Below are 55,837 nucleotides of genomic sequence, written 5' to 3'. Positions count from 1 at the left end.
CAATTCGGCTTTAACCGCAGCGACTCGCTCCGGATCTTCGACAATGTCTGCGGGCGCACCGGGAGACGGATTACCCGACTCGATCAGTCGGTTGATGCGTTGATCACTAATGGTGGCGCTCATCTTTGCGTCGTTCCTTGTTGGTTGCCTTGCTGTGAGGACCACTGGAGCGGTGCCTCCTCGGTACGTGCCGTTTCAAGTATCGAAGCAAGGCCTTGGCCCATTTCTTCGAGTAGTTCGGCACCGCGATCCGCGTTGCCGAGACTTGGGCGTCCAGTCACGCCGTTACGGCTGGTTCGCGGTACGACGTAACTGAAAACGGTTCCGGCTGTTCGGTCCTCGTCATCCTCCACCGCTTCCATGACACAGGCGTCCGGATCGATATGGAGCATCAGGTCGGTTTCAGCCCGGTTGGCATGAATGTCGTCCCCATCGCTCAGAAAATATTCCTTAACCTGATCCGTCACGAAGTAGGTTTCGACAAGACCGATCTGTAGCTTTTCCCCGTACTCGTATCGCAGTCGGTCTATTGCGACCTGGAGTGTGGCGGCGTTGCCGAAGTGGGAATTGACGATCAGGATCCGGTCAAAACCCGCTGAATGGATCCATTCGTAGGCTTCGCGTATGGAAAGGGCGAGTGTTTCATGCGTTAGTGACACCGTTCCGGGCCAGTGCTGGGTGTGACCAACTGAGACCGCATAAGAAATGGCGGGTAAGACCGGTACACCTGTTAAAGCCGAGGCATAACCGCAGACTGCGGATGCAATCGCTGTATCCGTGGATAGGGGAAGATGCGGACCATGCTGTTCTGTCGCACCGACCGGGAGGGCGACCAGCCTCTCCCCTCTGGCGTGCATCGCCTGAATGCTTTTCCACGTCATGCGCTCCCAGAGGACGGGCTGGCGGCCAGCCAGCCCTCCACCGACGCCAAAGTATCCGGTGGTCTGGAGCATCAGAGCTCATCCTCAGCCGCCATGCGGATGTACTCGTTGCTAAAGCGCAGCTGAATGTTGTCCTCATTGCCGAGCGTTGAGCCTTCAGGGAAAGCAATGCCGATAAAACCTGGATCGGTGACACTCTCACCGAGCAGGGCGTGACGGGCAGAGAACTGGCGGACGAAGTCCATCGACTCGACCAGCTCCTCGTCCGTCGCGAACGCGAGTTTCTTCTCGGGTGTATCGAACATGAATGTCGCTTCAAGCTGCGTGTTGTAGCCTGCAAGATCGGTTCCGGCGGCCTCAGCCATTAGGGACCGCGCCGATTCGCGCGCACCCTGATCATCGCCATACATGATGGCCATGGTTTCATACCAGGCACCCGTCAACGCTTTACCCAACTCCGGGTATTCCTCCAGGGTTTCGGTATCGACGACCATCATGTCGAGAATCTCGCCCGGGATCTCGCTTGAGTCGAAAACCACGTTGGCATCGGGGTGCTCGGCGATCTCACCGAGTTGTGGGTTCCAGGCTGTTACTGCATTGACGCCTGACTGTTCGAAAACCCCGACAATATCGGCATCCGAGGTGTTGATCGTGTTGATATCGCGCTCGCTCATGTCGGCCTTCTGTAGGGCGCGCGCGAGGGTGTAGTGAGATACCGAATACTGTACGAGGTAAACGTCACGCCCTGCGATATCACTCATCGAGTCCCCGTTTTTGAGTACAACCGCGTCATTGCCGTTTGAGTAATCGGTAATGAAAAGGGATGTTGAGTCTTTGCCGTTGGCCGCGGGGATGGTGAGGGCGTCCATATTGGTCATGGTCACGCCGTCATAGCGGCCCGACGTATACAGGTTAATTCCACCGATATAGTCGTTGACCTGAATCAGGTTGATATCGATGTCGTAACGGTCGGCCCATTTATCGATAATCCCCTCTCGTTCCATGTACGCAAAAGGCATCCAGCCAACATAAACCGTCCAGCCGATGTCGAAGGTCGGTGTCTCCTGGGCCATCGTCGAAGACGGCCCGATTGCGGCGATGCCTAGCGTTGACGCCGCAACGAATGTTTTCAAGCGGGTGCTGAAAATCATGATGAACTCCCTGATGAGAACCTGATAGTGGTGGTTTTATTGCATGTAATATTGCTAACACATAAGGCGTTGCAATTTGGATGCCAATGCAGCCTGCGCTTTGGTTTCAGGGGGTTGCGCGGGAACGGGAGAAGCAGGGAATCCTTATGAAGGCCGTCTCTGCACCATCAGGTGGCAACCGGGCGGCGTTGTGCAACAGGATGGTGCTTGGTCAGTCACTCGCTCGTTGCCACTTGCCAAACTGTGCGCGCAATCGATTTGCCATCCATTGGTTTACCGACCAAAGATCGGCGACCGGAACGTCTGTGAATGGCAAGTGGTGGAGGTAGCCATCAATACCGAACTCGGGTGTCATTGTGATCGTATCGTGGCTACTCGCTCTTTGAGCTTCCCAGAATAATGTCCAGCAGCATTCATGGCTCGCCAGTGCATCTGCGTACTCTGGCGCTGCCGGGTGGGGCACCTGAGGCCCTTGGTCGTAGCCCACGCGGGCGTGGATATGGCGCACGTGTGGGGCAATGTCATGGATGATGTCCAGCTCTGTATCCATTAGTCGTTCACTGACAACGCACCAATGGCTGATATCAGCGGTAATCTCCAACTCGGGTAGGATTTCCAGCAACCGCTGTGTACCCCAGGGTGTGAACATCGGGCGGCTTCGATGCGTTTCAAACAAGACGTTCAACGCATTGCTATCGGCAAGGTCAAGTGCGCGTTGGTAGAAATCAACGACAACGTCGGAAGGCCAGGCATCCAGACCTGCAATACAATTGATTCGTTGGGGTTCCAGTGCTTTCAGATAAGTAAAAGCGGATCGGAGGTTCATCAAGTGCTCATGAACGCTCAAGTTGCGTTGGGGTACATAGCCCCCACCGCTACAAATTTCAGCGTTCCATAAAAGCCCTGTTTTTTCCCGCATATCCATGATCTGACGATAGCCATGGTCATCCTCAGGCGCGGGGGACTCAATACCATCAAAACCGGCATCTAGAGCCTCTTGTGCCGCTTTCATCAGGTTTCCGTCGGTTCCCCAGAGTGCCCTGAAGATTTCAAGTTTCAAATTGACACCGATACATGCAAAAGTGCATTTATAGTTTCACCCATCTGCGGCACTGTAAAGGGATGAGAGGTCAACTCACATAGAAGAGGACGATCGAGATTCCATGACAAGGACGTACTCCGACTCGGACCGCTGCTGGTTTGTGCTGACACTGCAGAACATCGACGCATCCTGGGGTGAGATCGTGGGCGGCGAGGCCTATTATGACCTCCACTATTCAGATCTCTTTACCCGCCTGTGGTTGTCTCGAGATCGGTCACCGCGCAAGACCGAGCTCTACGATTTCATGCCAAGGGTTAGTCGTCGGACCGCAGTCAAGTACGTCGATCGAGCTATTCGGGAGGGGCTTCTAGTGCAGGAGACCGATCCAGCCGATCGGCGATCGAAGCGGGTATCTCTGTCACCGGAGCTACTCGAGCGGATCGAGTCGTTCCTTGACCGCTCTCTGGAAATTCTGCGTGCACCATCGGCAACGGACGCTAATCTCGCAGTCGGGAATAGTAGTTAGCATAACCGCGTTGATACCAGTCCTCGATCGCACAGTCCCGACCTGGCCAGGCCACATGCTGGAACGGCCATGCATCTGTCACCCAGGCAATGATCTGTTCTTCCATCGGCTTGGCGATTACGCCATCCAAGTCGGATCGGATCCATAGATAGGCCTCGATGTCGTGGTCGGGGCTTTGGGTCGGGAACAGGTAGAGACAGCCATTGCAGAGACGTTGACGAGGGGCGATAACCAGGAAGGCGAAAGATGTGCCTTCCTCAAATTCGTCCGCATGCCATCGAAGATCGTCGCGATCTTCCTGAATGGTCAAGTCAAACGGTGGCCAGTCCACCTCCGGGCCAAAGAGTCCGCGTATTGCAGGGCGGCTTTCCACGACCGCTGCAAAATCTTCTTCCACCCAGTCCGGTGTTGCTGGCACGAGACGAAACAAATCGCTTACCGGTCGGTTCGGCGATGGGTGAATGGGGCGTGGGATCGGGCTGAACCCATGCGCTGAGATCCTGGAGCTCATCGTCTACTGCCATCTCCGTGTTACTGCTGCTCGAAACGGTCCTCGATCGCCGACAGGGTGATTTCCACCCGACGGTTCCGTGCCTGTCCCTGTTCGGTGTTGTTGCTGGCTATCGGCTGGTTCTCGCCATAGCCGCGCATGCTCAGGCGATTACGGGAAACACCGGTCTGTGCCAGGTAGTTGCCCACCGAGGAGGCACGCCGCTCGGAGAGCCGCTGGTTGTAGTCCGCATCGCCCGTGCTGTCGGTATGGCCGGCGATGTTGACCCGTGTGGCCGCGTACTCCTGCAGTACCGAGGCCACGTCGTTGAGGGCGTTGCGCGCATTTGCCGTCAGGGAGCTCGAATCGAAGCCGAAGGTCACCTCGCTCGGCATGTCGAGCACGATATCGTCACCGCGTCGGTCGACGCCGATACCGGTGCCCTGGGTGCTCTTCCGCAACTCCTCTTCCTGGCGGTCCATGTAGGCGCCGATACCGCCACCCGCGGCTGCTCCGGCAGCGGCGCCCAGCAGTGCGCGATCGCGCCGGCTGGTGCTGCCATCGCCGCTCAGTGCGCCAACGGCGGCACCGACAGCGGCACCAATGGCCGCGCCGGTCCCGGTCTTGCTGCGCTCGCTCTGGCCGTTCTGCGAATCGGTGGTGGCGCAGCCCGCAAGCATGGCTGCCGCGGCCACAGAGGCCGTAATCCGTGTGAATCTGTTCATTGTTCGAGTCGCTCCGGGTTGGATGTCGGTGATTGATCGCCCGAGTCTATACCGCCGCCTGCGGCTATCCCATATCCCCGATCACGGTCTGGATGACCGCCAGTGCCGCCACGGGGGCGGTGTCGCTGCGCAAAATCCGCGGGCCAAGGCGCAAACGCTGCCAGCCGAGGTCGGCCACGCGCCGGATCTCGTCGGGGGTGAGGCCGCCCTCCGGGCCGATAAGGGTCGCGAGTCGGTCGCCGGGCCGGAGGTCGCTGGCCGCATGATCGCCATCGGTATCGAAAATAACGCCGGATGAATCCTCAACCTGCGCCAGGGCCGGCTCGAGTGAGCAGGGCGTCGCGACGGGCGGTATCCGGTTGCGTCCGCACTGCTCGCTGGCCGCCACCGCCACGGCCTGCCAGTGGCGCTGTTTTTTCTCCCAGCGCTCGCGGTCAATCCGTACCACGCAGCGGGCCGTGATCACCGGGATGATCCGTGCAACGCCCAGCTCGGTGGCCTTCTGCACGGCGTAGTCCATGCGCTCGCCCTTGCTGATGGCCTGCAGGAGGGTGACGGCAACCGGTGATTCGGCGTCGCGGTCGAGGAATCGGTCGATACGGGCGTGGGCCCGGCGGCGCTCGAGGGTGACAAGGGTGGCGATGTACTCACCCCCCGTGCCGTCAAAAAGAACAAGCCCGTCACCGCTTCGCAGTCGACGGGCCTGGATATGTCGGACCGCCGTCTCGGGGAGGTCCATCGCCTCCCCGACCGGCGGGATGCCTGTCACATGCAGGCGGGTCGACGGCTCAGTAGCGATAGTGCTCGGGCTTGAACGGTCCATCGACGGTCACACCGATGTAGTCGGCCTGATCCTCGCGCAGCGTCGTCAGCTGCGCACCGATCTTGTCGAGGTGCAGGCGCGCCACTTCCTCGTCCAGATCCTTCGGCAGGACGTACACCTTGTTCTCGTAGCTACCGTCATTGTTGAACAGCGCCATCTGCGCGAGCACCTGGTTGGTGAAGCTCGCCGACATCACGAAGCTCGGATGACCGGTGGCGCAGCCCAGGTTCATCAGGCGACCCTCGGCCAGCAGGATGATCTTCTTGCCGTCGGGGAAGATGATGTGATCCACCTGCGGCTTGATGTTCTCCCACTCGTACTGGCGCAGGCCGGCCACGTCGATCTCGTTGTCGAAATGCCCGATGTTGCAGACGATGGCTTCGTTCTTCATCGCCACCATGTGGTCGTGGTTGATGACGTTGTAGTTGCCGGTGGCACTGCAGAAGATGTCGCCCTTGTCGGCGGCCTCGTCCATGGTGACCACGCGGTAGCCCTCCATGGCCGCCTGAAGGGCGCAGATGGGATCGATCTCGGTGACCCAGACGTTGGCACCCAGGGCCTTGAGGCTCTGCGCACAGCCCTTGCCGACGTCACCGTATCCGGCCACCACCGCGATTTTCCCGGCGATCATGACGTCGGTGGCCCGCTTGAGGCCGTCCACCAGCGACTCGCGGCAGCCATAGAGGTTGTCGAACTTCGTCTTGGTGACCGAGTCGTTGACGTTCATCGCGGGGAAGGGGAGCTCGCCGGTCTGCTGCATCTCGTAGAGGCGCTTGGCACCGGTAGTCGTCTCCTCGGTGACGCCCCTGATCGCCGCCTGGGTGCGGGCGTAGAAACCGGGGTTATCCTGCAGACGCCGGCGGATCGCCGCGAACAGGGCCCGCTCCTCGTTACTGTCCGGGTTGTCGAGGACCGACGGGTCCTGCTCGGCCTTGGCACCCAGGGTGACGGCGAGCGTGGCATCGCCACCATCATCGAGGATCATGTTCGGCTCGGCGTTGGGCCACTCCAGGATCCGATGCGTGAACTCCCAGTAATCCTCCAGCGACTCGCCCTTGTAAGCGAACACCGGAGTGCCATTCTCGGCGATGGCCGCCGCGGCATGATCCTGGGTCGAGTAGATGTTGCAGCTCGCCCAGCGGCACTCGGCACCGAGCGCCTCGAGGGTCTCGATCAGTACCGCCGTCTGAATGGTCATGTGGATGGATCCCGCCACGCGGGCACCCTTCAGCGGCTTCTCGCCGGCATACTTCTCGCGCAGGGCGATCAGGCCGGGCATTTCGGTTTCAGCGATGTCCATTTCGCGACGGCCGAAAGGGGCCAGGCTCGCGTCGGCGATCATCGATCCGGAAAGCTTCGTCTCAACGACAGCGTTCATGGGTTAACTCCATGTGTTGTGGTTGAGCGCCGTTGTTCATTAAAAACCCCGGCATCGAGCCTCCTGTGCCGGCGTCCGGCGCAGTGCAGCGCTCCTCGATACCCGGGCGATCGGGTTGGTTGCTACAGCCCGGCAGCCTCTTTCAGGCTCTCGGCCCGATCGGTGCGCTCCCAGGTGAATGTTTCTTCCTCGCGGCCGAAATGGCCGAAACTCGCGGTCGGCAGGTAGATGGGTCGAACCAGATCCAGCATCCGCAGTATCCCGTACGGTCGTAGATCGAAATGCTCGCGCACGAGTTCCACCAGCCGTGCCTCCGAGACGCGTCCCGTGCCGAAGGTATCGATGGAAATCGACATCGGCTCGGCGACACCGATGGCGTACGCCACCTGGATCTCGCACTTGTCGGCCAGCCCCGCCGCGACGATGTTCTTGGCGACGTAGCGGCAGGCGTATGCCGCCGAACGGTCAACCTTGGACGGATCCTTGCCGGAGAAGGCCCCGCCGCCGTGCCGGGCCATACCGCCGTAGGTATCGACGATGATCTTGCGCCCGGTGAGCCCGCAGTCGCCAACCGGCCCGCCGATCACGAACTGACCGGTGGGGTTGATGAAAAACCGGGTCCGGTCGCTGATCCAGTCGGCCGGGATGACCGGGCGGATGACCTCCTCGAGGATCGCCTCCTGCAGGTCCGCCTGCGAGACGCTATCGTCATGCTGGCTCGACAGCACGACCGTATCCACCGCCACCGGCTTGCCGTCCTCGTAGACAAAGCTGACCTGTGACTTGGCATCGGGCCGCAGCCAGGGCAGTACACCGCTGCGCCGCACCGTGCTATGCCGCTTGACGAGCCGGTGGGCGTAGGTAATCGGTGCGGGCATCAGAACGTCGGTCTCGCGGCAGGCATAACCGAACATCATGCCCTGGTCGCCGGCCCCCTGCTCCTCGGGCGACTCGCGATCCACGCCCTGGTTGATATCCGGGCTCTGCTTGCCGATCGCGTTCAATACCGCGCAGGTCGCGCCATCGAAGCCCACCTCGGCACTGTCATAACCGATGTCCACGATGCGGCGACGCACCAAGTCTTCCAGGTCGATCCAGGCCGAGGTGGTGATCTCGCCGGCGACGATGACCATGCCCGTCTTGACCATGGTCTCGCAGGCGACACGCGCCGCGGGGTCGTCGCGGAGGATTGCATCGAGGATGGCGTCGGAAATCTGGTCGGCGACCTTGTCCGGATGGCCTTCCGAGACCGATTCCGATGTGAATAGGTACTGACTGCCCATGCCTGGTTGCTGGCTCCCTGTGATGAGGACGCTATATACGAGCGCGAAGTGTACCGTTGGTTGCCTGCATGCGGGAAGTTCTGGAGAATTGAAGCCTTTAATCCAAAGCCTCTGCGCCGGAGAATCCGCCCCATGCCCACTCGTCGCGACCTCGCGAATGCCATCCGCGCCCTTTCCATGGACGCCGTCCAGTCCGCCCAGTCCGGTCACCCGGGCGCTCCCATGGGAATGGCGGACATCGCCGAAGTCCTCTGGAATGATTTCGTCCGGCACAATCCGGCCAACCCGTACTGGCCCGACCGCGACCGGTTCGTGCTCTCCAACGGTCACGGGTCGATGCTGATCTACTCGCTGCTGCACCTGACCGGTTACGACGTGCCCATGGACGCGCTGCGCAACTTCCGCCAGCTCGAGTCGGGCACGCCCGGGCATCCGGAAGTCGGTGACACGCCCGGCGTCGAGACGACCACCGGCCCGCTGGGGCAGGGGCTGGCCAACGCGGTGGGCATGGCACTGGCGGAACATATCCTCGCCGGCCAGTTCAATCGCCCCGGCCATCCGCTGGTCGACCATTACACGTACTGCTTTCTCGGTGACGGCTGCCTGATGGAGGGAATCTCCCACGAGGCCTGTTCCCTCGCCGGCACACTGGGCCTTGGCAAGCTGGTCGCGGTCTACGACGACAATGGCATCTCCATTGATGGCAAGGTCCGGGACTGGTTTACCGACGACACGCCCGCACGTTTCCGCGCCTACGGCTGGCACGTCGTCGAGGATGTCGACGGCCATGACGCCGAGGCGGTTCGCGCCGCCATCGAGACAGCCCGGGCGGTCACCGACCGGCCATCGCTGATCTGCGCGAAGACGACCATCGGTTTCGGAGCCCCCAATGCCTGCGGGACCCACGGTGTTCACGGCGCGCCGCTGGGCGACGAGGAGATCCAGGCCAGCCGTGAATTCCTCGGCTGGACCCACGCGCCGTTCGAGATCCCCGACGCCATCTACGATCGCTGGGACGCCCGCGCCCGCGGCAACGCCGCCGAGGCCCGGTGGCGGGAGACCCTTGCCGCCTACCGCGAGGCCCATCCCGAACTGGCCGCCGACTTCGAGCGCCGCATGGCGGGCGAGCTGCCAACCCATTTCGAGGAACATGCCCAGGCGTTTATCGAAAAAGCCCAGGCAGAGGGCGGCAACGACGCAAGCCGCAAGCATTCCCAGGCCGTACTCAACGGCTTCGGTCCGCACCTGCCCGAACTGGTCGGGGGATCGGCGGACCTGACCGGCTCCAACAACACCTGGTGGAAGGGCTGCTCGCCGATAAGCGCCGCGGCCGACGGCGGCAACTACCTGTCCTACGGCGTTCGCGAGTTCGGCATGACCGCCATCATGAACGGGATGAGCCTGCACGGCGGCATCATCCCCTACGCCGGGACGTTCCTGGTGTTCTCGGACTACGCCCGCAACGCGATCCGCATGGCGGCCCTGATGGGGGTGCGCAGCATCCTCGTCTACACCCACGATTCCATCGGGCTGGGCGAGGATGGCCCTACCCACCAGCCGATCGAGCAGCTCCCGAGCCTGCGCCTTATCCCCAATCTCGATGTCTGGCGGCCCTGTGATCTCACCGAGACCGCCGTCGCCTGGCAGATGGCGCTGACGCGCACCAGCGGCCCGAGTGCGATGGCCCTGTCGCGCCAGAAGCTGCCGCACCAGCCGCGCCAGAACGACGCGATCGAAGGTATCCGCCGCGGTGGTTATATACTGCGTGAGCCGGCGGTGACGCCGCAGGGGATCGTCATGGCGAGTGGCTCCGAAGTGGGGATGGCGGTGGAGGCCGCCGATGCCCTCGAAGCCAGGGGTTATGCGATACGGGTCGTCTCGGTCCCGTGTCTCGAGCGCTTCCTCGCCGAGCCCGCCGACTATCGGGAGGCGGTGCTGCCGGCGGCAATCGGTGCGCGCGCCGCGGTCGAGGCGGCAGTCCCCGACAGCTGGCGGGCGCTGGTGGGCAACGAGGCGGGTCTGGTCGGGCTGCGGCAATTCGGTGCCTCGGCACCCGGTAATACCGTCTATGAACACATGGGGCTAACCGCCGAGACGGTGGTTGATGCCCTCGAGCAACAACTAAGCCAGTAAAAACAGGAGTTTATAATATGGCGATCAAGGTAGGAATCAACGGTTATGGCCGAATCGGCCGTAACGTTCTGCGCGGGCTCTACGAGAATGGCCGCAGTGACGAGATCCGGGTCGTTGCCATCAACGATCTGGGCGATGCCGAAACCAACGCCCACCTGACCCGTGTCGACACGGCCCACGGCCGCTTTCCCGGCACCGTCGAGGTCCGTGACGGCAACCTGGTCGTCAACGGTGACGAGATCAAGGTCATGGCGGAGCGTGACCCGGCCAAGCTGCCCTGGGGCGATCTGGACGTTGACGTGGTCATGGAGTGCACCGGGCTGTTTGCCAGCAAGGAAAAGGCCTCGGCCCACCTGCAGGGCGGGGCCCGCAAGGTGCTGATCTCCGCGCCCGGTGGTAACGATGTCGACGCCTCGGTGGTCTACGGCGTCAACCACGGCATCCTGCGTGCCGAGCACCAGGTGGTCTCGAACGCCTCCTGCACCACCAACTGCCTGGCGCCGCTCGCCAAGCCGCTCAACGATGCCATCGGCATCGAGCAGGGGCTGATGACGACCATTCACTCCTACACCAACGACCAAGTGCTGACCGACGTCTACCACAAGGATCTGCGCCGCGCCCGGAGCGCGACCATGTCGCAGATCCCGACCAAGACCGGTGCGGCCGCCATGGTCGGGCTGATCCTGCCGGAGCTGGATGGCCGCCTCGATGGCTATGCCATGCGCGTGCCGACCATCAACGTCTCCATCGTGGATCTGTCGTTCATCGCATCGCGGGATACCTCGGTGGAAGAGATCAACCGCGTGGTCAAGGAGGCCAGCGAGGGCGAGCTCAAGGGTGTGCTCGCCTACAGCGACGGTCCCTACGTGTCGGTGGACTTCAATCACGATGCCCATTCCTCGAGCTTCGACGCGACCATGACCAAGGTCGGCGGCCGACTGGTGAAGGTCTGCGCCTGGTATGACAACGAGTGGGGCTTCTCCAACCGGATGCTCGATACCGCTATCGCCATGATGAAGGCCAAGTAATGACGGTTCGGACACTGGACGACGTCAGCCTCGCCGATCAGCGGGTGCTGGTGCGCGAGGATCTGAACGTGCCGCTGAAGGCGGGCGAGATCGTGGACGAATCGCGGCTGCGGGCCGCGGTGCCAACGCTTCAGCGCCTGCTCGACGCCGGCGCCCGGGTGATGGTGATGAGCCATCTGGGCCGGCCGAAGGCGGGTGGTTTCGACCCCGAGGCGTCGATGGCGCCGGTGGGCCGGCGGCTCGGCGAGCTGCTGGGCCGCGAGGTGCCGGTGGTGCGCGACTGGCTGGACGGCGAGACCGTCCCGGCGGCCGGTGAACTGGTCCTCTGCGAGAACGTGCGCTTCAACGACGGCGAAACGGATAACGACGAGGATCTCTCGCGGCGCATGGCGAAACTCTGCGATCTGTTCGTCATGGACGCCTTCGGCACCGCCCATCGCGCCCAGGCCTCGACCCACGGGGTGGCACGCTTTGCGCCCGATGCCGTGGCCGGGCCGCTGCTCGCCGCCGAGCTCGAGGCGCTCGGCAAGGCCCTGGAATCCCCCGCCCGGCCGCTGGTCGCGATCATCGGTGGCTCCAAGGTCTCGAGCAAGGTGACCGTCCTCGAGCAGCTGACCGATCGCGTGGATCAGCTGATCGTCGGTGGTGGCATCGCCAATACCTTCATCGCCGCGGCCGGCTACGGAGTGGGCAAGTCGCTGGTCGAGGCGGATTTCATCGATACCGCCCGGTCGCTGATGGACAAGGCCCGGGCCGCGGGGGGCGAGATCCCCGTCCCCGAGGACGTGATCGTTGCCGACGAGCCGAGCGAGTCCGCCGAGGCGCGGGTGCGCGACGTCGATGCCGTGGGTGACAACGAGATGATTCTCGATGTCGGCCCGAAGACCGCGGCCGCCTATGCCGAGCGCCTGCGCCAGGCCGGAACGGTGGTCTGGAACGGCCCGGTGGGCGTGTTCGAGATCGAGGCCTTTGCTGCAGGCACGCAGGCACTGGCCAACGCCATTGCGGATTCCGCGGCGTTTTCCATCGCGGGGGGTGGCGATACGCTGGCCGCGGTGGCGAAGTACGGCGTCGAGGATCGCATTTCATACATCTCCACCGGCGGTGGGGCGTTCCTCGAATTCCTCGAGGGCCGCGAGCTGCCCGCAGTGGCGATACTGGATCGATAAAAAAGGGGACAGGGCCAATGAGCCGTCAGACAAAAATAGTGGCAACCCTCGGCCCGGCAACGACGGACGAGGAGTCGCTGCGGGGGATCGTCGACGCCGGTGTCGACATGGTGCGAATGAACCTATCGCATGGTGATCATGACGAGCATCGTGCCCGCGAGCAGACCCTGCGTCGTACCGCGCGGGCCGCCGGCCGGGTGGTCGGCATGCTCTGCGACCTGCAGGGCCCGAAGATCCGCGTCGAGCACTTCGTCGGCGGGTCGGTGGAGCTGGAGGATGGCGCCGCCTTTTTCCTCGATCCGGAACTCGACGGCGATGCCGGCAATACCGAGGGGGTGGGCGTGGCCTACGCCGGCCTGCCCGAGGACGTGGTGGCCGGCGATATCCTGTTGCTGGCCGACGGGCTGATCCGCCTGCAGGTCGAGCGCATCGAGGGCACCCGCATCCACACCACCGTGCTGGTCGGCGGTACGCTCGGTGACCGCAAGGGCATCAACCGGCTCGGGGGCGGCCTGTCGGTGCGCGCCCTCACCGACAAGGACCGGGTGGATATCAAGCTCGCCGCCGAGCTCGAGGCCGACTACATGGCCGTGTCCTTCCCCCGCGACGGTGCGGATATCGACGAGGCACGCTCACTGCTGCGCGAGGCCGGCGGTCATGGCGGCATTGTCGCCAAGATCGAACGCCACGAGGCGGTGGAGGCCCTCGACGAGATCATGGAGGCCGCCGATGCGGTGATGATCGCCCGCGGCGACCTGGCGGTGGAGATCGGCGATGCTCAGCTCCCCGGTGTGCAGAAGCGCATCATGCGCATGGCCCGCGAGCGGGACTGCGTGGTGATCACCGCGACACAGATGATGCAGTCAATGGTCGAGAGCCCCATGCCGACCCGGGCCGAGGTGCTCGACGTGGCCAACGCCGTCCTCGACGGCACCGATGCGGTCATGCTCTCCGAAGAGACCGCGATGGGGCACTATCCGGCGGAAACGGTGGGCGCCATGTCGCGGGTCTGCGTGGGGGCCGAGACCTATGCCGACGAGACGCGTCCTACCGTCGGGCTGCCATCCGGCGTGCATTTCGACCGTATCGACGAGGCCATCGCCAAGACCGCGATCACCACGGCGAACAGCCTCGGTGCCAGGGCGATCGCCGCCCTGACCGAGTCCGGTGCCACCGCGATGTGGATGTCGCGGATCGGGACGGATATCCCCATCTATGCCCTCTCCGAGCAGCCGCGGACGCGTCGCAAGGTCACCCTCTACCGGGGCGTCAACCCGATCCGGTTTGATCCGACCCAGCGCGAGCACGATGCGGTCAACCGCGAGGCGGTGGCCGAGCTCAAGGGGATGGGTGCCGTCGGTGATGATGACCTGGTGGTGATCACCAAGGGCGACCTCGCCGGTGAGCAGGGCGGGACCAACGCCATGAAGGTGGTGAAGGTCAGCGAGATCGTCTAGCTCGCGCCGGTAAGCCGCCTCTCCGCCTCGCGGTATTTCGCCGCCGTCTGATCGATCACGGCCGCCGGCAGATCGGGGGCCGGCGGCGTCTTGTCCCAGTCCAGCGTCTCCAGGTAATCGCGGATGTATTGCTTGTCGAAGCTGGGCGGGGAGCTGTCCGGCCGGTACTCACTGGCCGGCCAGAACCGGCTGGAGTCGGGCGTCAGCGCCTCGTCGATCCAGACCAGGTCGCCAGCGCTGTCGAGGCCGAACTCGAACTTGGTATCGGCGATAATAATGCCGCGCCTGCGGGCATACGCCGCCGCCTCGCTGTAGAGCCCCAGGGTGATGCGGCGCAGCCGCTCGGCCATGTCGCGGCCGAGGCCCTCCACAACCGCCTCGAAGCCGACATTCTCGTCGTGATCGCCCGCCTCGGCCTTCGTCGACGGCGTAAACAGCGGCTGCGGGAGCGGATCGGCCTGGCGCAGGCCACGCTCGAGGCGGATGCCGCAGAGATGCCCCGTCGCCTGGTAGTCCTTCCAGCCCGAGCCGATGAGATAGCCGCGGGCAATGGCCTCGAAGGGCAGCGGATCGACCCGCTTGACCAGCGTGGCCCGACCGGCAATCTGCTCACGCTCGGCAGGATCACTGAGGACGGCCTCGAGCGGCAGGCCGAGGCGCTGATCCGGGAGGCGGCCGGCGAGCTGCTCGAACCAGAAGCCCGACAGCCGGTTGAGTACCGCCCCCTTGCCGGGGATCGGATCCGGCAGTACCACGTCGAAGGCGGAGAGCCGATCGGTGGTCACGACCAGCAGCGTGCGGTCATCTACCGTGTAGATGTCGCGGACCTTGCCCCGCTGCAGTAACGGCAGGCTCTGGATCTCGCTTTGGTAGAGGCGCTCGGGCGGCAATTCAGGCTCCTTTCTTGATCTGCTCGAAGGCCGCCAGCGCCGCCTGACGGCTTTCCTTCAGGTCGACCAGCGGATGCGAATAGTTGACCCCCAGGGTGACACCCGCGTCACGAAGGACACCGGCCGGGGCCTGCCAGGGGGCCTGGCGGTGTTTGGCGGGTAACCCGGCGAGCGCCGGCAGCCAGTGCGCGATGTAGGCGCCCTCCGCATCAAAGCGCTCGCCCTGGCGGATCGGGTTGAACACGCGGAAGTAGGGCGCGGCATCGGCGCCACTGCCCGCCACCCACTGCCAGCCGAGGCTGTTGCTGGCCAGGTCGGCATCCACCAGCTTATCCCAGAACCAGGCCTCGCCGGCCTGCCAGGGCAGGCGCAGGTTTTTGACCAGGAACGAGCCCACCACCATGCGGATGCGGTTGTGCATCCAGCCCGTGGTGTAGAGCTCGCGCATGCCCGCATCCACCAGCGGGATGCCGGTCTCGCCGCGCTGCCAGGCCCCGAGGAGTTGATCGCCCGGATCCTCCTGCCAGGGGAAATCGGCGAACCGCGGGTTCAGGGGCTCATCGGGGAATTCGGGATGGTGATACAGCACATGCTGGGCGAACTCGCGCCAGCCGATCTCCGAGAGGAACATCTCGGCACTGTCGAGCCGATCGCCCTCGGCGCCATGGCGCGCGAGCTGCGCCTGTACCGCCTGCCAGATCTGCCGGGGACTGATCTCGCCATGGTGGAGATGCGGCGAGAGTCGCGAGGTGCCGGCGACAGCCGGCCGCTCTCGACCCTCGCGATACTCCGCCAGGGCCATCTCCAGGAAGCCCTCGAGCCGGTCATGGGCGCCCTGCTCGCCGGGCCGCCAGGTGCTTTGGAGTCCCTCCGCCGAGTCGCTCGGCGGTAGCAGGTCGAGCGCATCCAGCGGGGCGGTGATGCCCGCCGAGGGGACGACGCTGCCGGTCAGGCCGTGCGCGCCATCGGTGGTGGCCAGATCCGCCGGGACGCCGAGCGGCGGGGCCGGTTCGGGCTGTCGCCGGCAGGCCCGCCAGAACGGCGTAAAGGCCTTGTAGTCGCCGCCGGTGCCGGTCTGGATGGTCCAGGGCTCGTGGAGCAGCGCGGCATTGTGGCTGTGCGCGTCAATGCCCTCGGCCTTCAGGCCCTGTTTGACCCGGGTGTCGCTCGCGATCCGCGCCGGCTCGTAGAGGCGGTTCCAGTGCACCGCCTCCGCGCCGGTCTCGGCCACCAGGTCCATGAGCGCGCCCAGGCTGTCGCCCTCGCGGATGATCAGCGGCAGGCCGTGCGCGGCGAGGGCGTCGGCCATCGCCCGCAGGCTGTGGTGCAGCCACCAGTTGCTGGCATTGCCCGGCGCCCAGTCACCGGCCTCCGCCGGGGCGTGGATATACACCGGGATCACGGCCCGTCCGGACCGTGCCGCGGCATGCAGTGCCGGGTTGTCGGCAAGACGCAGGTCGCGACGGATCCAGTAGAGGGCAGGGTGCATGGTGAGAGGTCCTTGTGTTGCGCGGAGCCATTGGCCAGCCAGGGCTGTCTGACTTCATAATCATACCGATCCACAGTTCAGGGGCACAGGGAATCATGACGGCAACAACGACACAGGGCGGACGCGTCGTCCTCATCACCGGGGCCAGCGCCGGGATTGGCGAGGCGCTCGCCATCAAGCTGGCACGCGACCACTGGCAGGTGGTCGTCAGCGCTCGTCGCGAGGAGGCGCTGCGCGCCATCGGCGAGGCCCACCCGGACATCGCCGACCGGATCCACCCCTACCCGCTGGACGTCACCGACCCTGAGGCCTGTGAACGGGTGTTCACTGCGGTGGAAGCCGAGATCGGCGAGCTCGACACGGTAATTCTCAATGCCGGTGACTACGACCCCATGCCCCTCGACGACTTCGACCCCGCGGTGTTCCGGCGCCTGGCGGAGGTCAACTACCTGGGCACGGTCAACGGCGTCGGCGCGGCCCTGTCACTGATGCGCCCGCGCGCACGGGGCCAGATCCTGGTGACCGCCAGTCTCTCGGCCTATCGCGGCCTGCCGCAGGCGGCGCCCTATGGCGCCAGCAAGGCGGCGGTGCTGAACATGGCCGAGTCCCTGCGACCGGCGCTGCAGGGAACGGGCGTATCACTGCGCGTGATCAACCCCGGTTTCGTGAAGACCCGGCTCACCGAAAAGAACCGCTTCCACATGCCGCAGCTCATCTCGCCGGAGCGCGCGGCGGACTACATCCACGACGAAATCGACGACGAGGGCTTCGAGATCGTGTTTCCCAAGCGCTTCGCCTACACGCTCAAGTTCCTGCGACTGTTGCCCTACAAGCTCTATTTCGCGCTGACCCGGCGCATGGTCCAGTCGTGACGGCGCTCGAGCGCTATGGCGAATTCTTTGCCGGTATGCAGCCGGCGGACCTGGATCGGCTGGACGATGTGTTCGTGGACAACGCCCGTTTCCGCGACCCGTTCAATGATGTCGAGGGCATCGCCGCGATCCGGGCGGTGTTCGAGCATATGTACGCCAACTGCGCCGAGGCGCGCTTCGAGGTGCTTGAGTCGGTGGGCGAGGACGATATCGGCTATCTGCGCTGGCGCTTCCACTTCCGGCTCAAGCGGGACAAGGCCGCGCGGCGCCCGGTCGACGGCGTCTCCCGGATCGTGCTCGCCGATGATGGGCGTGTCCGCGAGCATGTCGACTACTGGGATGCCGCCGGCGAGCTCTACGAGCAGTTCCCGGTTATCGGCGGGCTGATGCGCTGGCTGCGCTCGAGGCTCGCGGTGGCGACCGACTAGTCCGCCGGGTTCGGCGTGGCGGGGTGCCCGGCCTCCGCATCACGGACCCGGGCCCGGGTCGCAACCTGCGCCCGCCGGTCGTGCGGGAAATTCCACATCAGCGCGGTGGCGGCCAGCTTGAAGCCGATCGGGACGGCGCCGTAGAACAGTGCCAGGGCAAAGGTGCCGTCGCGGTCCTCGACCTGCGTGGCATCGAATCCGAACCACTCCAGCAGCGGAAAGGCGATGCCGACGGCCAGGGCGAGGGCGAGCTTGGTCGCCATGTTCCAGATGCCGAAGTAGAGTCCAGTGCGCCGGCCGCCGCCGGCGGCGGTGTCGAGGTCCACCAGGTCGGCCTGGATCGCCGCCGGCAGGGCCATATCCACCGCCACGCCCACCCCGGAGAGCAGGCAGATGATCAGAAACGCGGTGGTGTCCCCGGGGCCGAGGAACGGTACCGCCGCGAAGATCAGCGAAGTCCACAGCATCGACAGCGCCCAGGCCCGGTGCTTGCCGATTTTCCGTGACAGCCACAGCCAGCCCGGCAGCGCGGCGATTCCCACCACGAAATAGATCAGCAGCAGGGGGCCGGTCCAGCTCTCGGCGCGCAGGACATGGATAACGAACAGCGTGAACAGCGACGCCGGCAGGCCGTTCGCGAGGCCGTTCATGACATAGGCCGCGAGCAGGCGCAGAAAGGGGTGGTTGTGTCGAAGCAGTTGCCAGCCCTCGCGCCAGCCGACGCTATGCGAGGTGAGCCGGTACTCCGGGACCCGCCATAGCGTCAGTGCCACCACCGGCGGCAGCACCAGCACCAGCAGCCAGGCGAGACCCGACAGCGTCTCGGCATCGGCCCGACCCGCGCCGGCGAGGGTGGGCCAGGCGATGGCGAGGAGGGTGCCGGCGAGCATGAGCCCCTCGCGGCTCGCGGTCAGGCTGGCGCGCTGGTCATAGTCCTCGGAGAGCTCGGCACCCCAGGCGGTATAGGGCAGCGACATCAGCGTCCAGCCCAGGTAGGCGGCGAGGCCCCAGCCCAGCAGGTACCCCAGCCCGACCGCCTCGGGGGGGCGGAACAGCGCCCAGGCACTGACCAGCAGTATCGGCATGCCCGCGGCGATGAGCGGGCGGCGGCGCCCCCAGCGTGTCTGCAGGCGATCACCGAGGCTGCCGATGAGCGGATCGGTGACCACATCCCAGAGCCGCGCGACGAGCAATGCCGTGCCCACCGCGGCGAGACCGAGTGTCTCGCCATAGAAACCCGGCAGGAAGACGTACATGGGTACGCCCATGACGGCCAGCGGCACCGCCGGCAGGCCGTAGAACAGGATCTGACCGCGGGTAAGGCTCACGGCCGGCGCAGCAACACGCGTTTCACGTCGATGCTCTCGGTGCGGAACCCGGCGTAGCAGTAGGCGAGGTAATAGCGCCACATGTTGATGAAGTAATCATCAAAGCCGAGCTCCCGAATCCGTGACAGTGCCTGGACGAAGCGGGCATCCCATTGCAGCAGCGTGGTCGCATAGTGCTGACCGAGGCCGGTGGACTCGAGCACTTCGAGGCCGCCGCCGGTGCTCTCCTGCTCCAGCCGCTCCGGGGTTGGCAGCATGCCACCGGGGAAGATGTAGCGCTGAATGAAATCGGGTCGGCGGCGGTAATCCTCGAACCGGTCCTCTTCGATGGTGATGCCATGCAGCCCGATCCGCCCGCCGGGGCGTACCCGGTCATGGAGCATCCGGAAGTAGGCGGGCCAGTAGTCTTCGCCCACCGCCTCGAGCATCTCGATGGAAACGGCGTGATCGTACCGGCCACGGGTATCGCGGTAGTCCTCGAGCCGCAGATCCACCTGGTCGGCGAATCCCGCCTCGGCGATCTGGCGACGCGCCCACGCGAGCTGTTCGGTGGACAGGGTCAGACCGGTGACCTTGATGCCGCGACGCGCCGCGGCCATTGCAAAGCCACCCCAGCCGCAGCCGATCTCTAGGATATGCTCGCCGGGTTGGGCACCGAGGGTATCGAGCAGCTGGTCGTACTTGTTGCGCTGGGCCTCGGCGAGGGGCTGATCGGGGCGCTCGAAGATCGCCGCCGAATAGGTCATCGTCTCGTCGAGCCAGTGGCGATAGAACTCGTTGCCCAGATCGTAATGCGCCGCGATGTTGCGGCGGCTGCCCTGCTGGGTGTTGCGGCGCCCGCGGTGATGCAGCGACAGGCGCAGGCGATGCAGCCACGACGGCTCCATGCGCTGCTGGAAGGCATCCTCGTTGCGCTGCATCAGCTCGAGCAGATGCGCAATATCGGGGCTCGACCACTCGCCGGCCATGTAGCTCTCGGCGAAGCCCACCGACCCGCGCGTCGCGATCCGCATCATCATTCGCATTGGCCGATGCAGCCGCAAGATGCCGGTGGGGCCGGCCTCGCCGCCCTGAATGAGGAAGTCCTCGCCGTCGGGCATCTGTCCTTCCATCCGGCCCCGGCGCAGGCGGCTGAACCATCCCAGCAGAATGCGTCCGGCCAGGGGCAGGGGCGAGGGCAGGTCGATGACCGACTCCTGATGACTCGTCATTGGCTAATCTCCGAATCCGGCGGCGCCGATTTGCGGTGGTAGCGTCCACCCCGGAGCCAGATTTTGAGGGCCTGCCAGTGGATGGCAGCAATCACTTTCAGCGTCATGAATGGTACCGTCACCGCAGCGCGGAGCAAGCCCCGATCACCGCCGCGCCGACGTTCACCGGACTGCACCGCGATCAGCGCCGGTGTCTCGGGGTTGTCGACGTTGTGCCAGTTCACGGTGGCCCCGTAGCGCTCGCCCGGAACCTGGATGCGGAACTGGTAGTGCCCGTTGCGGGGCAGGAACGGCGAGACGTGGAAGACCTTGCTCGCCGAATCGCGCAGGCGCTCGGGAAGCGCCGCGCCCTGTTCGTGCAGCAGGTAGCCATGCCATTCGCCGAAGGTGTTGCGGACCTCGGCGAGCACGGCACGCAGCGATCCGTCCGCGTGTCGGCAGAACCACAGCGTGAGCGGATTGAATACATACCCCATCACCCGCGGATAGCAGAGGATCTGCACCCGCCCGCCATCAAGGTCGATGCCCGCTTCGGCCAGCCGCGCATCGATCCACGGGCGCAGCGGCGAGCCGTCCTTGGGGCCGTGATCGCGGTCGCGGAATCCGATCAGGTTGAAGCGGTTATGCGAGAACAGCCGGTGACGACGTGCGGCCTCGTCCAGTCGGTCGATATCCAGCAGCAGGCTGAATACCCGGTAGCTGAAGCGATACTTCGGCTCGATCCGGCGCTCGTGGATCAGCTCCCCGCCGTAGAGCGTGAGTGCGTCGTCCGCCGTCATGCCATCGTCGCTCCCCGCCACGGGGCCGGGGCACCGAGCTGCCCGGCCACGCGGATGGCGCTTGCCAGTGCATCCTCGTGAAAGCCGTAGCCGTGATAGCTGCCGCAATACCAGATCCGATCATTGCCCTGAATGCCCGGCAGACCCGCCTGGGCATCAATGGCCGCCTGGTCGAACACGGGGTGGTCGTAGCGCATGCGGCGCATCACCGTCTCCGGCTCGGGCGTTTCCAGCGGGTTGAGCGTCACGAATACATCCGTCTCAGTCGCAAGGGTCTGCAGCCGGTTCATCCAGTAGGTCACCGACACCGGTCGCTTTCCATCGACGCTCTCGGTGGTCAGATGGTTCCACGAGGACCACACGGCGCGCCGCTTCGGCATCAGGCGCGGGTCGGTATGCAGCCAGGCGTCGTTGGTCTGGTAGCCGAATGCGCCCAGCAGGTTGGCCTCCTCGGTGTGGGGGGCGTCAAGCATCGCGAGGGTCTGATCGCCATGGGCGGCAATGACCACCTCGTCGAACTCGCCCAGCTCCCCGTCCTTGCCGGCGAGTCGCACCCCCGTTTCGGTGCGGCGCACCGAGCGCACCGGTGTCGAGGTGTGGATATGGGCGATGGCGGGACGCATGCGCTGGATGTATTCCCGGCTGCCGCCATTGACGGTCCGCCACTGGGGGCGGTCCTTGAGCTGGATCAGTCCGTGGTTGCGGAAAAACTGCAGAAAGGATCGCGCCGGGAACGCCAGCATGACGTCCTGCGGGCAGGACCAGATCGCCGCGCTCATGGGCAGCAGGTAATAGCGTCGGAACGCCTCGCCCATGCCCAGCTGATCGAGCAGCTCGCCCAGGCTGATGTCGTCACCCTGCTCACCGCTCTCGAGCCGCTCGTTGGCCGCTTTGTTAAAGCGCAGGATATCGCGCACCATGCCGAGGAAACGCGGGCGGACCAGGTTGCGGCGCTGCGCGAACAATGTCCCCAGGCCGCTACCGGCATACTCCAGATCGATATCGGTCGCGGCAAAGGCGAACGACATGTTCGAGTCCTGCGTGGGCACGTCGAGATGCTCGAACAGCGCCTTGAGTTGCGGGTAGTTGGGGTCGTTGTAGACGATAAAACCGGTATCGACGGGGATTGATCCCTCGGGCAGGTCACAGGCGATCGTGTTGCTGTGTCCGCCGAGCCGGTCGGCCGCCTCGAACAGGGTGACTTCATCACGTTGCGAGAGCAGCCAGGCGGCACCGAGACCGGCGACACCGCCACCCACCACCGCGATTTTCCGAGATTCCATGCAATACTCACCATTGGTTAAGGACGCCGCATTCTACAACCTTTACAGGCCATCGATGGCGCGATCATGACACCGGAGTAGACCGTGACCCCCATGCATGAATTCACCCCGCTCAACCTGGCGATACTGACGATCTCCGACACCCGGCGGCCCGAGGACGACCGCTCCGGGCAGGTGCTGGTGGAACGGGCCGAGGCCGATGGCCACCGCATCGCCGCGCGCTCCATCGTCATCGACGACCGCTATGCCATTCGCGCGGCCGTCTCGGCCTGGATCGCCGATGCGGCGGTGAACGCCGTGATCTGTACCGGCGGGACCGGGTTCAGCGAACGCGATGTCACGCCCGAGGCCGTCGAGGTGCTCTTCGATCGCCCGATCCCCGGCTTCGGCGAACTGTTCCGGCAGATCTCCTACGCCAGTATCGGCACATCGACGCTGCAGTCGCGGGTGGTGGCCGGCATCGCCAACCAGACCCTGATCGCCGCGCTGCCGGGCTCGCCCGGTGCCTGTCGGGATGGCTGGCAGGGCATCCTCCGCGAGCAGCTCGACGCCTCTCACCGGCCCTGCAACCTCGCCGAGCTCGCCCTGGGCGTTTGATGGCGGCGGTGCACCGGCAGCGCCCCCGGGGTCAGATGCGGCGGCGCATCCTCCGGCTTGCCGCCGACTGGCTCCAGCAGCGCGGTTATCACGGCTTCAGTTTCGGTCAGCTGGCCGAGGCGCTGGAGGTGCAGAGCAGCGCCATCCACTATCACTTCCCGACCAAGGCCGACCTGGCAACGGCGCTGTTTCGCCAGTACCGCGACGAGCTCGCCGGGTGGCGGGCACAGATGGCGGACGCCCGACTCGAGCCCGATGAGCGGATCGAGCGGTTCCTCGATCTGGAGGCCCGCGATCTCGAGGGCGAACACGTTGGCCCGCTGGGGATCGCGGCGGTGGAATACGCCAGTCTGCCGTCCGCGGCCTGCGCCGAGGCCGAGGCCCTGTGCGATGATCTGATCGACTGGCTGACGGCCACCCTGGTCGCCGGTCGGGCAGCAGGTCGGCTCGATTTCCCCGGTGACGCCGGCGATCAGGCCTGCGCCATCATGGCGGCGGCCCAGGGCGCTCTGCAGCTGGCCCGGATTCATGGCCGCAGTGACTTCGCCGCGGTGCGTCGGGCGATCCTCGCGGGGGTGATGTCACGGGGCGTCTGACGCCCGGTTCTGCTACGATTCGCGCCCATGAAAGATCTGATTGTCGCCCCCTCGATTCTCGCCGCCGATCTCGCCCGCCTGGGCGAGGACGTCGATCATGTCCTGCGTGCCGGTGCCGACTGGGTGCACTTCGACGTCATGGACAATCATTACGTCCCCAACCTCAGCTTCGGCCCGCCGGTGTGCCAGGCCCTGCGCCGCTATGGCATCGCCGCACCGATCGACGTCCACCTGATGGTCAAGCCGGTGGATCGCATCATTCCCGACTTTGCCGCGGCGGGGGCCAACCTGATCAGCTTCCACCCGGAGGCCAGCGAGCATGTCGACCGCAGCCTGCAGCTGATCCGCGACCAGGGCTGCCAGACCGGGCTGGTCTTCAACCCGGCGACGCCGCTGGACTGCCTGCGCCATGTGCTCGACAAGGTCGATCTGATCCTGCTCATGTCCGTCAATCCGGGGTTCGGGGGCCAGAAATTCCTGCCCGGCACCCTCGACAAGCTGCGCGAGGCGAGGGCGATGATCGACGCCTCGGCGCGGCCGATTCGCCTCGAGGTGGATGGTGGCGTCGGACCTGATAATATCGAGGAGGTAGTGGCTGCCGGGGCCGATACCGTGGTGGCCGGTTCGGCGATCTTCGGCCAGCCCGATTACGCCACCGTGATCAACGATATGCGCGATCGCGCCGCAAGGGCCGGTTCATGAGGTTGTCCCGTCCCGCCGCCGTCCTCTTTGATCTGGACGGCACGCTGGTGGATAGCGCGCCGGATCTGACCACCGCCGTCAACCGCAGTCTCGCCGATATCGATCGCCCGCCCCTAACCGAGGACCAGGTCTGCGCCTGGATCGGTAATGGTGCGCGGCTGCTGGTGGCCCGGGCGCTGGCGGGCGAGCGCGACATCACGGTCGAGCCGCCGGCGACCGACGCCGCCGTGGCGCGGTTTTTCGTCCACTACCACGACTGCCTGTGCGAGCACAGCCGCCTCTATCCGGGAGTCCTCGAGGGGCTCGACCAGCTTCGGGCGATGGGGCTGCCGATGGGGGTCGTGACCAACAAACCGGCGGCCTTTACCACGCCGCTCATGGAGGCGCTGGGGATCGCCGGCTACTTCGGCGTGGCGGTGAGCGGCGACACCCTGGGCGTGAAAAAGCCCGACCCGGCTCCCCTCATCCACGCCGCGGAGCGGCTCGGTGTCGCGATCGGGGACTGCGTTTATGTCGGTGACTCGGCGGCGGATCGCACGGCGGCCGAGGCCGCGGGCTCGCCACTGGTGCGGGTGCCTTACGGCTATCCCGGTGACGATGCTATCTTTGCCGACCATTCGGCCGCGATGACCCTCACCGTCGACCAGCTCGCCGCGGGCCTGGCGACAGAGTCCAGGAAGATGCCATGAACGAGGAAACCATCGCCGAGCATGCCCGCGAGGGCTATAACCGTGTGCCGCTGGTCCGCGAGCTGCTCGCGGACCTGGAGACTCCGCTGTCCACCTACCTCAAGGTGGCGGCCGGGGCCGGCAGTTATCTCTTCGAGTCGGTCCAGGGCGGCGAGAAGTGGGGGCGCTACTCGATCATCGGGCTGCCCTGCCAGCGTCAGTACCGCATTCACGGTCATCGTATCGAGACCTGGGAAGACGGGATCTGCCGCCACGAGGAGTCCGTGGACGATCCCCTCGACTGGGTCGAGCGCCGTCATCGGGCGGTGCGTGCCGCGCCCCCGGAAAACCTCCCCGGACTGCCGCGCTTTATCGGCGGGCTGGTGGGCTACTTCGGCTACGACACCATTCGCTACATCGAGCCGCGGCTGGCTGAGTGCCCCAACCCGGATACGCTGGGCGTGCCGGATATCCTGCTCATGGAGTCCGAGGAGGTGCTGGTCTTCGACAACCTCGCCGGCCGGCTCTACCTGGTGGTCAATATCGACCCGGCGGAAGCCGACGGGCTCCACCGCGGTGAGGCACGGCTCGATACGCTCGCCGAGCAGCTGCGCGTGCAGGCCCTGAGTGACGGGCAGCGCACGCCGCCGCGGGTGGTGGCCGAGGAGGATTTCGACTCCTCCATCGAGCGCGAAGACTACGAGGCGATGGTCGAGCGGATCCGCGATTACATTATCGACGGCGACTGCATGCAGGTCGTGCCGTCGCGGCGCATGAGCGCCGATTACCACGGCCGGCCGCTGGATCTGTACCGGGCCCTGCGCTGCACCAACCCGTCGCCGTACCTGTTTTTTCTCGACTTCGGCGATTTCCAGGTGGTGGGCTCGTCGCCGGAGATCCTCGCCCGGCTCGAGGACGGCGAGGCGACCCTGCGACCCATCGCCGGGACCCGCCGTCGCGGCGCCACGGCGGAGGAAGACCGGGCGCTGGAGGCGGAGCTGCTGGACGATCCCAAGGAGCGCGCCGAGCATCTGATGCTCATCGACCTGGGGCGCAATGACATCGGCCGGGTGAGCGAGGTGGGCAGCGTGCGACTCACCGATCGCATGACCATCGAGCGCTACAGCCACGTCATGCATATCGTCTCCAACGTCACCGGGCGCCTGCGCGAGGGCCTGGGGCCGATGGATCTGCTGCGCGCCACGCATCCGGCGGGTACCCTGAGCGGTGCCCCCAAGATCCGGGCGATGGAGATCATCGACGAGGTCGAACCGGTCAAGCGCGGCGTCTACGGCGGGGCAGTGGGGTATCTTTCCTGGTCGGGCAACATGGATACCGCCATCGCCATTCGGACCGCCGTGATCAAGGACGGCCGGGTCCATGTGCAGGCCGGCGGCGGCGTGGTCCACGACTCGGATCCGGCGGCGGAGTGGGAAGAGACGGTTAACAAGGGCCGGGCACTGTTCCGGGCGGTCGCCATGGCGGAAGCCGGCCTCGATCAGCGCTGAGCAGGAGGCGCCCATGCTTTTAATGATCGATAACTACGACTCGTTTACCTATAACCTCGTCCAGTACCTGGGCGAGCTGGGGGCCGATGTCGAGGTGCACCGCAACGACGCAATCGACCTGGCGACGATCGAGCGGCTGCGGCCCGAGCGTATCGTGCTCTCGCCGGGTCCCTGTACCCCCGATGAGGCGGGCATCTCGCTGGCGGTGGTGGAGCGCTTCGCGGGGCGGCTGCCGATCCTGGGCGTGTGCCTGGGCCACCAGGCGATCGGCCAGGCCTTCGGCGGGGCGGTAATCCGGGCCAAGACCGTGATGCACGGCAAGACCTCGCAGGTGCACCACCACGATCAGGGGGTGTTCGCGGGCCTGCCCAACCCGCTCGAGGCGACGCGCTACCACTCGCTGGTGCTCGAATCGGCGACGCTGCCGGACTGCCTCGACGTCACCGCCTGGAGCGAGCTGGATAACGGCGACCGCGAGGAGATCATGGGCGTTCGGCATCGAGAGCTGGACGTGGAGGGTGTGCAGTTCCACCCCGAGTCGATCCTGACCCGGACCGGCCATGATCTGTTACGCAATTTTCTGACCCGGCCGGCGGCCGCGGCCTGACCCAGGGGGAGTGACGATGGAGATGCAGGCGGCGATTCGCCGGGTGATGGCGCACGGTGATCTCGACGATGCCGACATGACAGCGGTGATGCAGCGGATCATGACCGGCGAGGCGACACCGGCGCAGATCGGCGGGTTTCTGATCGGCCTCGGCATGAAGGGCGAGACGGTGACCGAGATCGCCGCGGCGGCCGGGGTGATGCGCGAGCTGGCCATGCGCGTGGAGGTCGACCGAACGCACCTGGTCGATACCTGCGGCACGGGAGGTGACGCCCGCGGCACCTTCAACATCTCCACCGCGACGGCGTTCGTGGTGGCGGAGGCCGGCGGCCGTGTTGCCAAGCACGGCAATCGCTCGGTCTCGAGCGCCTCGGGCAGTGCCGATCTGTTGCAGATCGCCGGCGCGCGCCTGGATCTGGAGCCGGCGGCGGTGGCGGAGTGCATCGACACGGTCGGGGTCGGGTTCATCTTCGCGCCCCAGCACCACCAGGCGATGCGTCACGCCATCGGCCCGCGCAAGGAGATGGGCGTGCGGACACTGTTCAATCTGTTGGGCCCCCTCACCAACCCCGCCGGCGCCCCCAACCAGTTGCTGGGTGTCTATGACGCGAAGTGGGTGCGGCCGCTGGCAGAGGTGCTGCGCAGCCTTGGCAGCGAGCGCGTCATGGTGGTTCATTCCGAGGATGGTCTCGACGAGATCAGTATCGCCGCGCCCACCCATGTGGCGGAGCTACGTGACGGCGAGGTGCGCGAGTATACGATTCGGCCGGAGGACTTCGGCCTCGAGTCGGCGTCACTCGAGGATCTGCGGGTCGACTCCGCCGAGCGCAGCCTCGAGGTGATCAAGGCGATCTTCGACGGCCTGCCCGGCCCCGCCGCCGACCTGCTGGCGCTGAATGCCGGGGCGGCCATCCATGTCGCTGGCCTGGCGGATCACCTCGGCGACGGTGTCGCCCACGCCCGCCGTTTGCTGGCGAGCGGCGCGGTGCGGACGCGCTTTGACCGTTTCGTGGCCACCAGCCAGCGCCTTGGCGCACCGGCATGAGCGGCCTGCCCGACACGCCGGACATCCTGCGCCGCATCATCGCGAGCAAGGTGGAGCGGGTGCAGGAACGCCGCCGGCAGATAAGTGCCTCGCAGCTCGAATCGCAACTCGCCGACGCGCCGCCCGTGCGTGGCTTTCGCGCGGCGCTCGAGGCGCGCATCGCGGTGGGGCAGGCGGGCGTCATCGCCGAGATCAAGAAGGCCTCGCCGAGCAAGGGCGTGCTGCGCGAGGATTTCGATCCGGCGGCCATCGCCCGTAGCTATGCACGGGGCGGGGCCGCCTGTCTGTCGGTGCTCACCGAGGCGGATTTCTTTGCCGGTGCCGATGCCCATCTCGAGCAGGCGCGCACGGCCTGTCACTGCCCGGTGATCCGCAAGGATTTCATTTTCGATGACTACCAGGTGCTCGAGGCCCGGGTGCTGGGCGCCGACTGCGTGTTGCTGATCGTCGCGGCACTGGACGATGCGCAGCTGTCCGCACTCTACCAACGGGCGCGGTCGCTGGGGATGGATGTGCTGGTGGAGGTCCATGACGGCGCCGAGCTCGATCGCGCGCTGCGCCTCGGCGGGGACCTGATCGGCATTAACAACCGCGACCTGCGCAGCTTCGAGACCACGCTCGAGACCACGGCTCGTCTCGCGCCCTCGGTACCCGAGGGCGTCCGGCTGGTCACCGAAAGCGGCATCCATACCCGCGACGATGTGGCCACGATGCGGGCCCGGGGGATCGACGCATTCCTGGTGGGCGAGGCCTTCATGCGCGCCGAGTCGCCCGGCGATCGGCTCGCCGAGCTCTTCGACTGACTAGCGGGCGGCGTGGACGACGATGGTCCGTCCCTTCGCCGAGATGAGTTGTTCGTTCTCCATGTCCCGCAGTACCCGGCCGACCATTTCCCGTGAGCAGCCCACCAGGCGTCCGAGCTCGATGCGCGTGACCTTGAGCTGCATGCCGTCGGGGTGGGTCATGGCGTCGGGCTGGCGTGCCAGGTCGTGCAGGGTGGCGATGACCCGGCCGCGGACGTCCTCGAACGCCAGCGCCCGGAAGCGTCGGTTGGTGTCGCGCAGGCGGCGCGTGATCTGCTCGAGCAGAGGCTGCAGAACCACCGGGTGATCGTCCTGCAGTCGCGCGAAGCGGGTGTAGCTGATCTCCGCGAACTCGCAGGTGGTCCGCGTCCGGATCCACGCACTGCGCTCCGGCGCCTCGAGGAAAAGCCCCATTTCGCCGATAAAGTCGCCGGGATTGAGGTAGGCAAGGATGAGCTCCCGCCCGTCGCTGTCTTCCTCGAGCACGCTCACCGAGCCCCGCAGCAGCAGGTACAACCGGTCGCTCTCTGCGCCCTGGTGGATGAGCGTCGAGTGGGGGCGGTAGCGGCTGCGACCGCAGTGTCGCAACAGTTCGACAATGGACGGACGCTGGAAAAAACGATAGCTCGCGGGTGACATGGAACCCTCCCTGTTTTCTTGTTTCTTCGTCGGTTACCCGACGACGGACGTTATACTGCGGCTCAATACCGGGGAAATGCCCCATATGGAGGGGTCTGGCATGGAGGATAGGCCGTGAAGGCGCATGTACGCTGGCTTGACGGGATGGCATTCGAGGCGGAATCGGGCAGCGGTCACCGACTAACGGTGGATGGGCCGCCGGACCTGGGCGGTCGCGATCGGGGGCCGAGACCGATGGAGTTGCTGCTCGAGGGGCTGGGCACATGCTCGGCCGTAGACGTGGTGTACATCCTCCAGCGCGGCCGCCATCCGGTGACGGGCTGCGAGGTGGATATCGACGCGAGCCGGGCCGACACCCCGCCCAAGGTCTTTACCGGCATTCACCTGCATTTCCGCGTCAGTGGCGACGGTCTCAAGGATGCCGCGGTCGCCCGTGCGGTACAATTATCGGCCGAGAAATACTGTTCCGCCACGATCATGCTCGCCGAGGCCTGCGAGGTGACGCACGGCCATGAGGTGGTCGATGCAGGCGAGGCCAGTGATGGCTTGTCGCGTTAACGGCCTTTCTGTACACTTTGGCATCTTAATTCGGGGGCATTGGCTTCGGAGATACAGCACCCATGAAAACGTTTAGCGCCAAAGCCGAAAACGTCCAGCGCGACTGGTACGTTGTCGACGCCGCCGGCAAAACACTCGGAAGACTCGCCTCGGAAATCGCATTCCGGCTACGGGGCAAACACAAGGCGGAGTTCACGCCGCACGTCGACACGGGCGATTACATCGTCGTCGTGAACGCCGAGCAGGTGGAAGTGACCGGCCGGAAGGCCGAGCAGAAGATGTATCACCGGTTCACGGGATACGTCGGTCACATGAAGGCGATGAACTTCGAGACCCTGATCAGGGATCATCCCGAGCGCGCCGTCGAGTTCGCCGTCAAGGGTATGCTCCCGAAGAACCGTCTTGGCCGCCAGATGCTGAAAAAGCTCAAGGTTTACAGCGGTGGCGAACACCAGCACCACGCCCAGCAGCCCCAGGCGCTGGAAATCTGATTCGGAGCGACGATAACCGATGGCAGTTCAACAGTATTACGGGACCGGCCGGCGCAAGAAATCGTCGGCACGCGTCAATATGCGCCCCGGCAAAGGCACGATTACCGTCAACGGCAGGCCGCTTGACGAGTACTTCGGCCGCGAGACCGCACGCATGGTCGTCCGCCAGCCGCTCGAGCTCACCGACACCAAGGAAAAGGTTGATATCAAGATCAGCGTTTTCGGTGGCGGCTCCAGCGGACAGGCGGGCGCCATCCGTCATGGCATTACCCGGGCACTCATCAACTACGATGAGGAGTTCAAGCCGAGCCTGCGCAAGGCCGGTTACGTGACGCGCGACGCCCGCATGGTCGAGCGCAAGAAGATCGGCCTCCACAAGGCGCGGCGCGCGACGCAGTTCTCCAAGCGCTAAAAGGTTTTTGGGGGATCGTCTAGCGGTAGGACTACGGACTCTGAATCCGTCAACCCAGGTTCGAATCCTGGTCCCCCAGCCATCCATAAAGGACCCCGCCAAAGGCGGGGTTTTTTATGGATAAGTGAGTGCCAGGGTTCGAAGCTGGAAGGTTCGACAGCGAGCGGAGCGGACTGCTGCTGAAGCGACAGCATGTAGCTAACTTGAGCTATCCTTGTTACGTTCTTCTGTCCTGAGTCGGAGGGTGATATGAGTGTAAAAACCGACACATTCGGTAGCGTGCAAGTCAGCGGTGATGACGCCGACCGGCTGAATAGATACGTTCGTGAGGAAAATCAGCCTAACGCCAGCTCTCGCGGTGCGGTTCAGCGTGCGCGTAAGCTGATCGCAGATCGAAGTGCGAGCGGCACAAGAAACTTAAAGGTTAGAGTTAAGGTTACCGGGCAGTAAAAGCCATTCGATCATATGAGTCAGGATGAAGACGGCAGCCAACAAGAGCTGGAAATCCGTCAGATCAATTCCGACGACAATACGAAGTCCTTGTCGCTCGGCGATCCCGAGTTCACGCCCCTGAAAGCTTTCCTCAAGAACGAAGCTGCGGATTTTCATCGCCGAAATGTGGCCAAGAGCTACGTTGCAGTCGATGAAAGTCATCGCGTGCGCGGATACATTACCCTTATATGCAGCCAGGTCCAGATTGCTCAAGCGCACCATCGCCCTGAGGGCAATAAAGGCCCGATTGCCTACAAATCCCTTCCTTCGATCAAGGTTGCCCGGCTTGCAACGGACAAGCGATACCAGGGGAGCGGTCTTGGACGAAGTCTCCTGGATCTGGCATTGGCAATCGCGCTCGGCGACATCATGCCAGCGGTCGGGTGCCGTTTCCTCGTGGTGGATGCCAAGAAACCGTCTGTTGGCTTTTACTTGAAATACGGATTCACGCCTATCCAGGAAAACTACGAGGATGAGGACAGTCCAGTGTTGTTCCTGGATCTCCATCCTTTCGTCTGATCGGAACAGCGAAAACACATTGGTTTTACAGGGAGCGGAGCGGACTGAACGATGAAAATCGAACTCTATGGCGTGCTCCGCGAGGCAGCGGGTACCGAGACCGTTAATCTTCCAATCGAGACGCCCTGCCGTATCGCCGATGCGCTGGATGTGCTGGTCGGCGAGCACCCGGCTATTGAGGATCACCTGCCCCGGGTCGCCTGTGCCGTGGATGACGAACTGCGTACCCGGCAGGACACCGTTCACGACGGTGAAACCCTGGTCCTGTTGCCGCCGGTCAGTGGCGGCTGATTACGTTCTACGCTCGCCCCTTCGCGGTCGATAAGCGGTATGCTGTCGGGTTGTGCATGAAAGCCGCCCGGAGCGAACGCGTTGACCGACTCCCTCACGGAATGGATCTCGACAAATGGTGAGGCCGCTATCTGGGCGGACTTCCCGCGCGAGTCGCTGGAGGCCGGCGAGCAGCTGATCCAGGCGCGTGCGGTGCTCGACTGCAGCCCCGGCGGGCAGGGGTTCTTCGCCCGCGTCCAGGCCGATCGCCGTCACATCCACTCCGTGGATATCCGGGTCCACCCGCTGCCCTCGCACCGGCCGGTGACAACGCTCTGCAGCTGCCCGGCGGGGGGCGGTTGCGGGCACGCCGTCGCGGCGATCCTCTACTACCTGGGGCGCACGGCGCCGGCCGGCATGATCCGCGCCAACCCGGCGATCTCGCAGTGGCTCGACCGGGCCCGACGCCTGGCGGCCGACAACAATGCGAAAAACGCCTCGGCGCCGCGGGGCGAGGCGCTGATCTACCTGCTCGATCGCGATGCCAATGGTCAGCTGACGGTCACGCCGCAGCGCGCCCGGCTGCGCCGCCGGGGTGGCTATGGCCGGCTGCTGCCATTCGCCGGTGTCCGACGGGCGCCGGAGGGGATGCTCACGGCGGCGGACCGTCGCCTGTTGCGGCTGCTCCCGGAGAACGGCTGTCCGGTGGCGCCCGACGACGTCCACTTCCTGCTCCAGGCGCTGGCCGCCACCGATCGCGCCCACTGGCAGCGTCCCGAGGCCCCGGCCATTCACGAATCCGCGGCAATCAACGGCGGCTTCCGGTGGCAGTCCCTCGCGGATGGCAGCCAGCACCTGGCCGTCGACGCCGGGGCGCAGCGCCTCGCCCTGACCGGCCATCCGCCCATCTGGCTGGCGCCGGAGGAAGGCACCTTCGGTGTCATCGATACCGGGGTTTCGGCGGCGCTCGTCGCCCAGTTGCAGGCCGGCCCGGTGGTCCCGCCCGAAGAGGTGCCGGCGGTGGCCGAGGCACTCAGCGCTGACAGCCTGCCCATTCCCGCCCCCGAGGCGCCCCGGCGTCGACGTATTGATGACGTCCGGCCCACGCCGGTCCTGCGTCTGACCCGCCTCGGCGACCCGAACCGCGCCACGCGTGACGAGCGCGGCGAGGCGATGGCCGAGCTGCACTTCGACTATGCCGGTCATCGGGTGGATGCCGGGACCGGTGGCTCATGGCTGTCGGTGTTCGAGGCCGGCGAGATCCGGGACTACCGCCGCGACATCCCGGCGGAATCCCGGGCCCGTGAGCGACTGGCGAAGGCCGGGCTGCATGCCACGGGCACCATGGCCGAGGGTCGCCTGGTACCGGATCACACCCGCGACTGGCGGAAGTTCGTGGTCGAGACCGTCCCCGAGCTCGAGGCCGAGGGCTGGCGGGTGACGGTGGAGCGCGGCTTCCCTTGGCGGCTGGTTACCCCCGATCAGTGGCAGGCGCAGACCCGCTCACAGCCGAGCCAGCCGGGCTGGTTCGGGTTCGGGCTCACCATCGAGGTGGAGGGCGAACGGCACCCGGTCATGCCGCTGCTGCTCACGCTCATCCGTGACAACCCCGAGGCGATGGCGACCCGTCACCTCGACGCCATCGATCCCGACAGCAGCCTGCTCGTGGACCTGGGGGATGGCCGCCTCGTGCCGATCCCGGCGAGCCGGCTGATCCCCATGCTCAAGGGGCTGACCGAGCTCTATGACCCGACCACGCGGCTACGCGACGGCCAGCTGATCCTGCCGACCAGCCGCGCCGGTGTCCTTGATGACCTGGAGCAGGCGGATGGCAATGCCCTGCAATGGCGGGACGAGGCCGATCTGCGCCGGCTCGGCCACGCGCTCAACCGGGATGATCCCCAATCGGAGCCGCCGGCCACGCCGCCGGGGCTCGAGGGGGCGCTGCGTCCCTACCAGCGCGAGGGTGTCGGCTGGCTGCAGCGGCTCGCGCGGCTGGGACTCGGCGGGGTGCTGGCGGACGACATGGGGCTTGGCAAGACGCTGCAGATCATCAGTCACCTGCTGATCGAAAAGGCTGCCGGGCGGACCCGGGCCCCGAGCCTGGTAGTGGTACCGACCAGTCTGCTGTTCAACTGGCAGCGCGAGGCGGCGCGCTTTGCCCCCGGACTGCGCGTGCTGCGGTTGCATGGCCCGCAGCGGCACGCCGACTACGCCCGCCTGGGCGATCAGGACCTGGTGCTCACCACCTACAGCCTGGTGGTGCGCGATATCGAGCGCCTGCAGGCACAGCCCTGGCACCTGCTGGTGCTCGATGAGGCGCAGGCGGTGAAAAACCCGCGGGCCCAGGCCGCCCGGGCGGTCCGAACGCTCTCGGCCACCCAGCGGCTGAGCCTGACCGGGACGCCGCTGGAGAATCATCTCGGCGAGCTCTGGTCGCAGTTCGATTTTGTCGCGCCGGGACTGCTGGGCACGGCCGCGTCGTTCAAGCGGGTCTACCGACGCCCCATCGAGGACGACGGCGACGACAGCCGCCTGGCGGCGCTGCGCGACCGGGTGGCGCCGTTCCTGCTGCGACGGACCAAGGGGGCGATCGCGGAGGAGTTGCCGGCCAAGACCGAGATCCCGGTCTACGCCGAGCTCGGCGGTGATCAGCGCGCGCTCTACGAGCAACTGCGCCTCGGCCAGGAGCCCCGCGTACGCGAGGCGCTGGCGCGACCCGACCAGCCGCAGAGCCGCGTGCAGATCCTCGACGCCCTTTTGAAACTGCGCGAGGCCTGCTGCGACCCGCGCCTGGTGCGTGATGCGCCACAAACCGCCCATGGCTCCGCGAAACTCGACCGACTGCTGGCGCTTATCGACGACCTGCGTCAGTCCGATCGGCGCATCCTGGTGTTCTCGCAGTTCACCCGCATGCTCGCCCTGATCGGATCGGCGCTGGAGGCCCGGGGCATGACCTACGCGAAGCTGACCGGTGAAACCCGCGATCGCGAGCGGGAGGTGCAGCGCTTTCAGGATGGCGAGGTACCGATCTTTCTCATCAGCCTCAAGGCCGGCGGGACGGGACTGAACCTGACCGCGGCGGACAGCGTGATCCACTACGACCCCTGGTGGAATCCGGCGGTGACGCGCCAGGCCACCGACCGGGCCCACCGCATTGGCCAGGATCAGCCGGTGTTCGTCTACCACCTGTTGACCCGGGATACGGTGGAAGACCGCATCATGGCCATGCAGCGCGACAAGGCCGAGCTGGGCGAGCGGCTGCTGGAGACGGGGAGCACGAGCGGCTCGGGCGAGGCGCTGGATGCCGAAACCATCGAGACGCTGTTCGCGCCCCTCGGCGGCGAGGACCCCGCCCGGGAGTAAGCGTCAGGCGCGCCGTAACAGCCGCCAGAGCCGGCCGTCGATCACTGCGAGGCCCACGAACAGGATGCCCAGGCCGAGGAATGCCGTGGAGCCGAGGCGCTCGTCGAGGAACACCGCCCCCAGCGTGATGGCCGAGACCGGCACCAGGAAGGTCACCAGCGACATGTTGTTGGCGCCGGCCGAGGCGAGCAGCCGGAAATAAAGCAGATACGCGAACGACGTGGAGACCAGCGAAAGGCCCAGCAGCGCACTCCAGCCCGATAGTCCCGGCGAGAGCGTCCAGGGCTGATCCACGATAAACGCCACCGGGATCAGCCAGACCGTCGCCGCGCTCAGCATGTAGGCGGCGTTGACCAGCGAGGAGGTGTCCTTGAAGCGGCGGCCGTAATGCACCGCGAAGCCGTAGCAGATCGTCGCTCCCAGTACCGAGAGCTGGCCGAGACTGTAGGGATCGAGTTTGCGCAGCAGGTCGGGGCCCAGCAGCACCGCCACCCCGGTAAACCCGAGCAGGATCCCGATCGCCCGCCCCGGCGTCAGCCGCTCGTCGCTGCCGATTATCAGCCCCACGAGCATCGCCCAGATCGGTGTCATGGCATTGATGATCGAGGCAAGACCACTGGGGATCTGCGTCTGCCCCCAGACGATGAAGGAAAACGGCATGGCATTGCTGATCAGGCCCAGCAACAGGTAACGCCGTACCAGGGTGGCGTTGAAGGGAAGCGTTACGCCGCGCAACCGCGCAATCACCAGCAGCGTGACGGCCGCAAAGCTCACCCGCCCCAGCACCACCGTGAACGGCGGCAGGGTCTGCAGCGCCAGTTCGAAGAAGAAAAACGATCCACCCCAGACGGTGGACAGGACGATGAGGAGTAACCAGTCGCGGGCGTTCATGGATGCGGAGCCTAGGATGAAGAGGTCACAACGTCCAGTACAATCCGGTCCGAGCATTCAAATAGCGTAGTGGAGCCTTGCCATGACCGATGCGGAGATCCCGCTGGAGACACAACTCAATACCGAGACCGGCCGTGTGCGCTGGAGCGAGCTGGAACGCCACTTCGCGCGGGGCGTCGTAGTGCGCGTGGACGCTGGAATCGACCTGGTGGCCGTCGCGGCGGCCTTCGTGCGCGATGACGAGGCGACGGTGATGGAGTGGATGACCGCCGGGCAGGTCCGGCGGGCCGAGGCCGAGGATGCACGGGACTGGGTGTCCCGCGATCCCGATCTCTGGGCGGTGGTCGCCGCCCCCTGGGTGCTGGTTCAGGAGCCGGTGGCGGCCTGATCGCGCATCCGGTTGCCGAACAGCGTCTGCGCCTTCTCCAGCTTGGGGTCGATGACCATCTGGCAGTAGGGCATCGGGGCGTTCTGCAGGTAGTAATCCTGGTGATAACCCTCGGCCGGGTAGAAGCGCTCCAGTCGCGTGATTTCGGTCACGATCGGGGCGTGGAAGGCCCCCTCCGTGGTCAGCCGCTGGATATGCGCGTCGGCGGTCTGGCGCTGGTCGTCGTCCTCGTACAGCACGATGGACCGATACTGCGGGCCCACATCCGCGCCCTGCCGGTTGGGCGTGGTCGGGTCGTGGATGGCGAAGAACACCGCTAACAGGGTGTCGAAATCGATCACCGCCGGGTCGTAGTCCACCTGGACCACCTCGGCATGACCCGTGCGGCCGGTGCAGACACTGCGGTAGTCCGGGTTCGGGGTCTCGCCGCCGGCATAGCCCGACGTCACCGAGTTGACGCCGTCGAGGCGCTGGAACACCGCCTCGATGCACCAGAAGCAGCCGCCGCCCAATGTCGCTGTCGCCATTTAATCTTCCTCCGTTGTCGGGTTGGCGAAGGCCTGGCCATGGCCTTCCATATGCGCCTGATGATCGTGCTGCAGCGCCCATTTCACCGTCGGAAACGCCAGTTCGTCCCAGGGCAGCTCCGAGTAGTGGAACAGCCCCACTTCCTGCGATTCCGGGCCCGCCTCGACGTGCGGGTCGGTGAGCACGGCGCGATAGATCAACTGGACCTGGTGAATGCGTGCCAGGCTGTAGACCGCGAGCAGCCCGGTGAGTTTGAGATTGGCCCGGGCCTCCTCGTAGGCCTCGCGGCAGGCGCCGGCCTCGGCGGTCTCGTTGAGCTCCATATAGCCCGCCGGCAGCGTCCAGTAGCCGATCCGCGGCGGGATGGCGCGGCGGCATAGAAGGATGCGTTCATCATCGGCCCGCGCGACCACGCCGACGACAATGCGCGGGTTTTCGTAGGCGATGAAGCCGCATTCCGGGCAGGTCGCCCGCTCGCGGTCATCGCCGTCGGGAACACGGTAGACGCGTGGCCCGACGCTCGGGTCCTCGGAGTCGCTCATAACGGAATCTCTTGCACGAATGTAGGTCCCTGAGAATACCAGAGGCATCGCTGGAATCGACGCCTGCGCCTCTGTCACTCTAGGCGGACAACCTTGTAACGGAGCCCACCCCCATGGCCGATATTGCCTTCGAGTCGCTGAGCCGCTGGTATGGTGAGGCGCCGCGGCGGACGGTCCTCGATCGCGTCTCCGGCACCATCCACGCCGGCGAGTTCGTGGTGGTGGTCGGCCGCAGCGGCTCGGGCAAATCCACGCTGCTGAACCTCCTCGGCGGGCTCGAGACGCCCAGTGACGGCGTGGTGCGCATCGGCGGGACCGATATCGCCGCCCTCGGTGATCGCGCCCTCACGGCGCTGCGGCGCCGGCGCATGGGCTTCGTGTTCCAGGCCTACAACCTCATTCCCACCCTGTCGGTGGGCGACAACCTGCGTCTGCCGCTGAGCCTCAACGGCCTGGCGGATGACGGCCGGGTCGAGGAATGGCTCGAGCGCGTCGGCCTTGGCGGGCGGAGCGGCGACTGGCCGGACCGGCTCTCGGGCGGCGAGCAGCAGCGCGTCGCCATCGCCCGGGCGCTGATCCACGCGCCGGATTTCATCCTCGCCGACGAGCCCACCGGCAACCTCGATCTGGAGAATGCCGAGCGCATCGTCTCGCTCCTCGACGGGCTCTGCCGGGCCGAGCGGCGCACCCTGATCATGGTGACCCATGCCCAGGAGGTGGTGGGCCTCGCCGATCAGCTGCTCACCATCCGTGACGGCCGCCTGGTCGACGCCGAATGAACCGACTGATCGGGCGCATCGGCCGGGCCGACCTGCGACGCCACCCCCTGCAGACCGGGCTCGCCATGCTCGGGGTCGCCATTGCCGTGGCGGTGGTGGTGGCCGTGGACCTCGCCAATCACTCGGCGCGGGAGGCGATGCGCGTCTCCCTCGAGTCGGTCACCGGCAGCGCCACGCACCAGATCGTCGCCGGGCCCGAGGGGGTCGACGAGCGCCTCTACCCCCGGCTGCGTACCGAACAGGGACTGCGCCAGGCGGCGCCCATCGTGCAGGGCGGCGTGGTCCGTGCCGACGATACCCGGCGATCGCTGACCCTGCTGGGCGTGGACGCCTTTGCCGAGGGTGGCTTCCAGCGCCCGCTCGGTGGCGCCAACGACCTCGGCGACGCCTTTAACGCCCTGATGCTGCGCGACGATGCCGTCGTGGTCGGCCGGGGCGAGGCCGAGCGCTTGGCGGTGGAATCCGGGGATTCGATGGATCTGCTCATCAACGGCGAGCGCCGGCAGGTGACCGTGGTCTCGGTGGTGGACGATCCCGACGACCAGGCCCGCGGGCTGTTACTCACCGACATCGCCGCGGCGCAGCAGCTGCTGGGCCAGCTGGGGCGGCTAGACCGCATCGATCTGATCATGGATGACGCGCGGGCCCAGGCCCTGGCCAATGATCTGGGCGACGGCGTGCGGATCGTGCCCGCGGCCGCCAGCGCCCAGTCCGTGTTGCAGATGAGCCAGGCCTTCCATATCAACCTGACCGCGCTGTCGCTGCTGGCGGTGGTGGTCGGGGCGTTCCTGGTGTTCAACACCCTGAGTTTCCTCGGGGTCCGGCGTCGGGCGACCATCGGCATCCTGCGGGCCATGGGCGTACAGCGCCGCGAGATCATGGGCCAGATGCTCGGCGATGCGCTTTTTATCGGCATCATCGGCACGCTGGCCGGCCTGGGCCTCGGGTTCGCGCTGGCCCACGGACTGGTGGGCCTGGTCCTGCAGACGGTTAACGATGTCTATTTCGAGCGCGCCGCCGGCGAGCTCATGCTCTCGCCCTGGAGCCTGGTGGCGGGCCTGCTGGTGGGGCTGGTCGGCTCGGTGGTGGCCGCCCTGGCGCCGGCGCGGGAGGCCGCCGCCACGCCCCCGCGCGCGGCACTCTCGCGGGCCGACCTGGAGCAGCGCGCCCGGCAGCTCGCCCGTCGCGGCGGAATCGCGGGTGGCATCACGCTGGTCGCCGGCGCGCTGGTCATTGCCCTGAGCGAGGGGCTGGTGCCGGCATTCGTCGGGCTTTTCGCCCTGATCCTCGGCGCGGCGTTCCTCGCGCCGGTCATTATCCTCGGCGTCGGCGCGGCCCTGCGGCCGCTGATGCGCGGCCGGCCGGTGGGCAGCCTGATCGTCGAGGGGGCCGTGGCCTCGCTGAGTCGTACCGGGGTGGCCGTCGCGGCCCTGTCCGTGGCGGTGGCGGCGGTGATCGGCGTGGCGGTGATGATCGCGAGCTTCCGCGCCAGCGTCGTCGACTGGCTGGAGGGCTCGCTGGCGGCGGATTTCTACATCTCGGCGCCGGCGACGCTGGCGGACGCCGAGGCCGACCGCCTCGGTGCCCTGAACGGCGTGGACTTCGTCAGTCGCTCGCAGTGGTATGACCTCCCCACCGCCGATGGCCCGGTCACGATCTGGGCGCTGGAGCTCCCCGCGGAGCGCGCGCCGCAGGTGGACATCCGCCGTCCCGAACCCGCTACCGCGCTCGACGCCTACGCCACCGATCAGGCGGTGCTGATCAGCGAGCCCTTCGCCGCCCGGCGGTCGCTGGCGCCCGGTGACACCCTAACCCTGCCGGTGGGTAGCGAGTCCGTCGATCTGGAGGTCGCCGGGGTCTACCGCGACTACGCCTCGCCCACCGGCGCGGTATTGATGCGCCGCGCGCTCTACCGCGATCTCTACGAAGACGACGGGCTGGCCGGGATCGGCGTGCATGTTACCGATGCCGCCGATCGCGATGCCCTCATCCCGCAGCTGGAGCAGTCGCTCGCCGGGGTCCCGGGGGCCCGGGTCACCGACAATGCGGCAGTGCTCGAGCAGTCGCTGCGCATCTTCGACCGCACTTTCGCCATTACCGAGGTGCTGCGCTGGCTGGCGGGGCTGGTGGCGTTCGTCGGCGTCATCTCGGCGCTCATGGCGCTGCAGCTCGATCGCCTGCGCGAGTTCGCGATGCTCCGTGCCGTTGGGCTGAGTCGTGGCGGGCTCGCCGGACTGATCGGCGGGCAGAGCGGCCTGCTGGGGCTCATCGCCGGGCTCTGGGCGGTGCCACTGGGCGTGCTGCTGGCCGGGCTGCTGGTATTTGTCATCAACCGCCGGGCCTACGGCTGGACCATGGGCTTCGAGCTGCAGGTGGGGCCGGTGGTCGAGGGCGTTTTGCTGGCGGTGGTCGCGGCGCTGCTGGCAACGCTGTACCCCGCCTGGCGGGCAACACGGCTGCAAATCGCCGCCGGACTCAAGGGGGAGTGATGCGACGGATTGATGCCGGTCTGATGGGATTGGTGGGGCTGCTGATCGGGGCGGTAGTGATCGGGGTGTTCCGCTTCGGACTGCCGGGTAGCGAGCCACGCCCGGCGGCGCAAAGCCTGGCCGCGGCAATGGGGCCGAGCGATGATGCCGATGCCTATGCCCGGGTGACGGGACCGCGAGCGCTGTCCTTTCCCGCGGACCACGGCGCACATCCCGACCATCGCACCGAGTGGTGGTATTTCACGGGTAATCTCACGAGCGAATCCGGTGACGATTACGGCTTCCAGCTCACGCTGTTCCGGACCGCGCTGGCGCCCGAGGCGAAAGACCGCCCCTCCGACTGGGCGACCCGCCAGGTCTGGATGGGGCATTTCGCCGTGACCGACCTCGCCCGCGGCGAGCATCGCGCCGCCGAGCGCTACCAGCGCGGGGCCCTGGGGCTGGCCGGTGCCACGACCCGCCCGGTGCGGGTGTGGATGGATGACTGGGAGATCCGCAGCGACGATCCGGACACGCTCTTCCCGCTCACGATCAAGGCCGACGATCCGCAGACGGGTATCGCCGTCGATCTGGCCATCGACGCCGCCAGGCCCCATGTCCTGCAGGGCGACGCCGGCTACAGCCAGAAGGGCGAGGACCCTGCCAATGCCTCGCGCTACTACTCCTACACCCGGCTCGCGGCCGAGGGCGAGGTGGCATTCGCCGACTCCACCGCGTCGGTCACCGGCAGCGCCTGGCTGGATCGGGAGTGGAGTACGAGCGCCCTGGATGCCGATCAGGCCGGCTGGGACTGGTTCGCCCTGCAACTCGAGGACGGCCGCGATCTGATGGTCTACCGGTTGCGACGTAACGATGGCGAGACCGATCGCCACTCGGCGGGGATCCTCGTCGAGCCGGACGGCAGCAGCCGCACACTCACCGCCGAGGATTTCCGCCTGACCGCCCAGCGTTACTGGACGAGCCCGCGGACCGGTTCACGCTATCCGGTGGCCTGGGAATTGCGTCTGCCCGAAGAGGGCATGACGCTGGTGGTGGAAGCGCGGCTGGACGATCAGGAAATGCCCACCACCGTGCGCTACTGGGAGGGTGCCGTGGCGGTGGAGGGCACCGCCAGCGGCGTCGGTTACCTGGAGATGACCGGCTACTGAGCCTCGTCGCCGCCGGTCTGCTCCTCCCACTCATCCTCGACATCGATGGCGCCTTCCTCGAGGGCCTCGATCATCGCGTCCACACCGCCGTCACGTCCCGCTGCCGACTGTAGTGCGTCGCGGAAGACCAGCAGGATGCTGATGCCGCTGGTCTCGATATCGAACACCCGCCAGCGATCATCGCGCTTGTAGAGCTGGATGCGCAGCTTGAGGCTGTCGATCCCCGGCCCCTCGGCCAGTGCACTCACAATCGCGCGATTGTCCTTCTCGCTTACCAGGCGCAGGTCGACGCTGCCGCTCTCGGCGAAGTCGGCGGCATCCTCGGCATAGCGCTGCAGCGCGCCGGCGTAGAGATTGGCGACACGATCGGCGAGCGCCTCGGCGAGTCGCTCGATGTCCGCCGGGTCGGCGGTACGTGCGGCGGGCCCCATCGCAAAGCGCGCCATCAGCAGCGTGTCCACATAGGGCCGGACCTGGTCATTGAAGATTGCGACGGCGGCGTCCCGGTCGGCGGCCAGGGTCTCCTGACGCTCGGCGATGCTGTTGAGCGCATCGGTTACCACGTACTCGACGACGGCTTCGGGCGTCTCGGGGGTGTTGTCCTCGGCCGACGTCGTGGCGCCGACGGTCGTCCCCAGCATGAGGAGGGCGGCCGCAACGAGCGCTTGCAGCGTCGGCAGCAGGTTATCAGTTCGGGTCATGGGCGATCTCCAGCAGGTGATTGAGATACTCCAGTCGCAGCCGCGACATGCGGATGCGCTCCGCGAGCCCCGGGTCGGGATCGGGCAGGATTTCCAGCAGATCAGCATGGAAGAAAACACCGAAACTGTCGATGTAGTGCAGATGATGATTGCGGTCGAGGACGAGGTTGTCGATGCCGTAGAGGTCGAGCACCCGATCCTCCTGTCGGTACCAGCGCTCGGCGGTGGCGATGAAATGCGCCAGGGCGTCGCGCAGGCGTTTGTCCCGGGCGATCATGGGCGCGAGGTCGGATTCGTTGCCCGGGTTGGCGACGTCGAACCAGCGCCGGATGTTGGGCGCCATCGCAATCACGCTCTCCTCGCCATCGATGCGGGTGCGCACGAACACCGTCGGCGGGACGATGCCGCCGAGGGCCTCGCGCAGGCGCCGGTGATCACGGTTGAGGATCTCGACCTCGCGGGCCGGCGTGCGGCTGCGCGAGACCTTGATGACCCGATCCAGTGTCTGGCGCTCGCCATCGCGGAAAACGCTACCGCTGCTGCGCCAGACCTCGCAGTGATAACCGGCATCGGAGATCAGCGTGGCCGGCAGCCGGTCCGTGCGCAGGCAGGCGATGCGATTGTCGATGCGGTCGTCTTCGCGTGCCATCGATCAGCCCGCCGCGGCGACTTGCCGCTGCTGGTGCCAGAGCGCCGAGAGCGAGGCCAGCGCCAGCGCCGCGGTCAGCGCCATGACCATGACCATGGTGACGAGCTGATCGCCCCCGATGGTGCTGACGAGCGCGGCACTCATTGCGCCGAAACCGAACTGCACCACGCCGAACAGCGCCGAGGCCGATCCGGCATGGTCGGGATGGCGGTTGAGCAGCCCGGCCACGGTGTTGGCGGCGATGATCCCGACCGTGCTCAGCGTGACGAAAAGCACCGGGGTCAGCAGCCACTGGCCGCGGATCCCGGCCGCGACCATGGCGACAAGCACCGTCGTCCCCATCGCCATGGTCAGTACGCCGGCGGTGAGCATGCGCCGGTGCCCGAAACGCATGACCAGCTGGCCGTTGGTGAGGTTGCCGAGCAGCAGGCCGACCACGTTGAGGGCAAAGAAATACCCGAAATTCGCCTGCGAGACGCCGAACACCTCGGTGTAGACGAACGGGCTGCCGGCGACATAGGCGAACAGCGCGGCGAACGCCATCCCGCCCGCGCCCAGGTAGGCGAGGCTGAGCGGGTCGCGGACGATGGGTACATAGCCCATGAAAAGCCGTCCCAGACGATCACTCTGGCGCCGTTCGACGGGATGCGTCTCCGGCAGCGCCAGCAGCAGCGTTGCCCCGCAGGCGAGTGCGAACAGCGTCAGTGCCCCGAATACCGCCCGCCAGCCCAGCAGGCTGCTGATCCAGCCGCCCAGCACCGGTGCAATCAGCGGGGCAACGGTCATCACCAGGATGACGAACGACATCACCCGGGCCGCCCGCCGGCCGGAATAGAGATCGCGGACCACGGCGCGGGCGATGACGGGGCCGGCCGCGGCGCCGAAGCCCTGGGTCAGTCGCCCGGCGAGGAGCATCTCGATATTCATCGAGAACGCGCAGAGCAGCGTCGCTGCGAGGTAGAGCAGGATGCCCACGAGCAATGGCCGACGGCGCCCGTAACGGTCCGCCAGTGGCCCGTAGAAGAACTGGCCGACCGCGAGGCCGATGAAAAACAGCGCCAGGCTCAGCTGGGTGAGCCCGGGGCTGACCGACAGATCCTGCTCGATCAGTGGCAGACTGGGCAGATACAGGTCGATGGACAGGGGCGCGAACGCGGTGATGACACCGAGGATGACGATCATCGCCACGCCATTGGCGCGGGCGGGTTTGACGGGTCCGAACAAGGGTTGAGTCTCCAGGGCCTGCGGCAACCGAATTCCGGTCGCCTCGACCTGTCAGTATAACGTAGGTTTTGTTGAGGCCGATCGGACAGAGGAGTTCCCCCATCGTGGCGAGATCCCGGCCACTCCCCGAGGCCGCCGATGAATGGTCGGTGGCGGACCTCGCGCCGGCCCTCGAGGCGCATGCCCCGGTGATGGTGATCACCGGGGCCGGGGTCTCCACCGGCTCGGGTATCCCCGACTACCGCGATCACCGCGGCAGCTGGAAACGCGGCTCGCCCATGCAGATCACCGAGTTCACCGGCAGCGAGTATGGCCGCAAGCGCTACTGGGCCCGCAGCCTGGTGGGCTGGCGAACGGTGGAGCAGGCGCGCCCCAACCCCGCTCACCGGGCGCTGGCGACCCTGGGTGAGCTAGGCGTGGTGGGGCCGGTCATCACCCAGAACGTCGACGGCCTGCACCAGGCCGCCGGCAGCCGGGATGTCCTCGACCTGCACGGCCGCCTCGACCGGGTGGAGTGCCGGGACTGCGCGCGGGTCATTCCGCGATCGCTACACCAGGCGCAGCTCGAGGCCGCCAACCCCGACTGGGCCGCCGCGGCGCAGGCCCGCTACACCGCGCCGGATGGTGACGTCGAGCTCGGTGATGTGGACTACGACCGCTTCGTGGTGCCGACCTGCGAGGCCTGCGGCGGGATGCTCAAGCCGGCGGTGACCTTCTTTGGCGAGACCGTTCCCAAGCCGCGGGTGGCGGCGGCATTCGCGGCGCTGGAGAGCGCCTCCGCGCTGTGGGTGGTGGGCTCGTCGCTCATGGTGTGGTCGGGTTATCGGTTCGTGCGGGCCGCGGCGGCCGCCGGGAAGCCCGTCTATGTGCTGGGGCTGGGCATTACCCGTGGCGATGCCGAGGCCAGCGGGCGGCTCACTGCCGACTGTGCCGACGGGCTGGCGCGGATCATCCGGGCGCTGCCCGCCCGGGCGGTGGCGAACTGATGGCGCAAAAGCCCCTGCCCAGCAAGACCTGCCCGGTCTGCGGCCGTGACTTCAAGTGGCGGCGCAAGTGGGCGCGCGACTGGGAGAACGTGCGCTACTGCTCGGAGCGCTGCCGGCGTAACCGACAGCTTGTGGACGAGGGCGGTGAGGCGGACGCCCCGCGCGCCGTGCCCGGCGGCAAAAAGCGGCGGCGATCGTGAGCGCGCAGATCGTCTGGTTCAAGCGCGACCTGCGCATTGCCGATCACGCCCCGCTGGCGCGGGCCATGGCCGCGGGGCCGGTGCTGCCGGTCTATGTCATCGAGCCCGATTACTGGCGCCAGCCGGATACCGCGCAGCGCCACTGGGCGTTCATCCGCGAGAGCCTGATCGAGCTGGACACCGCGCTGGCGGGTTACGGCCTGCGGCTGTGGGTGTTCGAGGGCGAGGCCGCCGCCATCTTCCGCCGGCTGCACGAGACGCTCGGCGTGGCGGCGATCCATGCCCACGAGGAGACCGGCAGCGACTGGACCTATCGGCGTGATCGCGCCGTGCGCCGTATCTGTCGCCAGACCGGCATGGCCTTCCACGAGGTCCCGCAGTTCGGCGTGGTCCGGCCACTGGCGAGCCGCGACGAGTGGGCCGGGCACTGGGAGCGGCGCATGAAGGTGAGCCCGGTAACATTGCCGAGCCGGGGCGAGGCGCTCGATCCGGGCCCCGCCGTGCGGGCGGCCACCCATCCCGTTGAAGCCCTTCCCACGCAGCTCGGCGTGGGCGACATCCCCTGTCCCGGCCGCCAGCCCGGCGGTCGGGCGGCCGGCGAGGCGCTGCTGGAGAGCTTCCTGGATGCGCGTGGCGAGACCTATCGCCAGGGCATGTCCAGCCCGGCGTCGGCCTGGCGGGTCTGTTCACGGCTCTCGCCGCATATCGCCTACGGCACGCTGTCGCTGCGCGAGATCGTCCAGACCCACCGCCGCCGCTGGATGGCGCTCAAGGCCGAGGCCCCGCGCTCGAACTGGGCGCAGTCGCTCAAGTCGTTCGAATCGCGCCTGCACTGGCACTGCCACTTCATCCAGAAGTTCGAGGACGAACCGGCCCTCGAGTACCGCAATATGCATCGTGGCTATGACGGCCTGCGCGATGAATCCGGTGCCGATCCCGAGCGCCTGGCCGCCTGGATCGAGGGCCGTACCGGGTTGCCCTTCGTGGATGCCTGCATGCGCCAGCTGCGCGCCGAGGGGTGGATCAACTTTCGGATGCGGGCGATGCTCGTGGCCGTATCGAGCTATCACCTTTGGATGCACTGGCGTGAGCCCGCGCAGCAGCTGGCGCGGCTTTTTACCGACTACGAGCCGGGTATCCACTACTGCCAGTTCCAGATGCAGTCGGGCACGACCGGGATCAACACCCTGCGCATCTACAACCCGGTCAAGCAGTCCCGGGATCAGGACGCGGACGGGGCGTACATCCGCCACTGGGTGCCGGAACTCGTCGCTGTGTCGGCGGACTGGATCCACGAGCCCTGGCGAATGCCGGCAGGCCTTCAGCAGCGCTATGGCGTGAGGTTGGGCCGGGATTACCCCTGGCCGGTGGTGGATCACGAACAGGCCGCCCGCGAGGCGCGGGAGAAGATCAAGGCGCACCGGGCCAGCCGGGACCTGACCCGGGAGTCGGCCCGGGTCCGCCGCCAGCACGCGAGCCGAAGCCCCAGCCCCGAGCGCCCGCGACAGCGTCGCCAGCGCACGGTGCCGGGCCAGGGCACGCTCGATCTCTAGGACATGGAAACCGTGAGCGGGATTAGTATTCGAGGATCAGGCCGGCGACGGCCAGCTTGTCCTTGTCACCCGCACTGACGCCGTCGAAATTGCCGTACTCGGCGAAGATTAACAGCCCGTCGGCCACGCCGTAGTTCACACCACCGGCGACCTGCGTGCGGCTGTCCTCTCCGTCCTGCGAGACGCCCTGCACGGCGCCGTAGACATCACCGGGACCGTAGTTGTAGACCAGCGCAGCACCGGTCAGATCGAGATCATCGCCGGACTTGTTGTCCTGGCGTGCGTACCTGAAGCTCGCTTCGGCGTTACTGGTGATATCGGCGACAGCAGCCAGGCCCATGACGGCATCCTCGGACTCGAAAACGGCGTCGCCGTCTTCGGTATCTACAGACCCGCGATTGTCATATCCGGCTGACAGGGTAATGCCGCCAAAGTCGTATGCGGCCGCGGCAATCAGGCTCACCTCGTTGCCAGACGGCTTCACTTCAGGCGGATTACCGCCGTCGCCCTTCTCCACCAATACATCGTTCTCGTCCTTGACCCGGGTCTGCAGCCGATAGGAGAAACCGCCCATGTCCGGGCTGTAGTAGGTGATCATACTGTCTTCCGGCGTCCGGTCGGTATCCGCGAGACTGGCATTCTCGAACGGATCGATGGCGTCGGTGATCAGGTCCTCGAAGACGTTGTCGCTGTCACCGATCTGGATTTCGCCGAAATCGCCGGTGAAGCCGAAGACGCTGGCGCCGCGGCTGATGTCGCCGTCACCCTCGCCCAGTGTGTTGTATTCAAACTCGGCCTCAACGTAGGCGCCATAACCGTTGCCGAGATCCCGCTCGGCACCGATTAGAACCAGGGAGCCGTCGTCGGTGAATTCTGTCTCGGAATCGCCGCCCTTCGTGTCTTTGCTCAGGTAGTTCAACACCACCTCGCCGCCCAGAGTCAGGGTTGTCCCGTCGGCAACCTCGAAATCGGCGGCGTGGGCACCGGCGGAGACCATGCCGGCAGCCATGAAAAGGGCGATCTTCTGTGCGTGCTTCATCACTTGCTTCCTCATTGGAGTAAAAAACGGGCGTCGAAACTTAGATGAGAATGATTATCAATGTCAAACAGGAATCACTCTCAACTGATCGGCAGGAGCGTTGCGGGAAAACAACAATCGTGATCCAGCCCTGCCGTCGACTCGTAATGACAATGCCGCGAAGAGATGACGCGAAGATGGCGATGAGATGACGGTGGGTTGTCGATTCAGTGACAGTCCGGTTTCAGGCGGGCGAGATGCCCTGGCGGATCAGGTCAGGGTATTCAGACGATCCCTGAGCTCGGCGGCGCTGGTGGCGCGGGGCAGGCAGGTCCGCCCGGGGCAGACCCAGGCCCCGGTGCCTTCGACGGGCGCGGCGGCGGTGGCCTGCGCCGGGCTGGGGGTGAAGATCAGGCGCTGGGGCTGGAGCCCGCCCTCGGCGACCTCGCGGAGATCGGCGCGGGTGGCCTCGTCGCCGCGAATGACCACCAGCTGCGGCGGGTCGAGCTGCTCATCAAGGGCATCGAGCAGGCTGCAATGGGCAGCAGGGGCTTGGTCGATGCTGTCCGCCGCGGCGGCGAGGGTGCGTTCCGCCGCCGCCAGGTAGCGCGGCTCGCCCAGCCAGTGCCCGAGGCGGTTGAGCGACAGCGCCGCTACGCCATTGCCGGCCGGCAGGGCATCGTCGGCCCAGGTACGCGGCCGCTGGATGAGGGCCTCGTGGTCGTGGGCGGTGAAATAGAACCCGCCGGCGTCGCCGTCCTCGAATCGCGTCAGCAACGTATCAGCAAGGGTTTGCGCCCACTGCGTCCGCGCATCCGACCAGCGCGCCTGCTGCAGCTCGATCAGCGCGGCCAGCAGAAAGGCGTAATCATCCAGATAGCCATCCTCGAGGCGGGCCTTGATGAATGCCTCGGTGCGCTCGGCGGCGTCGATGAGATCGGGCAGATCGAGGAAGCGCCCGGCGCGGGCCAGTGAGCGGATCATCAGCGCGTTCCAGGCGGTCAGTGCCTTGTCATCGCGAGCCGGGTGCGGGCGCTGATCGCGGGCGGCGCGGAGTTTTTGCTGGGCCGATTTCCAGCGCTCCACCAGCGTCTGGCGCGGTGTATGCAACACCTTCGCCAGCTCGGAGAAGGCCATGTGCACCTGCAGGTGCCAGCGCCCGTCGAAGTTGGGCTTCTCGTCCAGACCCAGGCGACGGATCACCAGCTCGGCCTCATCGGCATCCACGACGGCGCGGACCGCCTCGGGCGTCCACAGATAAAATGCGCCTTCGCCGTCGGCGCTATCCGCGTCCAGCGACGTGGCAAAGCCGCCGTCGGGCAATTCCATCTCGCGCAGGGCCCACTCGGCGGTCTCGCGGGCGATGCGGCGGAAGAACCGATCGCCGGTGGCCTGGAAGGCATCCGTCGCCACGCCGATCAAAAGCGCGTTGTCGGAGAGCATTTTCTCGAAATGCGGGATCATCCACTCGTTATCGACGCTGTAGCGGGCAAAACCGCCCCCGACCTGGTCGTAGATGCCGCCCAGCGCCATCCGCCGCAGGGTGTGGCAGGCCATGTGCAGGGCGCCGCGGTCGGTCTCGCCGTGTTGCTGGCTGCGTGCGTACTGCCGCAGCAGGCGCTCGAGGGCCATCGGCTGCGGGAATTTCGGCGCACTCCCGAAACCGCCATGGGCGGGGTCGAAGCGCTCGCCTAGCTGGTGGCGGGCGGCATCGATGGGAGCCCGATCGGGGATTGCGTTACCGCCTTGCGCACGGCTCAGCCGGTCGAGTACGCGCTGGAGATCGGCATTCTGCTCGTCGATCTCGTCACGATGATCGCGCCAGACCCGGGTGATGCGGTCCATGACATCACCGAAACCGGGCATGCCCTGGCGCGGTTCCGCCGGGAAGTAGGTCCCCGCGAAAAACGGCATCTGATCGGGCGTGAGGAACAGCGTCAGTGGCCAGCCACCGCCGCGGCCCACCAGGAGTTGATGGGCGGTCTGATAGATGCGATCGAGATCCGGACGCTCTTCGCGGTCGACCTTGATATTAATGAACGAGGCGTTCATCTGCTCGGCGATCGCCGGGTTCTCGAAGCACTCATGCGCCATGACGTGGCACCAGTGGCAGGCCGAGTAACCGATCGAGAGCAGGATCGGACGGTCCAGACGCCGGGCCTCCGCCAGGGCGGCCTCGTCCCATGGCTGCCAGTGAACCGGGTTGCCGGCGTGCTGGCGCAGGTAGGGGCTGGTCGCCGTCGCGAGGCGGTTCGTGGAGAGCGGCGATTCGGACATGGGATGATCCCCCGGAACCATAAGGCAGGCGGAATGCTATCATTCCCGCCGGCTGGGGGTGTTAGTCAAAGGGGACGGTCATTCATGCAGGTAGATAAGGCGTCGGGTCTCATCGCGGGGGCATCTTTCGTCGACTCGCCAAATCGGGGTGCCCGGCCGAGTGGCCATGGGCCGGAATTGATCGTTGTCCACGGGATCAGCCTGCCCGCCGGTCAGTTCGGCGGAGGCCATATCACCGAGCTTTTCACCAACCAGCTCGATACCCGGGACGATCCGCGGTTCGCCTACCTTGCGGGGGTGCGGGTCTCCGCCCATGTGCTGATTGCCCGCGACGGGCATCTGACGCAGTACGTGCCCTTCGACCAGCGCGCCTGGCATGCCGGCGGATCGATGTTCCAGGGACGGTCCGACTGCAACGATTTCTCGATTGGTATCGAACTCGAAGGCACCGATACGCAGCCTTACTGCACCATCCAGTACGAGACCCTTGAGCGCCTGATCACGGCGCTGCGCGCTGCCTATCCCGCCATCGGCGCGGATCGGGTCGTCGGTCATTGCCATATCGCGCCGGGGCGCAAGAGCGATCCGGGCCCCGGGTTCGAGTGGCAGCGACTGCAGCGCAACCTCGGTATCCACTGTCCGGTTACCCAGCGTCGGGTGGTCTCGCTATGAAGCTCCTGGCACTGATCGCAGCGCTAGTCATTAACGGCTATCTGCCGCCCGGCGGCTGGCGCAGCGCCCGCGGCTTCTTCCGCTATGCCGCCCGGCTGCAGGCGCGACTGATGCCATTGCGGGCCTGGGATAACGGCCTCGGCCTGACGCTTGTGCTGGTGCCGCTGCTGCTGCCCGTGGCGCTGGTGCAGTGGACGCTCGGCGATGCGCTATCGGGGCTGATCGGGCTCGCACTCAGCGTCGCGGCACTGTGCTTCGCGTTTGGCGGTGGCGAGACGCTGGAGAGCGAAGTGGCCGCCTTTACCGCGGCCTGGCGACGGGGTGACGAGGCGGGCGCCGCGGCGGCCCTCCATCAGCTCTCCGGTGGGCGCGACCGGAGCGAGGCGTTCGAGGCCATGCCCGAAGCGGCGGTCGGGCATCTCGTGCTGCGCGCCCGCACCCGGCTTTTCGCCCCGGTGCTCTGGTTCGTCCTGATCGGCCCGCTGGGGGCGTTCGGCTATCGGCTGGTCGTGATGGCGCGGGCGTTCGGCAACTGCCATGACAACGCCGGTCCGGGCTACTGCGGCCGCGCCGAGAAACTCCTCGCGCTGCTGGACTGGCTGCCGGATCGGTTGATGGCGCTGGCGCTGGCGCTGGCCGGGCATTTCAGTGCCGCCTGGAACGTCTGGGAGGACGAATCGGGGATGCCGTCATCGCGCCGACTGGCGGAGACCGGGATGGCCGCACTCGGCGTGCCACCGGCCACCGTGCCGCGGGATCTGACCGCCGAGGCCGTCGACGACGCGCATGCGCTGCTGCGGCGTGCGATCTACGTCTGGATGGCGCTGGTCGCCGCCGGCGTGCTGTTCGCGTTCGGCTGACCGCCGGCTACACCACCAGGACCGGGCAGTGGGCCCCGCCGGCGACGCGGTGGGCGACACTGCCAAGGATCATGCTGGCCTCGTCGGTGGTGCCCTGGGCACCGATGACGATCAGGTCGCACTCCCGCTGGCGCGCGAACTGCACGATGGTACTGGCCGGCCGTCCGCCCTTCACGAACGCCCGGACCCGATCATGCGGGACATGGTGGTCGATCACCGACTGCTTGGCGGCCATCGCGATATCGGTGGCGTACTCCTTGAGTGCATCGTCGGGCATATTCATGCGGCTCGGCCGGACCATCGACAGCGATGCCTCGCGCAGGCTGTGGTGCTTGAAAACGCAGAGCACGAACACCTCGGCCCCGGTCAGTCGCTGCAGACCGATCACCTTGTGCAGGGCGGACATCGCGCCGCTCGAGCCGTCGACGGGGACCAGGATTCGATTGAACAACGCCATACGCCGCCCCTAGTTGAACATCAGGTCGCGCAGACCCAGCGCGATCTGTGGAAACGTGATCAGGAGTGCCGCCGCGACCACCAGCATGAGGACAAACGGGGGTGTTCCGCGTATGACCTCCATGTAGGGGCGCTTGAATATCGCGATCGCGGTGAATATGTCACAGCCGAACGGCGGCGTGGCCGATCCGATGGCCACCTGCAGGGTGATCAGGATACCCACCAGGACCGGGTCGAGGCCGGTGGCCTCCACCGCCGGCATGAAGATCGGCGTGAGCACCAGGATCACCACGATGGGGTCGACGAACATGCAGGCGACAAAGAACGCCACGCAGATCGCGATCAGCACGCCCACGGGCCCCGCGTCGTTGATGCCCGCCGCGCTCAGCACGGCATCGGGGATCTGGGCAAAGGAAATGATCCAGGAAAAGCCGTTGCCCGCGCCGACCAGGATGAACACCACCGCCGTGATCAGCCCCGTCGACTTGGCAATGGCCCAGATCTCGCGGGCCCGCAGCGAGCGGAAGATACCGAACTCGAGGATGAGCGCGTAGAGCACACAGGCCGCAGCGGCCTCGGTAGGGCTGAACACGCCGCCGTAGATACCGCCCACGATGATCACCGGAAAGCCCAGTGGCCAGAGCGCCATGCGGACCGCGGTCAGGCGCTCGCCCCAGCTCGACTTCTCCTCCGTGGGTACATCCTTGATGTAGGAGTAGATGATGCAATACACCGAGAACATCAGCAGGATCATCAACCCCGGGACGATGCCGGCCACGAACAGCTCGCTGATGGACGTCTCGGAGATGACGCCGTAGACGATCATGCCGATGCTCGGCGGGATCAGAAAGGCGATGTCGCTCGAGTTGATGATCAGCGCCAGCGTGAACGGATCCTTGTAACCGGCCTTGAGCATGCGTGGGCGCAGGGGAGAACCGATGGCGACTACCGTCGCCTGAGTGGAGCCCGAGACCGCGCCGAACAGCGTGCACGAGGCCGCAGTGCTGACCGCCAGCCCGCCCTTGATATGGCCGATAAAGCTCATGACCATGTTGATCAGCCGCTCGGCGGAGTTGCCCCGGGTCATGATATCGGCGGCGAGGATGAACATCGGTACCGCGATCAGCGACGCCGGCCGGATCCCGGCAAGCATCTGCTGGATCAGCGTCTCCATCTGCCCGAAGCCACCGAACATCATGGTAAAGCCGATGACCGCCCCGGCGATCAGCGGCACCATCATCGGGAATCCGAGCAGCAGCAGGAGCACCATGGCGCTGAACATGATGGCGGCCATGGTCTAGACCTCGGTTTCGGTGTCGCGGTAGCCGTCGACGACGACCGTGGACAGGTAGACGTCTTTCTCGCGAATGTTCTTAACGGCGGTGAGCAGATACTGGATACCGGTAATCCCGAATCCGAGCGGGACCCAGACGTAGGCGGTCCAGACCGGGAACCCGAGAGAGGGCAGAACCCGACCGCTGCCGTACACGTCGATGATGTAGCCGACCGAGAAGTACAGCAGGAAGAACATGGTCGCCGAGGTGATCAGCGAGATAAGGATCATCGCGATCTTGCGGCCTCCCACCGGAAAGGCGTCGTAAATCGCCGACATGCGGATATGGCGCCCGTGGCGGGCCGCGTAGCCGATCCCGGCAAACGTGATCAGGATGATGAGCACCCGGTTGATCTCGCCGGAAGCGGAAATGCTCTCGCCGAACACGAACCGGCCCACCACGTTGGCGACGGTGTTCGCGGCCATCAGCAGGACGCCCGAGGCGAGAATGAAGGCCTCGAGGCGGGATAGAAAGGTATCGAGGGTACCGAGTAGCCCCGGTAGGTCGGACCGATAGGACCGTTCCGCGGCTTCGTCTTCTGCGTTCATGCTCGGCCCGCCTCCGTAAGCTTTTGTATGTAGAGAGGGGCGGCCCGCGATGCCGGCCACCCCTAATGCTGACGCGATGTCAGGTTGCGGATCAGTCGGCCTTAACCGCCTGGAGGTCGGCCTTGAACTGCTCGAGCAGCCGCTCGCCAGCCTTGCCGGTCATCTCGAGGTAGGCCTTTTCGACCTGCGGCGCCTGGGCCTTGAAGGCCGCGATCTGCTCGTCGGTCAGCCGCGTGACCGTCACTTTGTCGGAGGCCTCGCGGATCTTTGCGAGCGACTCCTCGGCCAGCCCCTGGATATGCTCCATGGTGTGGTCGTAGGCCGCGTCGGACGCCTCGCGGATCAGCTGCTGCTCGCTGTCCGACAGGTCCTCGAAGAAGTCCTGGTTGGCCATGGAGGCGGTGACGAACCAGCCGTGACCGGTGAAGGTCAGGTGGGGAGACACCTCGTAGAGTTTGCCACCCTCGATCCAGAAGATCGGGTTTTCCTGGCCATCGATCACGCCGGTCTGCAGACCACCGTAGACCTCGCCCCAGGGCAGCGGCGTCGGACTGGCACCGAAGGCCTCGTAGGTCTCGGAGAGCAGCGGATTGGTCATCGTCCGGATCTTCTTGTTGTCGAAATCGGCCGGACTGGTGATCGGCTCGTCGGCGGTGACCACCATTTCGCCCTCGGGGTACATGTTCAGCAGCTCGAGATCATGCTCGGCATAAAGCTCGGGGAACATCTCGTTGATGGCCTTGCTCTCCTCGAAGAACTCGAGGACCGTCTGCTCGTCGGTGGGCAGCAGATAGGGCACGAAGAAAATCTGTGCCGGCGGCAGCCAGGCGCCGCTGAAGCCCGGTGACTGATTGACGAACTCGAGGATGCCGGACTGCGCCTGCTCCATGATGTCGTCGGACTCGCCGAGCTCGCCGAAGCGGTAGATCTCGAGCGAGTGATCGGAGTTGGCCTC

General features: G+C 66.1%; 57 protein-coding genes, 1 tRNA gene and 1 riboswitch (2 of these 59 only partly in view). Of the genes, 30 read left to right on the top strand and 28 right to left on the bottom strand.

All coding sequences use genetic code 11. The annotated features are described in order from the left end of the window. The 9 genes from EV698_RS07380 to metK form a co-directional block, all read right to left on the bottom strand. A protein-coding gene (locus tag EV698_RS07380) for a glutamine synthetase family protein (RefSeq protein WP_130503446.1) crosses the window boundary here: on the bottom strand, positions 1-123 show its start. The gene continues 1,332 nt to the left of window position 1, outside the view; the window shows 123 of its 1,455 coding nt (coding positions 1-123); it begins with the start codon at positions 121-123; its stop codon lies beyond the left edge, outside the window. Beyond that, the gene (locus EV698_RS07375) at positions 120-953 is read right to left on the bottom strand and encodes a creatininase family protein (RefSeq protein WP_130503445.1); all 834 of its coding nucleotides are present in this window, start codon (positions 951-953) and stop codon (positions 120-122) included. Before EV698_RS07375 ends, EV698_RS07380 begins: the two co-directional genes overlap by 4 nt. Beyond that, the gene (locus EV698_RS07370) at positions 953-2,032 is read right to left on the bottom strand and encodes a putative urea ABC transporter substrate-binding protein (protein WP_130503444.1); all 1,080 of its coding nucleotides are present in this window, start codon (positions 2,030-2,032) and stop codon (positions 953-955) included. Before EV698_RS07370 ends, EV698_RS07375 begins: the two co-directional genes overlap by 1 nt. 211 nt (positions 2,033-2,243) lie before the next feature. After that, entirely contained in the window at positions 2,244-3,092 is an 849-nt protein-coding gene (locus tag EV698_RS07365; RefSeq protein WP_130503443.1) for a sugar phosphate isomerase/epimerase family protein, read from the bottom strand. Positions 3,093-3,571: 479 nt separating this feature from the next. Next, positions 3,572-4,111, bottom strand: a complete 540-nt coding sequence (locus EV698_RS07355) for a hypothetical protein (RefSeq protein ID WP_130503441.1) — start codon at positions 4,109-4,111, stop codon at positions 3,572-3,574. 20 nt (positions 4,112-4,131) lie between these two features. Continuing rightward, positions 4,132-4,815, bottom strand: coding sequence for a YiaD family glycine zipper/OmpA-like lipoprotein (locus EV698_RS07350; protein ID WP_130503440.1), 684 nt, complete (start codon positions 4,813-4,815; stop codon positions 4,132-4,134). A gap of 64 nt (positions 4,816-4,879) precedes the next feature. Next, complete coding sequence (locus EV698_RS07345; protein ID WP_130503439.1) at positions 4,880-5,638, bottom strand: 16S rRNA (uracil(1498)-N(3))-methyltransferase; 759 nt, start codon at positions 5,636-5,638, stop codon at positions 4,880-4,882. Next, positions 5,604-7,016: an adenosylhomocysteinase gene (gene ahcY / locus EV698_RS07340; protein WP_130503438.1), complete on the bottom strand. Its 1,413-nt coding sequence runs from the start codon at positions 7,014-7,016 to the stop codon at positions 5,604-5,606. Before ahcY ends, EV698_RS07345 begins: the two co-directional genes overlap by 35 nt. Before the next feature lie 17 nt (positions 7,017-7,033). After that, positions 7,034-7,119: riboswitch (S-adenosyl-L-homocysteine riboswitch) on the bottom strand. 19 nt (positions 7,120-7,138) lie between these two features. Next, positions 7,139-8,299: a methionine adenosyltransferase gene (metK, locus tag EV698_RS07335; protein WP_130503437.1), complete on the bottom strand. Its 1,161-nt coding sequence runs from the start codon at positions 8,297-8,299 to the stop codon at positions 7,139-7,141. A 132-nt stretch (positions 8,300-8,431) separates the two neighbouring features. Here metK and tkt point away from each other — a divergent pair, with 132 nt between their 5' ends. Genes tkt through pyk form a run of 4 tightly spaced genes read left to right on the top strand, consistent with a single transcriptional unit; the run spans position 8,432 to position 14,086 of the window. Then, a complete protein-coding gene (gene tkt / locus EV698_RS07330) occupies positions 8,432-10,432 on the top strand; it encodes a transketolase (RefSeq protein WP_130503436.1) in 2,001 nt (666 codons plus the stop codon). 17 nt (positions 10,433-10,449) lie between these two features. Beyond that, positions 10,450-11,460 carry a type I glyceraldehyde-3-phosphate dehydrogenase gene (gap, locus tag EV698_RS07325; protein WP_130503435.1) on the top strand — a complete coding sequence of 337 codons (1,011 nt, stop codon included), beginning with the start codon at positions 10,450-10,452 and terminating at the stop codon, positions 11,458-11,460. Next, positions 11,460-12,629 (top strand): phosphoglycerate kinase, encoded by a 1,170-nt coding sequence (locus EV698_RS07320; RefSeq protein ID WP_130503434.1) that lies wholly within the window; start codon positions 11,460-11,462, stop codon positions 12,627-12,629. Before gap ends, EV698_RS07320 begins: the two co-directional genes overlap by 1 nt. 17 nt (positions 12,630-12,646) lie before the next feature. Further along, positions 12,647-14,086 (top strand): pyruvate kinase, encoded by a 1,440-nt coding sequence (gene pyk, locus EV698_RS07315; protein WP_130503433.1) that lies wholly within the window; start codon positions 12,647-12,649, stop codon positions 14,084-14,086. Here pyk and EV698_RS07310 read toward each other — a convergent pair. Continuing rightward, entirely contained in the window at positions 14,083-14,976 is an 894-nt protein-coding gene (locus tag EV698_RS07310; protein ID WP_130503432.1) for a phosphoribosylaminoimidazolesuccinocarboxamide synthase, read from the bottom strand. The two genes, pyk and EV698_RS07310, sit on opposite strands and share 4 nt — an antisense overlap. Before the next feature lies 1 nt (position 14,977). Further along, positions 14,978-16,465: a cryptochrome/photolyase family protein gene (locus tag EV698_RS07305; protein ID WP_130503431.1), complete on the bottom strand. Its 1,488-nt coding sequence runs from the start codon at positions 16,463-16,465 to the stop codon at positions 14,978-14,980. A gap of 95 nt (positions 16,466-16,560) precedes the next feature. Here EV698_RS07305 and EV698_RS07300 point away from each other — a divergent pair, with 95 nt between their 5' ends. Both EV698_RS07300 and EV698_RS07295 read left to right on the top strand, forming a co-directional pair. Further along, positions 16,561-17,337 carry an SDR family NAD(P)-dependent oxidoreductase gene (locus EV698_RS07300; RefSeq protein ID WP_130503430.1) on the top strand — a complete coding sequence of 259 codons (777 nt, stop codon included), beginning with the start codon at positions 16,561-16,563 and terminating at the stop codon, positions 17,335-17,337. Continuing rightward, a complete protein-coding gene (locus tag EV698_RS07295) occupies positions 17,334-17,765 on the top strand; it encodes a nuclear transport factor 2 family protein (RefSeq protein WP_130503429.1) in 432 nt (143 codons plus the stop codon). The genes EV698_RS07300 and EV698_RS07295 overlap by 4 nt, the downstream gene beginning before the upstream one ends. On the opposite strand, the gene EV698_RS07290 is transcribed toward EV698_RS07295, so the two are convergent. From EV698_RS07290 to EV698_RS07275, 4 genes are read right to left on the bottom strand one after another with little or no spacing between them, the layout of a single operon-like run. Beyond that, entirely contained in the window at positions 17,762-19,033 is a 1,272-nt protein-coding gene (locus EV698_RS07290) for an MFS transporter (RefSeq protein ID WP_130504055.1), read from the bottom strand. The genes EV698_RS07295 and EV698_RS07290 overlap by 4 nt on opposite strands. Before the next feature lie 56 nt (positions 19,034-19,089). Then, the gene (locus EV698_RS07285; protein ID WP_130503428.1) at positions 19,090-20,304 is read right to left on the bottom strand and encodes an SAM-dependent methyltransferase; all 1,215 of its coding nucleotides are present in this window, start codon (positions 20,302-20,304) and stop codon (positions 19,090-19,092) included. After that, a complete protein-coding gene (locus EV698_RS07280) occupies positions 20,301-21,083 on the bottom strand; it encodes a DUF1365 domain-containing protein (RefSeq protein WP_130503427.1) in 783 nt (260 codons plus the stop codon). The genes EV698_RS07285 and EV698_RS07280 overlap by 4 nt, the downstream gene beginning before the upstream one ends. After that, a complete protein-coding gene (locus tag EV698_RS07275) occupies positions 21,080-22,366 on the bottom strand; it encodes an NAD(P)/FAD-dependent oxidoreductase (protein WP_130503426.1) in 1,287 nt (428 codons plus the stop codon). Before EV698_RS07275 ends, EV698_RS07280 begins: the two co-directional genes overlap by 4 nt. A 93-nt stretch (positions 22,367-22,459) precedes the next feature. On the opposite strand from EV698_RS07275, the gene moaB reads away from it, so the two are divergent. From moaB to trpC, 8 genes are read left to right on the top strand one after another with little or no spacing between them, the layout of a single operon-like run. Then, complete coding sequence (moaB, locus tag EV698_RS07270) at positions 22,460-22,963, top strand: molybdenum cofactor biosynthesis protein B (RefSeq protein WP_130504054.1); 504 nt, start codon at positions 22,460-22,462, stop codon at positions 22,961-22,963. Continuing rightward, positions 22,963-23,559: a TetR/AcrR family transcriptional regulator gene (locus tag EV698_RS07265; protein WP_130503425.1), complete on the top strand. Its 597-nt coding sequence runs from the start codon at positions 22,963-22,965 to the stop codon at positions 23,557-23,559. The genes moaB and EV698_RS07265 overlap by 1 nt, the downstream gene beginning before the upstream one ends. Positions 23,560-23,586: 27 nt before the next feature. Further along, entirely contained in the window at positions 23,587-24,261 is a 675-nt protein-coding gene (rpe, locus tag EV698_RS07260) for a ribulose-phosphate 3-epimerase (protein ID WP_130503424.1), read from the top strand. After that, positions 24,258-24,950 (top strand): phosphoglycolate phosphatase, encoded by a 693-nt coding sequence (locus tag EV698_RS07255; RefSeq protein WP_130503423.1) that lies wholly within the window; start codon positions 24,258-24,260, stop codon positions 24,948-24,950. The genes rpe and EV698_RS07255 overlap by 4 nt, the downstream gene beginning before the upstream one ends. Then, positions 24,947-26,437 carry an anthranilate synthase component I gene (gene trpE, locus EV698_RS07250; protein WP_130503422.1) on the top strand — a complete coding sequence of 497 codons (1,491 nt, stop codon included), beginning with the start codon at positions 24,947-24,949 and terminating at the stop codon, positions 26,435-26,437. The genes EV698_RS07255 and trpE overlap by 4 nt, the downstream gene beginning before the upstream one ends. A 13-nt stretch (positions 26,438-26,450) precedes the next feature. Further along, positions 26,451-27,044, top strand: a complete 594-nt coding sequence (locus tag EV698_RS07245) for an anthranilate synthase component II (protein WP_130503421.1) — start codon at positions 26,451-26,453, stop codon at positions 27,042-27,044. A 16-nt stretch (positions 27,045-27,060) separates the two neighbouring features. After that, positions 27,061-28,089: an anthranilate phosphoribosyltransferase gene (trpD, locus tag EV698_RS07240; protein WP_130503420.1), complete on the top strand. Its 1,029-nt coding sequence runs from the start codon at positions 27,061-27,063 to the stop codon at positions 28,087-28,089. A gap of 5 nt (positions 28,090-28,094) precedes the next feature. Next, positions 28,095-28,892 (top strand): indole-3-glycerol phosphate synthase TrpC, encoded by a 798-nt coding sequence (trpC, locus tag EV698_RS07235; RefSeq protein ID WP_207220546.1) that lies wholly within the window; start codon positions 28,095-28,097, stop codon positions 28,890-28,892. Here trpC and crp read toward each other — a convergent pair whose 3' ends face one another. Then, positions 28,893-29,531 carry a cAMP-activated global transcriptional regulator CRP gene (gene crp, locus EV698_RS07230; protein WP_130503418.1) on the bottom strand — a complete coding sequence of 213 codons (639 nt, stop codon included), beginning with the start codon at positions 29,529-29,531 and terminating at the stop codon, positions 28,893-28,895. 114 nt (positions 29,532-29,645) lie between these two features. On the opposite strand from crp, the gene EV698_RS07225 reads away from it, so the two are divergent. From EV698_RS07225 to EV698_RS07195, 7 genes are all read left to right on the top strand, one after another. Beyond that, positions 29,646-30,089 carry an OsmC family protein gene (locus tag EV698_RS07225; protein WP_130503417.1) on the top strand — a complete coding sequence of 148 codons (444 nt, stop codon included), beginning with the start codon at positions 29,646-29,648 and terminating at the stop codon, positions 30,087-30,089. A 62-nt stretch (positions 30,090-30,151) separates the two neighbouring features. Then, positions 30,152-30,580 carry a 50S ribosomal protein L13 gene (gene rplM / locus EV698_RS07220; protein ID WP_130503416.1) on the top strand — a complete coding sequence of 143 codons (429 nt, stop codon included), beginning with the start codon at positions 30,152-30,154 and terminating at the stop codon, positions 30,578-30,580. A gap of 19 nt (positions 30,581-30,599) precedes the next feature. Next, positions 30,600-30,992, top strand: a complete 393-nt coding sequence (gene rpsI, locus EV698_RS07215; protein WP_130503415.1) for a 30S ribosomal protein S9 — start codon at positions 30,600-30,602, stop codon at positions 30,990-30,992. An 8-nt stretch (positions 30,993-31,000) separates the two neighbouring features. After that, a tRNA-Gln gene (locus EV698_RS07210) sits at positions 31,001-31,074 on the top strand. 383 nt (positions 31,075-31,457) lie between these two features. Further along, the gene (locus tag EV698_RS07205) at positions 31,458-32,003 is read left to right on the top strand and encodes a GNAT family N-acetyltransferase (protein ID WP_130503414.1); all 546 of its coding nucleotides are present in this window, start codon (positions 31,458-31,460) and stop codon (positions 32,001-32,003) included. Between the two features lie 51 nt (positions 32,004-32,054). Beyond that, the gene (locus EV698_RS07200; protein ID WP_130503413.1) at positions 32,055-32,294 is read left to right on the top strand and encodes a MoaD/ThiS family protein; all 240 of its coding nucleotides are present in this window, start codon (positions 32,055-32,057) and stop codon (positions 32,292-32,294) included. An 81-nt stretch (positions 32,295-32,375) separates the two neighbouring features. Next, the gene (locus tag EV698_RS07195) at positions 32,376-35,639 is read left to right on the top strand and encodes a DEAD/DEAH box helicase (protein WP_130503412.1); all 3,264 of its coding nucleotides are present in this window, start codon (positions 32,376-32,378) and stop codon (positions 35,637-35,639) included. Between the two features lie 3 nt (positions 35,640-35,642). On the opposite strand, the gene EV698_RS07190 is transcribed toward EV698_RS07195, so the two are convergent. Next, on the bottom strand, positions 35,643-36,530 hold the full coding sequence (locus EV698_RS07190; protein WP_130503411.1) for a DMT family transporter: 888 nt from the start codon (positions 36,528-36,530) through the stop codon (positions 35,643-35,645). 82 nt (positions 36,531-36,612) lie between these two features. On the opposite strand from EV698_RS07190, the gene EV698_RS07185 reads away from it, so the two are divergent. After that, the gene (locus EV698_RS07185) at positions 36,613-36,918 is read left to right on the top strand and encodes a DUF2288 domain-containing protein (RefSeq protein WP_130503410.1); all 306 of its coding nucleotides are present in this window, start codon (positions 36,613-36,615) and stop codon (positions 36,916-36,918) included. Here the strand turns inward: EV698_RS07185 and msrA are convergent. Further along, positions 36,897-37,445 carry a peptide-methionine (S)-S-oxide reductase MsrA gene (gene msrA / locus EV698_RS07180; RefSeq protein ID WP_130503409.1) on the bottom strand — a complete coding sequence of 183 codons (549 nt, stop codon included), beginning with the start codon at positions 37,443-37,445 and terminating at the stop codon, positions 36,897-36,899. The two genes, EV698_RS07185 and msrA, sit on opposite strands and share 22 nt — an antisense overlap. Next, a complete protein-coding gene (locus tag EV698_RS07175; RefSeq protein WP_130503408.1) occupies positions 37,446-37,988 on the bottom strand; it encodes an NUDIX hydrolase in 543 nt (180 codons plus the stop codon). Between the two features lie 113 nt (positions 37,989-38,101). Here EV698_RS07175 and EV698_RS07170 point away from each other — a divergent pair, with 113 nt between their 5' ends. From EV698_RS07170 to EV698_RS07160, 3 genes are read left to right on the top strand one after another with little or no spacing between them, the layout of a single operon-like run. Beyond that, positions 38,102-38,767: an ABC transporter ATP-binding protein gene (locus EV698_RS07170; RefSeq protein ID WP_130503407.1), complete on the top strand. Its 666-nt coding sequence runs from the start codon at positions 38,102-38,104 to the stop codon at positions 38,765-38,767. Next, entirely contained in the window at positions 38,764-41,256 is a 2,493-nt protein-coding gene (locus EV698_RS07165; RefSeq protein ID WP_130503406.1) for an FtsX-like permease family protein, read from the top strand. The genes EV698_RS07170 and EV698_RS07165 overlap by 4 nt, the downstream gene beginning before the upstream one ends. Continuing rightward, positions 41,256-42,404 carry a lipocalin-like domain-containing protein gene (locus EV698_RS07160; RefSeq protein ID WP_239016229.1) on the top strand — a complete coding sequence of 383 codons (1,149 nt, stop codon included), beginning with the start codon at positions 41,256-41,258 and terminating at the stop codon, positions 42,402-42,404. The genes EV698_RS07165 and EV698_RS07160 overlap by 1 nt, the downstream gene beginning before the upstream one ends. Here the strand turns inward: EV698_RS07160 and EV698_RS07155 are convergent. From EV698_RS07155 to EV698_RS07150, 3 genes are read right to left on the bottom strand one after another with little or no spacing between them, the layout of a single operon-like run. Next, positions 42,398-43,105 carry an MlaC/ttg2D family ABC transporter substrate-binding protein gene (locus EV698_RS07155; RefSeq protein WP_165385750.1) on the bottom strand — a complete coding sequence of 236 codons (708 nt, stop codon included), beginning with the start codon at positions 43,103-43,105 and terminating at the stop codon, positions 42,398-42,400. The two genes, EV698_RS07160 and EV698_RS07155, sit on opposite strands and share 7 nt — an antisense overlap. Beyond that, a complete protein-coding gene (locus tag EV698_RS10310) occupies positions 43,092-43,754 on the bottom strand; it encodes a hypothetical protein (RefSeq protein WP_165385749.1) in 663 nt (220 codons plus the stop codon). Before EV698_RS10310 ends, EV698_RS07155 begins: the two co-directional genes overlap by 14 nt. Positions 43,755-43,757: 3 nt before the next feature. Beyond that, positions 43,758-44,978 carry a Bcr/CflA family multidrug efflux MFS transporter gene (locus tag EV698_RS07150; RefSeq protein WP_239016228.1) on the bottom strand — a complete coding sequence of 407 codons (1,221 nt, stop codon included), beginning with the start codon at positions 44,976-44,978 and terminating at the stop codon, positions 43,758-43,760. A 104-nt stretch (positions 44,979-45,082) separates the two neighbouring features. On the opposite strand from EV698_RS07150, the gene EV698_RS07145 reads away from it, so the two are divergent. From EV698_RS07145 to EV698_RS07135, 3 genes are read left to right on the top strand one after another with little or no spacing between them, the layout of a single operon-like run. Continuing rightward, on the top strand, positions 45,083-45,964 hold the full coding sequence (locus EV698_RS07145; protein WP_239016227.1) for an NAD-dependent protein deacetylase: 882 nt from the start codon (positions 45,083-45,085) through the stop codon (positions 45,962-45,964). Next, positions 45,964-46,164 (top strand): DUF2256 domain-containing protein, encoded by a 201-nt coding sequence (locus EV698_RS07140; protein ID WP_130503403.1) that lies wholly within the window; start codon positions 45,964-45,966, stop codon positions 46,162-46,164. The genes EV698_RS07145 and EV698_RS07140 overlap by 1 nt, the downstream gene beginning before the upstream one ends. Beyond that, complete coding sequence (locus tag EV698_RS07135) at positions 46,161-47,717, top strand: FAD-binding domain-containing protein (protein WP_130503402.1); 1,557 nt, start codon at positions 46,161-46,163, stop codon at positions 47,715-47,717. The genes EV698_RS07140 and EV698_RS07135 overlap by 4 nt, the downstream gene beginning before the upstream one ends. A 22-nt stretch (positions 47,718-47,739) precedes the next feature. Here EV698_RS07135 and EV698_RS07130 read toward each other — a convergent pair whose 3' ends face one another. Further along, entirely contained in the window at positions 47,740-48,756 is a 1,017-nt protein-coding gene (locus tag EV698_RS07130; protein ID WP_130503401.1) for a porin, read from the bottom strand. Between the two features lie 249 nt (positions 48,757-49,005). Then, complete coding sequence (locus EV698_RS07125; protein WP_130503400.1) at positions 49,006-51,012, bottom strand: thioredoxin domain-containing protein; 2,007 nt, start codon at positions 51,010-51,012, stop codon at positions 49,006-49,008. An 84-nt stretch (positions 51,013-51,096) separates the two neighbouring features. On the opposite strand from EV698_RS07125, the gene ampD reads away from it, so the two are divergent. Both ampD and ampE read left to right on the top strand, forming a co-directional pair. Further along, entirely contained in the window at positions 51,097-51,684 is a 588-nt protein-coding gene (gene ampD / locus EV698_RS07120) for a 1,6-anhydro-N-acetylmuramyl-L-alanine amidase AmpD (protein ID WP_130503399.1), read from the top strand. After that, the gene (ampE, locus tag EV698_RS07115; protein ID WP_130503398.1) at positions 51,681-52,544 is read left to right on the top strand and encodes a regulatory signaling modulator protein AmpE; all 864 of its coding nucleotides are present in this window, start codon (positions 51,681-51,683) and stop codon (positions 52,542-52,544) included. The genes ampD and ampE overlap by 4 nt, the downstream gene beginning before the upstream one ends. Positions 52,545-52,551: 7 nt before the next feature. On the opposite strand, the gene EV698_RS07110 is transcribed toward ampE, so the two are convergent. From EV698_RS07110 to EV698_RS07095, 4 genes are all read right to left on the bottom strand, one after another. Beyond that, complete coding sequence (locus EV698_RS07110) at positions 52,552-53,001, bottom strand: universal stress protein (RefSeq protein WP_207220512.1); 450 nt, start codon at positions 52,999-53,001, stop codon at positions 52,552-52,554. A 9-nt stretch (positions 53,002-53,010) separates the two neighbouring features. Continuing rightward, the gene (locus tag EV698_RS07105) at positions 53,011-54,294 is read right to left on the bottom strand and encodes a TRAP transporter large permease (RefSeq protein WP_130503397.1); all 1,284 of its coding nucleotides are present in this window, start codon (positions 54,292-54,294) and stop codon (positions 53,011-53,013) included. A 3-nt stretch (positions 54,295-54,297) separates the two neighbouring features. Next, positions 54,298-54,882 (bottom strand): TRAP transporter small permease, encoded by a 585-nt coding sequence (locus EV698_RS07100; protein WP_130503396.1) that lies wholly within the window; start codon positions 54,880-54,882, stop codon positions 54,298-54,300. Between the two features lie 91 nt (positions 54,883-54,973). Next, on the bottom strand, positions 54,974-55,837 hold the 3' portion of the coding sequence (locus EV698_RS07095) for a TRAP transporter substrate-binding protein (RefSeq protein WP_130503395.1). Its footprint extends 153 nt past the window's final position; only the last 864 of its 1,017 coding nucleotides appear in the window; its start codon lies off the right edge, out of view; it ends in the stop codon at positions 54,974-54,976.

It is taken from the genome of Spiribacter vilamensis (genome assembly GCF_004217415.1).
Lineage (GTDB): Bacteria > Pseudomonadota > Gammaproteobacteria > Nitrococcales > Nitrococcaceae > Spiribacter > Spiribacter vilamensis.
Note: the sequence above shows the minus strand (reverse complement) of the source record. Positions and strands in the feature narration are given on the sequence as shown.

Bases quoted from the DNA above. Each gene is read 5' to 3' on its own strand.
- EV698_RS07375 (WP_130503445.1), bottom strand. From the start codon at position 953: ATGCTCCAGACCACCGGATACTTTGGCGTCGGTGGAGGGCTGGCTGGC.
- EV698_RS07370 (WP_130503444.1), bottom strand. From the start codon at position 2,032: ATGATTTTCAGCACCCGCTTGAAAACATTCGTTGCGGCGTCAACGCTA.
- EV698_RS07355 (WP_130503441.1), bottom strand. From the start codon at position 4,111: ATGAGCTCCAGGATCTCAGCGCATGGGTTCAGCCCGATCCCACGCCCC.
- EV698_RS07350 (WP_130503440.1), bottom strand. From the start codon at position 4,815: ATGAACAGATTCACACGGATTACGGCCTCTGTGGCCGCGGCAGCCATG.
- EV698_RS07345 (WP_130503439.1), bottom strand. From the start codon at position 5,638: ATGGACCGTTCAAGCCCGAGCACTATCGCTACTGAGCCGTCGACCCGC.
- ahcY (WP_130503438.1), bottom strand. From the start codon at position 7,016: ATGAACGCTGTCGTTGAGACGAAGCTTTCCGGATCGATGATCGCCGAC.
- metK (WP_130503437.1), bottom strand. From the start codon at position 8,299: ATGGGCAGTCAGTACCTATTCACATCGGAATCGGTCTCGGAAGGCCAT.
- tkt (WP_130503436.1), top strand. From the start codon at position 8,432: ATGCCCACTCGTCGCGACCTCGCGAATGCCATCCGCGCCCTTTCCATG.
- gap (WP_130503435.1), top strand. From the start codon at position 10,450: ATGGCGATCAAGGTAGGAATCAACGGTTATGGCCGAATCGGCCGTAAC.
- EV698_RS07320 (WP_130503434.1), top strand. From the start codon at position 11,460: ATGACGGTTCGGACACTGGACGACGTCAGCCTCGCCGATCAGCGGGTG.
- pyk (WP_130503433.1), top strand. From the start codon at position 12,647: ATGAGCCGTCAGACAAAAATAGTGGCAACCCTCGGCCCGGCAACGACG.
- EV698_RS07305 (WP_130503431.1), bottom strand. From the start codon at position 16,465: ATGCACCCTGCCCTCTACTGGATCCGTCGCGACCTGCGTCTTGCCGAC.
- EV698_RS07300 (WP_130503430.1), top strand. From the start codon at position 16,561: ATGACGGCAACAACGACACAGGGCGGACGCGTCGTCCTCATCACCGGG.
- EV698_RS07290 (WP_130504055.1), bottom strand. From the start codon at position 19,033: ATGGGCGTACCCATGTACGTCTTCCTGCCGGGTTTCTATGGCGAGACA.
- EV698_RS07285 (WP_130503428.1), bottom strand. From the start codon at position 20,304: ATGACGAGTCATCAGGAGTCGGTCATCGACCTGCCCTCGCCCCTGCCC.
- EV698_RS07280 (WP_130503427.1), bottom strand. From the start codon at position 21,083: ATGACGGCGGACGACGCACTCACGCTCTACGGCGGGGAGCTGATCCAC.
- EV698_RS07275 (WP_130503426.1), bottom strand. From the start codon at position 22,366: ATGGAATCTCGGAAAATCGCGGTGGTGGGTGGCGGTGTCGCCGGTCTC.
- moaB (WP_130504054.1), top strand. From the start codon at position 22,460: ATGCATGAATTCACCCCGCTCAACCTGGCGATACTGACGATCTCCGAC.
- EV698_RS07265 (WP_130503425.1), top strand. From the start codon at position 22,963: ATGGCGGCGGTGCACCGGCAGCGCCCCCGGGGTCAGATGCGGCGGCGC.
- rpe (WP_130503424.1), top strand. From the start codon at position 23,587: ATGAAAGATCTGATTGTCGCCCCCTCGATTCTCGCCGCCGATCTCGCC.
- EV698_RS07255 (WP_130503423.1), top strand. From the start codon at position 24,258: ATGAGGTTGTCCCGTCCCGCCGCCGTCCTCTTTGATCTGGACGGCACG.
- trpE (WP_130503422.1), top strand. From the start codon at position 24,947: ATGAACGAGGAAACCATCGCCGAGCATGCCCGCGAGGGCTATAACCGT.
- EV698_RS07245 (WP_130503421.1), top strand. From the start codon at position 26,451: ATGCTTTTAATGATCGATAACTACGACTCGTTTACCTATAACCTCGTC.
- trpD (WP_130503420.1), top strand. From the start codon at position 27,061: ATGGAGATGCAGGCGGCGATTCGCCGGGTGATGGCGCACGGTGATCTC.
- crp (WP_130503418.1), bottom strand. From the start codon at position 29,531: ATGTCACCCGCGAGCTATCGTTTTTTCCAGCGTCCGTCCATTGTCGAA.
- rplM (WP_130503416.1), top strand. From the start codon at position 30,152: ATGAAAACGTTTAGCGCCAAAGCCGAAAACGTCCAGCGCGACTGGTAC.
- rpsI (WP_130503415.1), top strand. From the start codon at position 30,600: ATGGCAGTTCAACAGTATTACGGGACCGGCCGGCGCAAGAAATCGTCG.
- EV698_RS07205 (WP_130503414.1), top strand. From the start codon at position 31,458: ATGAGTCAGGATGAAGACGGCAGCCAACAAGAGCTGGAAATCCGTCAG.
- EV698_RS07200 (WP_130503413.1), top strand. From the start codon at position 32,055: ATGAAAATCGAACTCTATGGCGTGCTCCGCGAGGCAGCGGGTACCGAG.
- EV698_RS07190 (WP_130503411.1), bottom strand. From the start codon at position 36,530: ATGAACGCCCGCGACTGGTTACTCCTCATCGTCCTGTCCACCGTCTGG.
- EV698_RS07185 (WP_130503410.1), top strand. From the start codon at position 36,613: ATGACCGATGCGGAGATCCCGCTGGAGACACAACTCAATACCGAGACC.
- msrA (WP_130503409.1), bottom strand. From the start codon at position 37,445: ATGGCGACAGCGACATTGGGCGGCGGCTGCTTCTGGTGCATCGAGGCG.
- EV698_RS07175 (WP_130503408.1), bottom strand. From the start codon at position 37,988: ATGAGCGACTCCGAGGACCCGAGCGTCGGGCCACGCGTCTACCGTGTT.
- EV698_RS07170 (WP_130503407.1), top strand. From the start codon at position 38,102: ATGGCCGATATTGCCTTCGAGTCGCTGAGCCGCTGGTATGGTGAGGCG.
- EV698_RS07165 (WP_130503406.1), top strand. From the start codon at position 38,764: ATGAACCGACTGATCGGGCGCATCGGCCGGGCCGACCTGCGACGCCAC.
- EV698_RS07160 (WP_239016229.1), top strand. From the start codon at position 41,256: ATGCGACGGATTGATGCCGGTCTGATGGGATTGGTGGGGCTGCTGATC.
- EV698_RS07155 (WP_165385750.1), bottom strand. From the start codon at position 43,105: ATGACCCGAACTGATAACCTGCTGCCGACGCTGCAAGCGCTCGTTGCG.
- EV698_RS10310 (WP_165385749.1), bottom strand. From the start codon at position 43,754: ATGGCACGCGAAGACGACCGCATCGACAATCGCATCGCCTGCCTGCGC.
- EV698_RS07140 (WP_130503403.1), top strand. From the start codon at position 45,964: ATGGCGCAAAAGCCCCTGCCCAGCAAGACCTGCCCGGTCTGCGGCCGT.
- EV698_RS07130 (WP_130503401.1), bottom strand. From the start codon at position 48,756: ATGAAGCACGCACAGAAGATCGCCCTTTTCATGGCTGCCGGCATGGTC.
- EV698_RS07125 (WP_130503400.1), bottom strand. From the start codon at position 51,012: ATGTCCGAATCGCCGCTCTCCACGAACCGCCTCGCGACGGCGACCAGC.
- ampD (WP_130503399.1), top strand. From the start codon at position 51,097: ATGCAGGTAGATAAGGCGTCGGGTCTCATCGCGGGGGCATCTTTCGTC.
- ampE (WP_130503398.1), top strand. From the start codon at position 51,681: ATGAAGCTCCTGGCACTGATCGCAGCGCTAGTCATTAACGGCTATCTG.
- EV698_RS07110 (WP_207220512.1), bottom strand. From the start codon at position 53,001: ATGGCGTTGTTCAATCGAATCCTGGTCCCCGTCGACGGCTCGAGCGGC.
- EV698_RS07105 (WP_130503397.1), bottom strand. From the start codon at position 54,294: ATGGCCGCCATCATGTTCAGCGCCATGGTGCTCCTGCTGCTGCTCGGA.
- EV698_RS07100 (WP_130503396.1), bottom strand. From the start codon at position 54,882: ATGAACGCAGAAGACGAAGCCGCGGAACGGTCCTATCGGTCCGACCTA.